The following is a 54,946-nucleotide window of genomic DNA, read 5'->3' as shown; positions in this document are numbered from 1 at the left end:
CGCTCCCTCGTCGTGGGCACCTCTTCGGCGGTCGCGTTCCCGCCCCCCGTGGGGAGGTAACCGGCCGGAGCCGGCCGCCGAGATCACTCCCGGCGGGTGAGGACCGCTCACCCGACCGCGCCGCACGATCGGATCGGACCGGAATTCTTCCGAGGCACGCGGAAGGGAAGGTCGTCATGAAGAGGATCGTCGAGATCGTCCCGGCCCGTCCCGGCTGGTACGCCCGGTGGCAGGTCGCCCCGCAGGAGACCCGGTGCTACCCGGTGAGCCTCTGGGCGCTGCTCGAGGAGGCCGACGGCGCGGGCCGCGAGGTGGTCGGGGTGGACTGCGCCGGACAGTGGCCGGGGGCGGACGACAACGAGGCGGGTGGGGAGTTCGTTCGCTACCTGTTCCAGACGCCCGATTCCGGCGCCCCGGACGACGCCGAGCCGCCGTCGCCGGCCGACCTGCGCGCGACCGGGCCTCGGCTGCAACCGGTCGTGGCCACCTAGACCCTCCTCCCGGCCCCCGACCCCTGGTCCCAGGGTCGGGGGCCACCCCGTCGGGTGGCTCGGCCGGCCGCGTCGGCGTCGGCGGGGTGGCTCGGCCGGCCGCGTCGGCGTCGGCGGGGTGGCTCAGCCGGTGGCGCGAGCGTCGTCGGCGCCGGCGCGGCCGACGGCGAGCAGCTCGGCCAGCCCGGTGCGGTCCAGCATCTGTTGCAGGTGCGGGTTGACGCCGGTCAGCCGTACCGGGCCGACCCCGGCCCGGCTGACCATCACGAAGGCGCTCAGCCCGGACGAGTCGCACAGCGCGACGCCGGCCAGGTCGATCTCCAGCTCCTGGTGGCCGTCCGCCCGGGCCTGCGCGGCGGCCGCGACCAGCTCCGGCGCGGTGTCGAAGTCGAGGTCACCGGTCAGCCGCAGCCGGGCGCGCCCGGCGTCGAGCCGGGTCACCTCGATGATCAACAGCTGGGAGGGCATGGGTACATGTTCCCAGCCCGGCGCGGCGGGGACACCTCGGGGTTCAGGCGGAGGCGGCCGGCTGGACGGCGTCCACCCCGGGGTGACCGGAGTGCCGGCGGGGCGGCGGACGGTCGAGCAGACCGGTGACCCCGGTCATGTCGAGGATGGTGTCCAGGAACCGCGGCGTGGAGCGCAGCCGGATGGCGGTGCCGGTCTGCTGCCCCTCGCGCCAGGCGTGCACGATCACGGACAGGCCGGTGCTGTCGATGAAGAGCAGCTCGGCGAAGTCCAGCACGATGACCGGGGGACGCTCGGCCAGCGCCCGGTCGACCTCGTCGCGCAGCGGACCCGAGGTGGTGAACGCGAGGTCGCCGCCGACGGAGATGACCGGCGCCGCCGGGTCCGACCGATCGACGGACATGCTCAGCGGATTCAGCTCCGGCTTCCTCCCATGAGGCACCACGATCACGCCTTTCCGCAGGGCTGCCGGTCGGGCAGGACTTTTCGGGATCGTAACAACCCCCACCGCAACCCGCGCGGGGCGCGCGTACGGTCACCGGTCCGGGCGTGGGGTGGCGGTACCGGCACACCGGCGTAGGGTGGGTCGAAGGGATTGGAACACAGCGACCGTTTCCGCCGCAGCGCGGGTGTCGACATGAGGAGTGGGGCTCAGCTGGTGACTGCCGCCGACGTCAGGGGATCGGACCCGGGCGACGGACGGATCTCCACGCCGAGTGCCGCACGAGTTCCGGCGTGGTCGTCCGACGCCGCCGGCCGGCCCTCCGCCGCGCTGCCGCCACTGGCCCCCGACCGTGGCCAGCCCGAGCCCGACTGGTCGGAGGTCGTCGAACACTTCCGTGAGGGCCTGGTCGTCTGCGACGCCGACGGCATCGTACGTCACCTCAGCCCGGTCGCCGAGCGGCTGCTGCCCGAGGTGGTGCCCGGCCGGCCCCTCGCCGCGGCGGGCATCGGCGAGCTGACCGCCGACGGCGACTCCGCCGGGTTCAGCCACCGCGGTCGCCGGCTGCGGGTCCGCCGCGTCCCGCTCTCCGGCGCCCGCAGCTGCCGCTACGTCGAGGACGTCACCGACAGCGTCAGCCGCGCCGACGCGCTGCTCGCCGAGCGGGCCCGCTCGGCCTTCCTCGCGGTCGTCGGCGAGAAGCTCGGGAACCCGCTGCACCCCGACCGGGCCGCCGCCGCGGTGGTGCGCCTGGCCGTCCCCAGCCTGGCCGAGGTCGCGGTCCTGGTGCTCGCTCCCCGGTCCGGCCGGGCCCGCTGGTGGCGGGCCACCCGCGCCGACGACGAGGCGCCCGCGGTGGACAGCGGGATGCTCTCCGCGACGGCGCTGCCCTCGGCGATCGCCGAGGGACTCGCCGGCGCCGAGCCGCACGCGGTGGACTGGCTGGTCGAGCAGGCCGTGGAGGCCGGCTGGCTGCCCGGTCTGGAGAGCCACGAGATCACCGCGCGGGTGGTGCCGTTGCCCGGCCGGGACACCCCGGCCGGTGTGCTGCTGGTCGCCCGGCGCTCCACCCGCTGGTACGACTCCGACGACGTCGACCTGGTGCGGGCCTTCGCCGCCCGGGCCGGCGCGGCGCTCACCACCGCCGTGCTCTACCGCGACCAGGCCGAGGTGGCCGACACCCTCCAGGCGAGCCTGCTGCCGGTCGAGCCGGTGACGGTCTCCGGCGTCCAGTGGGGTACGGCGTACCGGCCCGCGCAGGCGAGCCTGCGCATCGGCGGCGACTTCTACGGCTCGCACCGGCTGCCCGACGGCGGATCGGTGTTCTTCCTCGGTGACGTCTCCGGCAAGGGTGTGGAGGCGGCGGTCTTCACCGGGCAGTTGCGCCAGTGCCTGCAGGCGCTGCACCGGGTGGAGTCGCACCCCGCGCGCCTGCTCAAGCTCCTCAACGACGCCCTGTTGGAGACCACCCAGGCGCACGGCCAGGGCCGCTTCGCCACCATGGTGCTCGGCGTGGTGCGCCCGCAGCGCGACGGCGGACTGACCCTGACCATGGCCGGCGGCGGTCACCTGCCGCCGCTGGTGCTGCGCAGCTCCGGCGCGGTCGAGACGGTGCCACTGACCGGCATGCTGATCGGTGTGGTGCCGGACCCGCGGATCGGCGAGGTGACGGTACGCCTCGCACCGGGGGAGACCTGCCTGCTCTACAGCGACGGGGTGACCGAGGCGCGGGGCGGCCGGCGCGGCGACGAGCAGTTCGGCCCCGAACGGCTGGTCCACGCGGTCACCGACTGCCACCGGGTGCCGGCGCCGGCCCTGGCCGAGCGGGTCGAGCAGGTCACCTGCGACTGGCTCGCCCAGGGCGACCACGACGACATCGCGGTGCTCGCGTTGCGGGCCACCGGTCACGGCGGTCGCCCGCCGCGGCACCTGCACGCCGTGCCCGCCGCGGGTCGGCCGGCTGAGGAGACGGAGATCCGATCGTGACAGCCCCGACCACCGAGACCGGCGCGGCCCAGGCGTTCCACGCCTTCCTGGCGGCCCTGGCCGACGCCGACGAGTACGAGGCCGTCGACGTCGCCGTCCGGCTGCTTGACGGCGGTGTGCCGGCCGAGCGGGTGCTGCTCGACCTGGTGGCCCCGGCGCAGACCGAGGTGGGCGAGCGGTGGGCGCGCAACGAGTGGAGCGTCGCCCAGGAGCACGCCGCGACGCACATCAGCGAGCGGGTGGTGGCGGCCGTGGCCGCGCACGTCAACCCGCGGCCCACCCGCGGGCGGGTGGTGGTGGCCTGCATGGACGGCGAGTGGCACGCCCTGCCGCCCCGACTGGTGGCGGAGGTGCTGCGGCTGCGCGGGTGGCAGGTGACCTTCCTCGGGGCGAGCGTCCCCGCCGCCCATCTGGTGTCGTACCTGCACCGGCACGACGCGCACGCGGTCGCGTTGGCCTGCGCGCTGCCGATGCGGCTGCCGCACGCGCACCGCATGATCGAGGCGTGCCGCCGCTCCGACGTACCCGTGGTCGTGGGGGGCCGCGGGTTCGGCGTCGACGGCCGGTGGGCGCGCCGGCTCGGGGTGGCCTGGGCGCCGGACGCCCCCGCCGCCGCCGACCTGGTCGCCGACGAGCGGGCGTTGCGCCGGGTCCGGCCGGCGGACCTGCCGCACCTGGCCGACGACGAGTACGCCAGCCTGGTCAAGCGGCGCGGCGAGCTGATCGACTCCGCCCTGGCGGACCTGCGGGAGCGGGTGCCGGCGGTCAACGACTACACCCCGGCCCAACTCGACTCCACCGTCAGCGACCTCGGTTACATCGTGGATTTCCTCGCCGCCGCGCTCTACGTCGACGACAGCTCCCTGTTCACCGAGTTCGTCGGGTGGCTGGCGGCGATCCTGGCCAGTCGCGGGGTGCCCGCGGTCGCGGTCGGCCGGAGCCTGGGCCACTATCATCAGGTGCTGCGCGACTTTCCCCGCGCGGCGCGGTTCCTGGCGGACGGCGAAGCTGAGGTCGCGGGCCTGAGCGGCGCCGCCCCCCGCTGATCCCCGGCGCGCGTTCCCTGATCCACCCCCTGCGTATACTTGCACCACTGCAAGGATCGGCCCTGCGGTGGAGCGGGAGGGACGACGTTGACGTTCACCGTCACGCAGGCCGGGCGGGCCGACGGCGGGGTGTGCCTGCTGCTCGCCGGCGAGCTGGACCTGAACACCGCCGGGCGGCTCAACGACGAGATCGACCGGCTCGCCGCCGATGGTGTACGGCGCCTGCTGCTGGACCTCAGCGAGCTGACCTTCTGCGACTCGACCGGCATCGCGGCGTTCGTCCGCGGGGACAACCGGGCCGCCGCCGAGGGCGGGTGGTTGCGGGTGACCGGGGCGAGCGGTCGGGTGGACCGGGTCCTCCAGGTCACCGGGCTGGCCGACGTGCTGATCTACCAGCCGGACCACGCCGACCCGGCATCGTCGTCCGGTCGTTGATCGGCTAGATTTCCCCGCCAACGGGTGACCGCGCGGTCCACCCTTCGCCGACACGAGGCAGGATTATCCTCATGGGTCAAGGCACGCCGAACCCCGTCCGCATCCTGGTGGTGGACGACGACCCGGGCGACGTCCTGATGATCGAGGAGGCGCTCGCGGACTCCGAGATCGACAAGGTCATCGACGTGGTCAGCGACGGCCAGGAGGCGATGGAGTTCCTGCGCCGGGTGGGCCGGCACACCGAGGCCCGGCGACCCGACGTGATCCTGCTCGACCTGAACATGCCCCGGATGGACGGCCGTCAGGTGCTCGGCGAGGTCAAGCAGGACGAGGACCTGCGGACGATCCCGATCGTCGTGCTGACCACCTCGAACGCCGACACCGACATCGTCGGCAGCTACACCCTCCAGGCCAACGCGTACGTGACCAAGCCGATCGACCTGGACGACTTCAACGACGTGGTGCGCCGCATCGACGAGTTCTTCGGCCGCGTGGTGGTGCTGCCCAAGCGCACCTGAGCCGTCGCCTCAGTTGCTGAACATTTTTCCCGAAGCTCCTCGACGGCCGTCGGCAGCCGCGAGGATCGAGTTGGGGAAAGACGTACCAGCTGCCTGGGGGGCGACAGTATGAGGTTCTCCGTCGTTGAGACCGGCTACGACCAGCGGCAGGTGGATTCCTGCCTCGACGAGCTCGGTGTCCGACTGACCCGGTTGGCGCGGCGCGCGGAGATCGCCGCCGGCGCCGGCCGGGACTGGGACCAGATCCGGCAGGAGGCCAGCGTGCTCCGCGGCCTGGTGGACCGGCAGAGCGCGCCGATCGACGGCGACGACGCCGCCGTCCGGGCGGCGCAGACCGAACGGGAGGCGGCGAAACTCCTCGCCCAGGCCCGCGGTGAGCTGGAAGCGGCGCGCGAGGAGGCCCGCCTGGTCCGCGAGCGGGTGTACGCGGAGGCCGTCCGCGCCCGCCGTGAGTTCGAGGCGACGCTGCACGAGCGGCGGCGCCGGGAGGCCCGGGTGGACCAGATCCTCGCCGGGGCGGCCGGCGGGGCGGTGGCGGTGGACACCCCCACCGCGGCGGCCGCGGCGCCCGGCGGGGTCCCGGCGACCCGGGTGGCGGCCGGCGCCGACGAGGTGGCGGTGGAGCGGCCGGAGCCGGGCACCCGGGTGGCCTGACCCGACCGGCTCAGCGCAACGCCTCGACCACCCGGGTGGCGCGCGCCTCGTGCTTGGCGTACGCGCCGGGGTAGGCGGAGATCTGCACCGCCTGGGCGGCCTCGGTGACGCTGAGGCGCTGCCAGCCGGGGACCTCGGCGAGCGCGGCGTAGAACACCCGGGCCGCGTACGCCGGGCGCATCAGCTGCGCCACCGTGCCCCAACCGCTGCTCGGCCGCTGCTGGAACAGTCCGAGCGAGTCGTGGTCGGCGCCGCTGCCCTGGTGCGGGTGGTCGGACGACTCGGGCAGCACGTCGCTGGCGAGGTTGTGCAGGTTGCTCTCCTGCAGCGCGGTGGCCACCGCGACCACCAGGCCGCGCTTCGGCATGCCCAGGTCGACACCGACGTCGACGATCACCTTGGCGTTGTCCATCTGCGTCTGGGTGAGGCCGGCGACCGGTCGGGGCCGCGCCGGCCCGGGCGGCGGCTTCCGGGTGGCGGACGGGCTCGGGCTGGCGGTGGGTACGGGGGACACCGGCACGGCCAGCGGCGACGCGCCCCGGTCCAGGGCGCGCGAGGCGCGCTGCTCCGCCGTGGCCCGGTCGGCCAGGGCCTCGCCGACCGGCGCGGCGCGCTGCCCCACGCCCGCCTGCGCGCCGGCGACCGCCACCAGGCCCAGGCAGCAGCTCACGCCGCAGGCCAGGGCGACCCGCGCCGGGGTCGAGGCCAGCCGGGCGCGGCGGGCCCGCCGGGGTGGCTCCGGGGCGCGGTGCCGGCCGATCCGCCGTTCGCCCGATGCCGCATCGGCCGGACGGGCGGCCGCGTGGGTGTCGGTCAGCTGCTGCTCGGGGGAGTTGTCGGGATGCACCCGCCGAGGCTAGAAAGCTTCCCGCTCGTTGCCATCGGGGTGATTGGTGGCATGCGCCACAATCTGCCCGGATCGGCTTGGTCATATCCCCTTGGCATACCGTCAAAGGGATTATCCTCGCCATTGCTTCTTTTGCCTTTATATCCTTTTTGGTGGAACGAATGAGACGGAGTGTCGCGGTCCGTCGGGAGACATGGCGTCTCCACCGATCGGTGGAGCGACCGGTGGCCGTACCGCCGACGGGTTTCTCGTCCGGGCGGCGGACGACCAGAGTGGATCGCGCCCCGGGCGCCCACCGCCCAGTGGCTCGGTACGATGCGGACGGTGACCGAGATCATGACCGACGAGCCCGCCCGCGCCGACGCGGGCCGCCCCCCCGGTGACCGGCGTGGGCTGGTCGTCGTCCTGCTCGCCGTGCTCCTCGCCCTGCTGCTGGTCGGTCACCGCGTCGTACCGAACGTGCACGGCCTGGGCAGCCTCCTCGACAGCGCCAGCCCGCTGCTCGGCCTCGGCGTGCCGCTGCTCGCCCTCGCCGCGCTGCTGCGCCGCTCCCGGCGCGCGCTGGTGGCCGTCCTGCTGCCCGCCACCGCGTGGGGCCTGATCCACGGCGGCGCCTGGCTCCCCCCGGCCACCGGCGGGGGCCCCGCCGGGATCCGGGTGGCCAGCCAGAACCTGCGCGCCGGCAACCCCGACCCGGGCGCCACCCTGACCCCCCTGGTGGAAGCCGGCGCCGACCTCATCGGCCTGCAGGAGGTCGACGGCGGCGGTCCCGCCGCCCCCGGGCTGCGCGAGCGCTACCCGCACCGCGCCGCGGTCTCCACCGTCGCGCTCTGGAGCCGGTACCCGATCCGGGACTCCACCGGTGTGGACACCGGTCTCGGCTGGACCAGGGCGCTGCGGGCCGTCGTCGCCACCCCGCGCGGCGACCTGGTGGTCTACGTCGCCCACCTCGGCTCGGCCCGGGCGGGGGACACCGTCGCCCGCGACGGCAGCCTGCGCTCGCTGGCCCGCACCGTCCGCGCCGACCGGGCCGACCGGCTGGTGGTCCTCGGCGACCTCAACACCGCCACCACCGACCGGGTCTTCCGCCCGCTCACCGCCCTGCTGCGTGACGCGCAGGCCGATGCCGGCCAGGGCTTCGGTTTCACCTGGCCCTCCCCGGTGCCGGTGACCCGGCCGGACCATGTCCTCTACCGGGGGCTCACCCCGACCACCGCCGGGGTGCTGCGCACCCCGGACAGCGACCACCGCGCGGTGACCGCCGGTTTCCGCTGGTAGGCGGCGAGATCAGCGCCGACCGTTCTCCGCCGGGGTGACCGTCAGCCGGTGCCGGCTGGCGTCCCCGCTGGAGAAGGGCCACAGCCGGTCGGCGTGCTCCACCAGGTCGGCCAGCTGTTCCCGGCTCAGCCCGGCGGAGGAGATGGACGCGTGCACGTCGGCCCGGTAACGGCCGTCCTCGTCCCGGCCCAACCTCGCCTCGGCGGTCACCTGCACCGTGTGCGCCTCATCGGTGATCTCCCCGGCCGCCTCGACCGCCGCATGGTGCAGGCAGGAGGCGAAGGCGGCGGCGAGCAGTTGCTCCGGCCTGAGCCCGGTGCAGTGTGGCGCCAACGGAGACGCCAGCGCGGTGGACAGGCCACCGTCCTTGGTGCTTACGTGACCGCCGGCAGCGGTCGCGGTGGCCTCTTTCAGCCAGGAACTCGGATCCGGCATCGCGTTCCTCCCGTCACTCACCGGCTGGCGTTCCCGACCTCGACCGGGTGAAACGCCGTCCGGTCAGGCCGGACCGGCGCGGGACCAGTCGTCCAGGGCGACCGCCTCGGTCACCTCGGTGGCGGCCCGTTCGGTCCACAGCGAGGGTGGTGCGCTGCGCTGCCGGGGCACCGACGCCACCATCGGGACGTACACCCGGGCGTCGACCGCCTCGGCGAGCAGCAGCGCGGCCATCAGGCTGGTCGGCCGGCGCAGCGGGTCCTCGTCCAGGCAGCGGTGGCACAGGTCGGCCACCTCCGGCGGCAGCCCGTCGACCGGCGGCAGCGGCTCCGGGGTCACCCGCCGGCGGGCACCCACCAGCTGGGTGGCGGTGGTCCCGGCCGCGTACGGCAGCCGCCCGGTGAGGCAGTAGTAGAGGAGCACCCCGAGGGCGTACATGTCGGCGGCCGGGGTGGCCGGCTGCCGATCGAACTGCTCCGGTGCCAGGTACGCCGGGGTGCCCAGCACCATCCCCTCGGGGCTGTGGTCGGGCGCGCCGGCCGGAGTGGCGATGCCGAAGTCCAGCACCTTCACCCCGGACGGGGTCAGCATGACGTTGGCCGGCTTGACGTCGCGGTGCACGATGCCGTGCGCGTGGGCGGCGGCCAGCGCGGCCGCCACCTCGGCGCAGACCCGTACCGCGATCCGCCAGTCGAGCGGCCCGGCCCGCAGGTGCTCGGCGAGCGTCTCGCCCTCGGCCAGCTCCATCACGATGTACGGCGCCTCGCGTCCGGGCAACGTGGACGCGGTGCCGAAGTCGTGCACGCTGGCCACGTTGGGGTGCACCAGCCGGGCCGCGGAGCGCGCCTCGGTGCGGATCCGCTCCACCGAGGTCTCCTCGCCCTGGTCTCCCGGCGACATCAGCTTCACCGCGACCGGTCGGTCCAGCACCACGTCGTGCGCGCGCCACACCTCCGACATGCCGCCCATGCCGATGCGCTGCTCGAGCTCGTACCGCCCGGCCAGCGTCCTCATCGACCCGCTCCCGTCCATGTCGTCGGCGTCGCCCCGTGTGCCACGGGCGCCTTCGACGCGGTACCCGGCCTCCCAGCAGGGCAAACCGGAGCGGTCGACGCGGGGCGGGCCCGAGGTGCGGTAACTTGCCAGCCAGGACGTCCGGTCCGCCCCGCACCGGCGGGACAGCGGCGAGGAGGGGCACGGGGATGGCCGAGGTGACCGTACGCTTCGTCGGCGGGCCCGCCGACGACCTGGTCCGCGCGGTGCCGGCCGACCCCGACGGCGACCCGCCCGCGCACTGGGTGATGCGCCATCCGGACGGCGGCCCGCCGCCCGGTGGGGCCGGGCCGGACCACCTCTACGCCCGGGACCACCGGGACGGCACGGGTGTATGGACCATGCGCTTCGTGCGCACCTACCCACTGGGCGCCGGCGAGTAGCCCGACCGGTCCCTCCGTCGCCCACAGCTGGTACACAGGAGACGCACAGACCGGCGACAGTGAGCAGGCCCACGATGGGGGCATGGTGACCGACGGGCAGACCATGCAGAACCGGATCGAGCTGCGCCGCCCGGACGGCGGGCCCGTCCGGGTGCTCGTGGTCGACGACGAACCGACGCTGACCGACCTGCTCTCCATGGCGCTGCGCTACGAGGGCTGGCAGGTCCGCAGCGCGGGCAGCGGGATGGCGGCGCTGAGCGCCGCCCGGCAGCTCCAGCCGGACGTGGTGGTGCTCGACGTGATGCTGCCCGACCTGGACGGCTTCCAGGTGCTGCGCCGGCTGCGAGAGCAGGCCCCGACGGTGCCGGTGCTCTTCCTGACCGCCCGGGACGCCGTCGAGGAGCGCATCGCCGGGCTGACCGTCGGCGGCGACGACTACGTCACCAAGCCGTTCAGCCTGGAGGAGGTCATCGCCCGGCTGCGCGCCCTGCTGCGCCGCTCCGGCTTCGCGGTGGCCATCCGGGAGGACGCGGTGCTCACCGTGGGCGACCTCAGCCTGGACGAGGAGAGCCACGAGGTGCGTCGCGGCGGCGAGCTGATCACCCTCACCGCGACCGAGTTCGAGCTGCTGCGTTACCTGATGCGCAACCCGCGCCGGGTGCTGAGCAAGGCGCAGATCCTCGACCGGGTCTGGAACTACGACTTCGGCGGGCAGGCCAACGTGGTCGAGCTCTACATCTCGTACCTGCGCAAGAAGATCGACGCGGGACGGGCCCCGATGATCCACACGCTGCGTGGGGCCGGTTATGTCCTCAGGCCGGCGGACTGACGCCGGCCGGCTGCGGTCCTGGCTGGCCCGCCGGTCGCTGCGCAGCCGGCTGGTCGCCGCGGTGGTGGCGCTGCTCGCCCTGGTCAGCATCGCCATCGGCGGCCTGACCACGGTGGCGCTGCGCCACTTCCTCATCACCCAGGTCGACAACCAGCTCACTCTCGGCGGGAGCCGGCAGGGCGACCCGCCACCCTGGTACCGGCAGTTCGCCGAGCGGCAGTGGACCGACGACCGGTGGGCGCCGGAGCCCCCGCCCGGCTTCCCGCCGGACTCGATCGCCGCGATGACCGCCGACGGCAAGGTCGTTTCCGCACGGATCCGCAGCACCACCGGCCCCGCGGAGGCGCTGCCGGTGGGCGACCTGGCCGAACTGACCCGGCTGCCCACCGACGGCCGGCCGCGCGGCGTCGAGCTCGGTGACCGGGGCGACTACCGCGCGGTGGCCCGGCAGATGGGCGACGGGCAGGTCCTCGTCGTCGCGATCCCCCTGGCCGGGGTGCAGCAGACGGTCTGGTGGATGATCGCCGCCCAGGCCGGTGTCGCCGCCGCCGGCCTGCTCGTCGCCGGTGGCCTGGGCGCGCTGATCGTCCGGGCCACGCTGCGCCCGCTGAACCGCGTCGCCGCCACCGCCGTCCGGGTCGCCGAGCTGCCGCTGGACCGGGGCGAGGTGGCCCTGTCGGTGCGGGTGCCGGAGGGCGACACCGACCCGCGCACCGAGGTCGGCCAGGTGGGGGCGGCGCTCAACCGGATGCTGGGCCACGTCGCCGCCGCGCTCGCCGCCCGGCAGGCCAGCGAGACCCGGGTACGCCAGTTCGTCGCCGACGCCAGCCACGAGCTGCGCACCCCGCTGGCGGCGATCCGCGGCTACGCCGAGGTGGCCCGGCGCGGCCGGGACCGGGTGCCGCCGGACGTGGCGCACGCGCTGCGTCGGGTCGAGTCGGCCAGCGCCCGGATGACCAGCCTCGTCGACGACCTGCTGCTGCTCGCCCGGCTCGACTCCGGCCGGCCGCTCGCGGCCGAGCCGGTCGACCTCACCGCGTTGGTCATCGACGCGGTCAGCGACGCCCATGTCGCCGGCCCGGAGCACCGGTGGCAGCTCGACCTGCCCGACGAGGCGCTCGACGTGCCCGGCGACGCCGTCCGCCTGCACCAGGTGGTGGCGAACCTGCTGACCAACGCCCGGGTGCACACCCCGCCCGGCACGACGGTGACCACCCGCCTGGCCCCGGCGCCCGGCGGAGTGGAGATCAGCGTGACCGACGACGGCCCCGGCGTCGCACCGGAGCTGCAGGGCGAGGTCTTCGAACGGTTCGCCCGGGGGGACAGCTCGCGCTCCCGGGAACACGGCAGCACCGGCCTCGGCCTGGCCATCGTCGCGGCGGTGGTGGAGGCCCACCACGGCGCCGTACGGGTGGAGAGCCGGCCCGGCCGCACCGTGTTCACCGTGCTGCTGCCGGACCCCACAGCGCAGGCACCGCCGTGAGACGGTGAAGCTCGCCGGGCGTGGCAGGCTGGGCGGCGTGTACCGGGAACGTCGCGCCGCCCTGCCGGGCGCCGTGCTCTGGACCAGCGTCAGCACCGGCGGGCCGGTCCGGGTGCTTCCCGACGGCTGCCTGGACCTGCTCTGGTCCAGCCGCTCCGGGTTGCTGGTGGCCGGACCGGACCGCACCGCCCACGTGAGCGCCGGCACGCCGGGGGAGCGGTGGCTGGGGCTGCGGCTGCCGCCGGGGACCGGCCCGGCGGTCTTCGGGGTACCCGCCGGGGAGCTGCGGGACCGCCGGGTACCGCTGGACGCGCTCTGGGGCCGGGCCGCCGACGAGATCGCCGAGCGACTGGGCGACCGCCCGACCGCCGCAGCGCTGGAGGCGGTCGCCGCCGCCCGGCTCGCCGCCGTCGGCGGCCCCGACCCGCTCGGGTCGCGGGTCGCCGCGCTCCTCGACGCCGGCGTCTCCGTCACCGCGACCGCCGCCGAGGTCGGCCTCGGCCCGCGCGCCCTGCACCGGCGCAGCCTGGCCCTCTTCGGGTACGGCCCGAAGACCCTCGCCCGCATCCTGCGGATGGGGCGCGCGGTCGCCCTCGCCCGGGCCGGGGTCCCGCTGGCCGAGGCAGCCGCCCGCAGCGGCTACGCCGACCAGGCGCACCTGACCCGGGACGTCCGCGAGCTGGCCGGGGTGCCGCCGAGCAGACTGCTGGCCGGCTGACCCGCTGGCAGACTGCCGACCGGCTGAATACGCCGACGGGCTGCTGGCCGGCCGGTCCGCCGGCGGAGTGCCGGTTGCCTGAGCCGCCGGCGGGGTGCTGGCCGGATGCCGGTTGGCTGATCCGCCGGCGGGCTGCTGGCCCTGGCTTCAACGGTCGTCCCGGGCGATCCGATCACGGTGTTGCGATCCGGGGCGGATACCTGTCGCGGGCGCTTTAGAGCTGATGACGTGAACGAATCACGGGCCTGCGGGAGCGCCGGCAAGGCGGGACCACCCCAACCGGGGCGCGGAGACCGACGGATGAGTCATCTACGTCATCAGCTCTAAAGGCTGGCACCGGATGACCGCACCCTCCTCCCGTGCTGACCGGCGGGGACCGCGCCGGCCAGCGCCGGACCCCGGCGCCGCATCCCCGCCGCCGCGCACCTGGCGCCGGAGGCTTGGTCTGGTGGCGCCCACCTGGCGTCGGATGCCCGGCCCGCCGCCCCTCGTGGCCGCTCCGACCAGGTCACCCGCCTTGCGTCAGACGGCCGGCAGTGTCCGTCCGGCGCCGCCTGTCCGGGTGCCGCCTGTCTGGCAACGCCAGCCCGGCAACGCCCACCTGGGGCTGCACGCCGGGCGCCGCCTGCGCAGCGGGGCGGGCAGGGTGGGGCATAGACACCCAACCCGCGCGCAGCGCCCCGCCCCCGGCCACCGTCGCCGCGACCGCCCGTCACCCGGCGTCGAGGGGGGCGTACAGGTCGACGCCGTTGCCGTCGGGGTCGTGCAGCACCGCGTAACGCTGCCCCCAGAAGGCGTCCCACGGCGGCAGCTCGCCGTGGAAGCCGGCCCCGGTCAGCTCGGCCCAGGTCCGGTCCACCTCGGCCGGGTCCGCGCAGCGGAAGGCGAGACCGGTCCGGGGGCTGCCGGTCGGTGCCGTCCAGTGTGGGTGGAAGGTGCGGATCATCGCCACGTCGTCCCAGGCCAGCCGGAGGCCCCCGGGCAGGGTGAGCTCGACGTGGTCCTCGGAGTCGGCCTCGGCCGGGATGTCCAGCCCGAGGCGGCGGTAGAAGTCGAGGCTGCGGGCCATGTCGGTGACCGCGATGCCGATCAGGTCGAAGCGAGGTGCCATGGCGTCACGGTAGGGGCCCCGGGCCGGCCGGTCTTGAACGGAACGGACGTGTGCCGCAGTCGCCGTGTGGGCCGCACGGTCAGCCCCGGCGGCGTACGGTGTCAAAGGAACAAGTCCGGCTTAACGGGTCGAAAGCCGCATAAGGCTCCCCGTTTCGCGGCCGGTCGACGACGGCGAGGGAAGGGAGCGGTCGGTGATGCACCTGGCCTACCTGGACGCGGGATCCGGCAGCCTGATCGTGCAGGCGGTGGTCGGTGGGGCCGCGGGAGCGGCGGTCGCCGCCAAGCTCTACTGGCGTCGCCTCGTCGCCCGGTTCCGCCGGCAGCCCAGCGACCCGGTCGGGGCCGCGCCGGGCGGCCAGCAGCAGCGCCAGTCCGCCGACACCTGATCCGGCGCGTACCACCGATGACGACCTCCGACGCCCGGCTCCGGGCCGAGCCCGGCTCCTTCCGCGACCCGGCCAACCGGGTCTTCCACGCCGGCGACCAGGTGCTGCGCGGGCTCGGCCCGCAGGCCGCCGCCGACTGGCGGGCCCTGTCCGCCGCCGACTTCTTCACCGCCCTGCTGGCCGAGGGGAAGGTCTGCGGCACCACGCCGGTGGACCCGGCGACGCTGCCCGACACCGGCTGGACCACCGTGCTGCGCCACGAACGCATCCCGTTCGTCTCCCACCCGTACGAGTGGTCCTTCACCATGCTGCGCGACGCGGCGCTGTTGCACCTGGAGATCCTGCGCCGGGCGCTGCCCGCCGGCTTCACCCTGAAGGACGGTTCGGCGTACAACCTCCAGTGGCGGGGCGCCGGCCCGGTCTTCATCGACGTCGGCTCCTTCGAGCCGGCGCGCGACGGTGAACCCTGGGCCGGGTACCGCCAGTTCTGCCAGACCCTGCTCTATCCGCTGCTCCTCCAGGCCCACCTGGGCCTGGACTTCCAGCCCTGGCTGCGAGCCCGGGTCGACGGCATCGAGCCCGACCAGATGCGCCGGCTCTTCGGCGGTACCCGCCGGCTGCTGCCCGGAGTCCTCACCCACGTCCACCTGCACGGCGCCATGCAGGCCCGCAACGCCCGGTCCAGCACCGCCGACGTGCGGGCCCAGCTGCGGGCCGCCGGCTACTCCCGGGACCTGGCCCTGGCCACCGTACGCGGCCTCGAGAAGCTGGTGCGGCGGCTGGACCGGCGCGCCGACGGCAGCCACTGGGTGGACTACCAGCGCACCTGCGGCTACACCGCGCAGGACCGGGCGGAGAAGGAACGGTTCGTCGAGGCGGCGCTGGCCGTCGCCGGGACGCCCCGGCTGGTGCTCGACCTCGGCGCCAACGACGGCCGGTACGCCCGCATCGCCGCCCGGCACGCCGCGCAGGTGGTCGCCGTCGAGCAGGACCCGGCCGTGGTCGACACCCTCTACCGGGCGCTGCGCGACGCCGGGGAACGGCGGATCCTGCCGCTGGTGATGGACCTCGCCGACCCGTCGCCCGGTGGCGGCTGGCGGGGCGTCGAACGGGCCAGTTTCGCCGCCCGGGCCCGGGCCGACGTGGTGCTCGCCCTCGCCGTGGTGCACCACCTGGCCATCGGGTGCAACGTGCCGCTGCCGGCGGTGCTCGACCAGCTCGTCGCGTACGCCCGGCCGGGCGGGCGGCTGGTGGTGGAGTTCGTCCACCCGGAGGACGCCATGGCGCGGCGGCTGCTGGCGAACAAGCCGGACGGGCTCTTCCCCCGTTACCGCCGGGAGGAGTTCGAGCGGCTGCTGGCGGCGCGCTGCCGGATCGACCGTCGCACCGACCTGCCGTCGGGCACGCGCACGCTGTACGAGGCGGTGGTGGGTGGCTGAACGCACCCGCACACCCCCACCGCGGCTGCGTCAGCAGGCCCCGGCCCCCGTACCGCGCGCCGAGCGCCACGCCGAGCTGCGCCGGGTGCTGGAGGTGGCCGCGCTGGTCGGCCTGGTGGTCACCCAACCGCTGCTCGACGTGCTCGGGCGCAGCCCGGACTTCTTCCTCTTCCACCGGGCCGGCGCCGGGGAGATCCTGCTGCTGGTGGCGATGATCGCGGTCCTGCCCACGCTGGCCGTCACCCTGCTCGGCCTGGCCACCCGGCTGGCCGGCCCCCGGGTCCGGGCGGCGACGCACACCGCCCTGCTCGGGCTGCTGCTGGCCGCGCTGGCCGTCCAGGTCGGCCGGCACACCACGCCGCTGCGCGGCGTACCCCTGCTGCTGGTCGCGGTGGTGGCCGGCGCGGCCGGTGCCGCCGCGCACCGGCGGTGGCCGGCGCTCGGCCGGGTGCTGCGGGTCGCCGCGGTCGGGCCGCCGGTCTTCGTCACCCTCTTCCTGGTCGCCTCACCCGCCTCGGCGGTGGTGCTGCCGCGCGCGGCCGGCGGCGCCGCCGGCGTGGCCGGGCCGGGATCGCACCCGCCGGTGGTCATGATCGTCCTGGACGAGCTGCCGCTGGTCTCCCTGCTCGGCCCGGACGGCCGGATCGACGCCACCCGCTACCCGCACTTCGCCGAGCTGGCCGCCGGCTCCACCTGGTACCGCAACGCCACCGGGGTGAGCGGCTGGACCCCGTACGCGCTGCCGGCGATGCTCACCGGCCGCTATCCGGCCGAGACGTCCGCCCCGCACTACTCGCAACATCCGGACAACCTCTTCACCGCCCTCGGCGGCCTGTACGACATCCGCGCCCAGGAGAGCATCACCCGGCTCTGCCCACCCAGCCGCTGCGACCAGCCGTCCAGCCCGGAGCAGGGGCTCGGGGTGCTGGTCCGGGAGAGCGGCCGGCTGCTCGGCCAGCTGGCGGCCCCGGTGGAGAGCCGGATCGACCCGCAGCAGACGTACCGGGAGCGCACCCGCGCCGAGGTGGGTCTGGACGCCGCCGAGCCGGTCCCGGCCGACCCGAAGTTCCGCTGGGACAACCTCGAGGAGAACCAACCGGCCCGGTTCACCAGCTTCCTCGCCGGCCTGCGCCCGTCGGACCGGCCCACGCTGCACTTCCTGCACCTGTTGATGCCGCACGCGCCCTGGATCCACCTGCCCTCGGGAGCCCGCTACGCCGCGCCGGCCGACCTGCCCAACGACGGTGCGGGCTGGGTCGAGCTGGCCCGTGCCCGCCACCTCGCCCAGCTGCGGTACACCGACCGGCTGGTCGGTGAGATGCTGCGGACCCTGCGCGCCACCGGCCTCTACGACGAATCCCTGATCCTGCTCACCGCCGACCACGGGGTCAGCTTCACCCCGGACTGGCAGGGCCGGGGCCTGGACGCGCTCACCCACGCGGCCGGCGAGGTGGCCTGGGTGCCGATGTTCGTCAAGGAGCCCGGGCAGCGCGCCGGCCGCACCGACGACCGCAACTGGGAGCACGTCGACCTGCTGCCCACCATCGCCGACGCGGTGCACGTCCGGATCCCCTGGGCGACCGACGGCCGCTCCGCCGGGCAGGCTCCCCGGCAACGGGCCGAGAAGACCTTCTTCGACCGGCCGGGCCAGCCGCTGACCCTGCGCGGTGGGGTGCCGGCCCGCCCGCCGGATCCCGTCCCGCACCCGCTGGTAGGCACCGCCGTCGGCGACGTCCCCACCGGCGGCAGCGCCCGGGTGGCGAACCTGGCCGCGTTCCGGGCCGTCGACCCGGCCACCGGCGAACTGCCGGCTCTGGTCTGGGGCACGGTGCCGGCGGAGGTGCCGGACGGCACCACGCTGGCGGTCGCGGTCAACGGCACGGTCGGCGCGGTCGTGCCGGTGGTGCCCCGGGACCGCGGAGGGCGCCGCTTCGCCGCCCTGCTCGCCGACGACCACCTGTTCCGCGCCGGCGCGAACCGGCTGGACCTCTACCGGGTCGCCGCCGACGGCTCGCTGCGCCGCCTCGCGATCGACTGACCCGGGGAGGCCCCGCCGCCCCTGCGGATGGGCGCGCTCCCAGGGCAGCCCCGGTACCGCGGCGTCGTCGGACAACCCTTCACCGGACAGGGTTTCCGAGCCTTCGGGTCGGGAATCGGGTGACGCATACCTCACCGCCGAACCATGGGCGGCGGTATCCCCGACATCGCGATTACGGTAAAAGCGAAGGCAATTCAACGAAGATTCGCCGGCGAAGCGAGGAACCACATGACGGAAGTCAAGCTCGATCACCCCGGTGGGCAGCTTTCGATGCCGGTGCACGACGCGGTCGAAGGCCCCGCGGGCATCGGGGTGAGCAAGCTGCTGAAGGAAACCGGGATGACCACCTACGATCCCGGGTTCGTCAACACCGCGTCCTGTTCGTCCGAGATCACCTACATCGACGGCGACGCCGGAATCCTGCGGTACCGCGGCTACCCGATCGAGCAGCTGGCCGAGAAGTCCTCCTTCCTGGAGGTCTCCTACCTGCTCATCTACGGTGAGCTGCCCACCCAGCAGCAGCTGACCGAGTTCAGCGACCGGATCCGGCGGCACTCGCTGCTGCACGAGGAGATGCGTCGGTTCTTCGACGGCTTCCCGCGCGACGCGCACCCGATGGCGGTGCTCTCCTCGGCGGTCAGCGCCATCTCCACGTTCTACCAGGACAGCCTGGACCCGTTCGACTCCGACCACGTGGAGATGTCGACGATCCGGCTGATGGCGAAGGTCCCCACCATCGCCTCGTACGCCTACAAGAAGTCCATCGGGCAGCCGCTGCTGTACCCGGACAACTCGCTGGGGTACGTGGACAACTTCCTGCGGATGACCTTCGGCGTCCCGGCGGAGCCGTACGAGGTCGACCCGGTGATGTCGAAGGTGCTGGACATGCTCTTCGTCCTGCACGCCGACCACGAGCAGAACTGCTCGACCTCCACGGTGCGGCTGGTCGGCTCCAGCAACGCCAACCTCTTCGCCTCGGTCTCGGCCGGGGTGAACGCCCTGTTCGGCCCGCTGCACGGCGGCGCCAACCAGGCCGTGCTGGAGATGCTGGAGAAGATCAAGGCCGACGGCGGTGACGTCCGCTCCTTCGTCCGCAAGGTGAAGGACAAGCAGGACGGCGTGAAGCTGATGGGCTTCGGCCACCGGGTCTACAAGAACTACGACCCGCGCGCCGCCATCGTGAAGAAGGCCGCCCAGGACGTGCTCGGCCGAATGGCCAAGCCGGACCCGATGCTGGACATCGCGATGCAGCTGGAGGAGATCGCCCTCGCCGACGACTTCTTCGTCTCCCGCCGGCTCTACCCGAACGTGGACTTCTACACCGGCCTGATCTACAAGGCCATGGGCTTCCCGACCAAGATGTTCACGGTGCTCTTCGCGCTGGGCCGGCTTCCCGGCTGGATCGCCCAGTGGCGCGAGATGATCAACGACCCGGAGACCAAGATCGGCCGGCCGCGGCAGATCTACACCGGCGCCGCCGAGCGGGACTACCTCCCCGCCGACCAGCGCTGACCTCCCGGTCACCCCGCACGACGAAGGCCGCCGGCCCCCAGGAGGGGTCGGCGGCCTTTCCGCATCCCCAGGCCCTCGCCGACTACGCAGTGGTGGTCCCGAGCGAGGGGAGGAACCGCCGCCCCGAAGGGTGGGGAGCGGAGGGAATCAGCGCAGGCCGGCGGCGGCCAGGAGGTTGCCGGAGGGGAGGGTGGGCAGGGCGCGTCCCCGGGTCATCCGCTCCTCGGCTCGGGCGGCGGTGAAGGCGACGTCGCCGGCGATGGCGGCGGCGTACGCGGCGGCGGTGCGGGCGGCGATCGCCGTCCAGCCGTACCGCTCGTGGACCATGGTGCGGGCCCGGCGGGCCAGCGCCCGGGCGCGCTCCCGGTCCGACAGCAGGGCGTGCACCGCCTCGGTGAGTCCGTCCGGGTCCTGCGGGGCGAACGTCATCCCGGTGACGCCCGGCTCCACGATCTCGGCCAGCCCTCCGGTGCGGGCCACGGCGAGCGGCGCGCCGGCCGCGGCGCCCTCCAGCGCCACCATGCCGAACGGCTCGTAGATGCTGGGCACCGCGAAGCAGTCCGAGGCGGCCATGACCGCCGGCAGGTCGGTGCCGCCGAGGAAGCCGGGCATGCTCACCGCGCCGCCCAGTCCGAGCCGGTGCACCTCGGCCTCCAGGGCCGCCCGGTACGGCCCGTCGCCGACGATCACCGCGCGCAGCCCGGGGTGCCGCTCGCGCAGTCGGGGCAGGCCGGCGAGCAGGTGCTGCACGCCCTTCTCGTAGACCAGCCGGCCGGCGAAGGTGACCAGCGGGCCGTCCCCGGCGAACCGGGCGCGGGCCGAGGCCACCACCGCGGCGGGCACCTTCCAGCGGTGCGGCTCGACGCCGTTGGGCACCACGTCGACCCGCGCGGCGGGCACCCCGAACAGCGCGCCCACCTCGTCGCGCATGTAGCCGGAGCAGACGATGACCCGGCCGGACTCGCCGGCGAGCCACTGCTCGACGCCGTGGATGGTCCGGTTCATCTCCTCGGGCAGCCAGCCCTGGTGACGGCCGGCCTCGGTGGCGTGGATGGTGCTGACCAGCGGCACGTCCAAGTGCTCGCGCAGGGTCATCGCGGTGTGCGCGACCAGCCAGTCGTGGGCGTGGATGACGTCGTACGAGCCGGACTCGGCGGCGCGCAGGGCGGCCCGGGTCAGGGTGTGGTTGAAGGCCATCGTCCAGGCCAGCAGCGAGTCGGTGGCCAGCGGGAAGGCGACCGGGTCCTCGGCGGCGCGGACGACGCGCACCCCGTCGGCGTACTCCTCCAGCGGGGCGCCCTCGGTGTGCCGGGTGACCACGGTGACCTCGTGGCCGGCGGCGGCCAGGGCGACCGACAGCGCGTGCACGTGCCGGCCGAGGCCGCCGACCAGCACCGGCGGGTACTCCCAGGAGAGCATCAGGATGCGGCGGGTCTGCGGGGGCACCCCGGCACCGCCGCCCTGGTGCGGGACGTGGGGTCGGGAGGTGGGGGTGGGCCGGCAGTTCCGGTCCACGGCGGCCGGGATCTGCTCGCCGACCCGCAGAGTGGTCACATCTAGCTCCGTCCATGCACGAAGGGTCGCGCCGGCATCGATGGCGGCGGAAAGAAGGTGGTGGGGGCCGAGTGGCCGAGCGGACCCACCCGCGCAGGCGCGTCCGCATCCAGCAAAGGGCATGCCGCGGCCCGGCGCATCTTGAAAACGCCTATCGTGACGGAGGACACCCAAAGGTTCACGCAAACGCAGTTGGGTGGATATCGGGTGTGGCCCGAACGGGTGGATTGGCCGCCGCGGGGACGGGGCATTAGCGGCGTGCGCATCGGCGGTCCGCCCGTCCGGTGCGCTCACGATCATGGGCCGAAGGAGCGACATGCAGGTCTGGCCGGGCGAGCGCTACCCCCTCGGCGCCACCTACGACGGGATGGGCACCAACTTCGCGATCTTCTCGGAGGTGGCCGAGAAGATCGAGCTCTGCCTCTTCGACGAGTGGGACACCGGCGCCGAGCGGCGCGTCGAGCTGCGCGAGGTGGACGCCTACGTCTGGCACGCCTACCTGCCCGGCATCGAGCCCGGCCAGCGGTACGGCTACCGGGTGCACGGCCCGTTCGACCCGGCCGGCGGGGTGCGCTGCAACCCGCACAAGCTGCTGCTCGACCCGTACGCCAAGGCGATCGACGGGGAGATCACCTGGGACCCGGCGGTCTACGACTACGTGCTGGGCGAGCCGGACCGGATGAGTGAGGCCGACTCGGCGCCGTTCATGCCCAAGTCGGTGGTGGTGAACCCGTACTTCGACTGGGGCAACGACCGGCCGCCGCGCACCCCCTACCACCACTCGGTGATTTACGAGGCGCACGTGCGCGGGTTGACCATGCGGCACCCGGACATCCCGGAGGAGCTGCGCGGCACCTACGCGGCCATCGCCTCCCCGGTGATGATCGACTACTTCAAGCGGCTGGGGATCACCGCGGTCGAGCTGATGCCGGTGCACGAGTTCGTGCACGACCACCGCCTGACCGACCTGGGGCTGCGCAACTACTGGGGCTACAACACCATCGGCTTCTTCGCCCCGCACCACGGCTACTCCGCGCTGGGCCGGCTCGGCCAGCAGGTGCAGGAGTTCCGCGGCATGGTCAAGGCGCTGCACGCCGCCGGCATCGAGGTCATCCTGGACGTGGTCTACAACCACACCGCCGAGGGCAACCACCTCGGACCCTCGCTGAGCTTCAAGGGCGTCGACACCGCCAGCTACTACCGGCTCAGCGAGGACGACCGGCGCTACTTCGTCGACTACACCGGCACCGGCAACAGCCTCAACGTGCGCAGCCCGCACTCCCTGCAACTGATCATGGATTCGCTGCGGTACTGGGTCACCGAGATGCACGTCGACGGCTTCCGCTTCGACCTCGCCGCCACCCTGGCCCGGGAGTTCTACGAGGTCGACCGCCTCTCCACCTTCTTCGAGGTGGTCCAGCAGGATCCGGTGGTCAGCCAGGTCAAGCTGATCGCCGAGCCGTGGGACGTCGGCCCGGGCGGCTACCAGGTCGGCAACTTCCCGCCGCAGTGGACCGAGTGGAACGGCAAGTACCGCGACACCGTGCGGGACTTCTGGCGCGGTGAGCCGGCCACCCTGGCCGAGTTCGCCTCCCGCATCTCCGGCTCCGCCGACCTCTACCAGGACGACGGCCGGCGCCCCTTCCACAGCATCAACTTCGTCACCTGCCACGACGGGTTCACCCTCAACGACCTGGTGTCGTACAACGACAAGCACAACGAGGCCAACGGCGAGGAGAACCGGGACGGCGAGAGCCACAACCGGTCCTGGAACTGCGGCGTGGAGGGGGAGAGCGACGACCCCGCGGTGCTGGCGCTGCGCGCCCGGCAGCGCCGCAACTTCCTGGCCACCCTGGTGCTCTCCCAGGGCGTGCCGATGATCGGCCACGGCGACGAACTGGGCCGCACCCAGCGGGGCAACAACAACGCCTACTGCCAGGACAACGAGGTGGCCTGGGTCGACTGGGAGCGGGCCGACCCGGAGCTGCTGGCCTTCGTCCAGCGGCTCACCGAGTTCCGCACCAACCACCAGGTGTTCCGGCGGCGGCGGTTCTTCACCGGCCTGCCGGTGGGCGGGCGCAGCGCCGAGGCGGGCCTGCCCGATTTGGCCTGGTACACCCCGGACGGCCGGGAGATGACCGGCGAGGACTGGGGCAACGACTTCGGTCGCTCGGTCGCGCTCTTCGTCAACGGCGACGGCATCCGCGAGCGCGGCCAGTACGGCCAGCGCCACCAGGACAACTCCTTCCTGCTCTGCTTCAACGCCCACGACGCCCCGTTGGACTTCACCATGCCGGGCGAGGAGTTCGGGCAGCGCTGGGAGCTGGTCATCAGCACCGCTGAACCGGAACCGGAGAAGACCACCGTGGTCGAGGCGGGCAATGCCATCTGCGTGCCCGACCGCTCCCTGGTGGTCCTGGAGAGGACGGTCTGACCATGCCCGACACCCCTCGCCCCGACCCGACGACGGCACCGACGACGCGGGTGGGGGCGACCTACCGCGTGCAGGTCCGCCCCGGCTTCGACCTCGACGCCACCGCCGACCTCGCCGGCTGGCTGGCCGACCTCGGCGTCACCCACCTCTACAGCGCGCCCCTGCTCACCGCCGCCCCCGGCTCCGCGCACGGCTACGACGTGGTCGACCACCGCGCGGTCAACCCCGAGCTGGGCGGCGAGGCGGGCCGGCAGCGGCTGGTCCGGGCGCTGCGCGCCGCCGGGCTCGGCCTGGTCGTGGACATCGTGCCCAACCACGCCGGGGTGGCCCAGCCGGCGGCGAACCCGGCCTGGTGGGACGTGCTGCGCCGGGGCCGCTCCTCGGCGTACGCCGACTGGTTCGACATCGACTGGGACCGCGGCCGGCTGCTGCTGCCGGTGCTCGCCGACAACCCGGACGCGCTGGACGACCTGAAGCTGGTCGACGGGGAGCTGCGCTACCACGAGCACCGCTTCCCGATCGCCGACGGCACCGGCGACGGCGGTCCGCGCGAGGTGCACGACCGGCAGCACTACGAGCTCATCTCCTGGCGGCGCGGGGACAGCGAACTGACGTACCGGCGGTTCTTCGCCGTCTCCGACCTGGCCGGCCTGCGGGTGGAGGACCCGGCGGTCTTCGACGCCACCCACGCGGAGGTCCTGCGGTGGGTGGCGGCCGGCGAGGTCGACGGCATCCGGGTCGACCACCCCGACGGCCTGCGCGACCCGGCCGGCTACCTGGCCCGGTTGCGCGCCGCCGCTCCAGACGCCTGGCTGGTGGTGGAGAAGATCCTGGAGTACGGGGAGGAGCTGCCGGACTGGCCGGTCGACGGCACCACCGGCTACGAGGCCCTCGCCGCGGTCTGCGGGCTCTTCGTCGACGGACGCGCCGAGGGTGACTTCACCGCCCTGGACGCCCGGCTGGTCGGGCGGCACACCTCGTGGGAGGACCTCACCCACGACACCAAGCTCGAAGCCGCCACCCGGCTGCTCGCCGCCGAGCTGACCCGGCTCGCCGCGCTCGTGCCGGAGCTGGACCAGCGGGCCACCCGGGAGGCGCTGGCCGAGCTGGCCGCCTGCTTCCCGGTCTACCGGGGCTACCCGCCGCACGGCGCCCGGCACCTCGCCGGCGCCCGCTCCGAGGCGGGCCGGCGCCGTCCCGACCTGGCCGCCACCCTCGACGCGGTCACCGCCCGGCTGCGCGACCCGGAACACGAGCTGGCCCGGCGCTTCCCGCAGCTCTCCGGCGCGGTGATGGCCAAGGGGGTGGAGGACACCGCCTACTACCGGTGGAGTCGCTTCATCGCGTTGAACGAGGTCGGCGGCTCGCCCGCCCACTTCGGGGTGCCGCCGGCGGAGTTCCACCGCGCCGCCGCCGCCCGGCAGGTCCGCTGGCCGGCTGGCATGACCACCCTCTCCACCCACGACACCAAGCGCGGCGAGGACGTACGCGCCCGGCTGGCCGTCCTCTCCGAGCTGCCCGACCGGTGGGCCGAGCGGGTGACGGACTGGATGGCCCGGGCGCCGCTGGCCGACCCCGCCTTCGCCCACCTGCTCTGGCAGACCGCCGTCGGCGCCTGGCCGATCGAGCGGGACCGGCTGCACGCGTACGTGGAGAAGGCGTCCCGGGAGGCGTCCGTCTCCACCAGCTGGGCCGACCCCGACCCGGGTTTCGAACGCGAGCTGCACGCCCTGGTCGACCGGATGTACGACGACCCGGAGCTGCACGCCGAGATCACCGGGTTCGCCGACGAGATCACGCCGGCCGGCTGGTCCAACTCGCTCGGGCAGAAGCTGGTCCAGCTCGCCATGCCCGGCGTGCCGGACACCTACCAGGGCACCGAGCTGTGGGAGAACAGCCTGGTCGACCCGGACAACCGCCGCCCGGTCGACTTCGCCGTACGCCGGGAACTGCTGGCCCGCCTCGACGGCGGCCACCGGCCCGCGGTCGCCGCCGACGGCGCGGCGAAGCTGCTGGTCGTCTCCCGGACGCTGCGGCTGCGCCGGGACCACCCGGAGCTGTTCACCACCTACCGGCCGGTGCCGGCGCAAGGGCCCGCCGGGGCGCACGCGGTCGCCTTCGACCGGGGCGGCGCCGTCGCGGTGGCCACCCGGCTCCCGCTGCGGCTGGCCCGCGACGGCGGCTGGCGGCGGACGACTCTCTCGATTTCCGGCAACAGTGTTACGGACGTGTTCACCGGTCGGGTCTACAGTGGGTCTGAGCTGCTCCTTGAGGATCTGTTGAGCACCTATCCCGTCGCCCTGCTGGCTCCTACCGACTCCGTGGAGGCTGCCGCATGACCGAGTTCACGGTGTGGGCGCCCGACGTCGCCCGGGTACGGCTGCGCCTGTCCGGCGCCGCCGACCACGAGATGCGGGCCGCCCCGGACGGCTGGTGGCGGGTCGAGGTCCCCGGCGCCGGCCCGGGCACCGACTACGCCTTCCTCCTCGACGACGACGACCGGGCGCTGCCCGACCCGCGGTCGGCATGGCAGCCCGCCGGGGTGCACGGCCCGAGCCGGGTCTACGACCACAGCGCCTACCGCTGGACCGACCAGGACTGGACCGGCCGGCAGCTGCCCGGCAGCGTCCTGTACGAGCTGCACATCGGCACGTTCACCCCGGAGGGCACCTTCGACGCGGCGATCGACCGCCTCGACCACCTGGTCGACCTCGGCGTCGACTTCATCGAGCTGCTGCCGGTCAACGCCTTCAACGGCGAGTACAACTGGGGCTACGACGGCGTCTGCTGGTACGCACCGCACCAGCCGTACGGCGGACCGGACGGCCTGAAACGCCTGGTCGACGCCGCCCACGCCAAGGGGCTGGGGGTGATCCTCGACGTCGTCTACAACCATTTCGGGCCCTCCGGGGCCTACGCGCCGATGTTCGCGCCGTATCTCAACGAGCAGAGCAACACCTGGGGCCGGACGGTCAACCTGGACGGCCCGCACTCCGACGGGGTGCGCCGCTACATCATCGACAGCGTGCTGATGTGGCTGCGCGACTACCACGTCGACGGGCTGCGGCTGGACGCCGTGCACGCGATGCCCGACTCCCGGGCCACCCACCTGCTGGAGCAGGTCGCGGTGGAGGTCGAGGCGCTCGCCACCCACCTCAACCGGCCGCTGTCGCTGATCGCCGAGTCCGACCTCAACGACCCCAGGCTGATCACCCCCCGGGAGGCCGGCGGCTACGGGCTGCACGCCCAGTGGAACGACGACGCCCACCACGCGCTGCACACTCTGCTCACCGGGGAACGGCAGGGCTACTACGGCGACTTCGGCTCGCTGGAATGCCTGACCGACGTGCTGACCGGGGCGTTCTTCCACGCCGGCACCTGGTCCAGCTTCCGTAACCGCAGCCACGGCCGGCCGGTGGACCGGCAGCGCACCCCGGGGCACCGGTTCGTGGCGTACCTGCAGAACCACGACCAGATCGGCAACCGGGCCACCGGGGACCGGATCTCCGCCTCGTTGTCTCCTTCCCTCCTCCGGGTGGGGGCGACGCTGCTGATGACCGCGCCGTTCACTCCGATGCTCTTCATGGGGGAGGAGTGGGCGGCCAGCACGCCGTGGCAGTTCTTCACCAGCCACCCCGAGCCGGAGCTGGCCACCGCTGTGGCCACCGGCCGCAAGCGGGAGTTCGCCGCGCACGGCTGGCCGGAGGGGGACGTCCCCGACCCGCAGGACCCGCAGACCTTCCTGCGCTCCCGGCTGGACTGGGCGGAGCTGGACAAGCCCGAACACCGCGAGATGTACGAGTTCCACCGGCGGCTGATCGCGCTGCGCAAGAGCCGCGCCGACCTTTCCGACCCTCGGCTGACCCGGGTCGAGGTGCGGCACGGCGATCAGTTCCTGGTGATGCGGCGCGGGGAGACGCTGGTGGTGGCGAACCTGGCCGGCAAGGGGCAGACGATCACGTTGCCGGGGGTGGTGCGCACCGTGCTGCTGGCCACCGGGCAGGGGGTCACGGTGATGCGCGACCGGGTCGAGTTGCCAGCGGAGACGGCGGCGGTCGTGGCGCTCTGAGTCGCCCTGCGCCGGCCGGCGCAACCGGCTACGACCTGGTCTTCCTCATGGCGGCTGGGCTCGGCCCGGCCATCGCGGTGGTCAGCTTGCTGCTGCGACGGTGGGCAGGGCCGGTCCCGGCGAGGCGGTCCCCGCCGAGAACGGCCCCGACCCGCGCGTTGTCGGTGCGCGATCCGCCTACAGGTACGGCCGCGTGATGATCTCGATGGCGTGCCCCGCCGGGTCGAAGAAGTAGAACCCGCGCCCGCCGTGCTCGGTGTTGGTCTCCCCGGGGCGCTTCATCTGCGGGTCGGCCCAGTAGGTGATGCCTCGTTCCTCGACACGCGCCAGGCACCGCGCGAACAGCTCATCGTCGACGAGGAACGCGTAGTGCTGCATCTGGATGTCCACCGGCGGCTCGGCGAACTGGAGCAGCACACCTTCGTCGAGCAGGACGTTGGCGAACGGCCCCCACGATGGTGCCTCCGGCAGATCGAACAGCTCCCGGTAGAACGCGGCCGACGCGCTCTTGTCCTTCGTGGCGATGATCGTGTGGTTGAACGTGACTGCCATACGTACCGTCTTTCGGTAGGTCCGGAGACCCGACCGGAAGCCCGTGGCGTCCACCAACCGCACCGATGACAAAGCCCCGAAGGCGCCGACGCCCCGGACTCCGCGCGAGACACACGTACGTCGTGTTGATCTCGGCGTGGCGGCTGAAGTAGCCACAACCTCCGGGGGGTAGGCCCATCTGGGGCGCGACGAGATGTTAACACGGCAGGTGTTCTCATCGATGGGTGGTCCTGGCGGCTGGCGACGACGCGTCGTCGCGTGTCGCCGCAGCGCACGACGACGTCGACGGTGAACGTCTGCGCGGACCTGGCCGGCAAGGGGTAGACGTTGCCCGGGGTGGTGCGCACGGTGCTGCTGGCCACCGGACAGGGCGTCACGGTGCTGCGGGACCGGGTGAGTTGCCGGGGGAGACGTCTCGATCGTGGCACTCTGGGAGTTCGCTCGCGACGTACGATGCGCGGGTGAGCAGCAGACCCGCCGCGGAGCAGCACCTGCGCGACCTCGCGCGGCTGCGGCGCGTCCGGGACCGGATCGACCGGGAGTACGCGCAGCCGCTGGACGTCGAGGCGCTGGCCCGCGGCGCGAACATGTCGGCCGGGCACCTCAGCCGGGAGTTCCGGCGCGCCTACGGCGAGTCGCCGTACTCCTATCTGATGACGCGGCGCATCGAGCGGGCGATGACGCTGCTGCGGCGGGGCGACCTCAGCGTCACCGAGGTCTGCTTCGCCGTCGGCTGCGCGTCGCTGGGCACCTTCAGCACCCGCTTCACCGAGCTGGTCGGCATGCCGCCCAGCACCTACCGGCGGGAGGCGGCCCGCGCGACGGCGGGGATGCCGGCGTGCCTGGCGAAACAGGTGACCAGACCGGTCAGGAATCGAGAAGCGCCGGCCGTCGGGCCGCACCTAGCCTGACTGGCATGAACCTCACCATTCACACCAGCTTCCTCCCGCACGTCGACCCGGACGCCTCCCTGGCCTTCTACCGCGACGTCCTCGGCTTCGAGGTCCGCAACGACGTCGGACACGGCACGATGCGCTGGATCACCGTCGGCCCCGCCGACCAGCCCGACACGTCCATCCTCCTGGCGCCGCCGGCCGCCGACCCCGGCGTCACGGAGGACGAGCGCCGCATGATCGCCGAGATGATGGCCAAGGGCACCTACGGCTGGATCCTGCTGGCCACCCCCGACCTCGACGGCACCTTCGAGAAGTTGCAGGCCGGCGACGCCGAGGTCGTCCAGGAGCCGATCGAGCAGCCGTACGGCATCCGCGACTGCGCCTTCCGCGACCCCGCCGGCAACCTGATCCGCATCCAGGAACTGCGCTGAGCCGTCCGGCTCAGGACCGGTACGACGGCTCCCTGTTCGAGCCCGCACGACGACGGCGGTGGCAGCCGCCTGGTTGTCACCGTCGCCGGCTCAGTTCGCCACGCCGTCGCGACACCGTGCGTCGACACTCACCTGCGCCGTGTTCGGCGCGGCTGTCCTTCCACGGCGCGGCGAGGCGCTGCTGCCCGTGAATCATTATGCCCCCACCCGGCAGGTCGCCGTGGTTTGCTCGTTTTCGAGGAGAGGTCCCACATGAACTGGAACAAGGCGGTTCGGCAGATCCACCGCTGGCTGTCCCTCGCCTTCGCGCTGACCGTGATCATCTGTTTCGTCGCTTTGAGCGGAGCCCTGCCCGCCTGGGTGTTCTACCTGCCGCTGCTCCCGCTCGCCGTGCTGCTCTTCACCGGCCTGTACATGTTCTTCCAGCCGTACGCCGCCAGGTGGCGCAGCGGGCGACGCACCGCTGTCGAGGCATGACCTGGAGTGCTGCCGGGAACGTCTGTGAGCGGTCGGCACGTTTAATCAAGTTCCTGCGGTAGACGTCCGAGCGGCCAGTAGCTGGCCGACATGCTGCACAACGTCGACGTGCCGGCCGCTCGCGGCTCCAAGTTCCGCTGCGACGACTGACCGCCCTGCCCGCATGACCCACGGCCCGAGCGTTGGTGTCACTCCACTCAGCGCATCACCCGTCAGCGCAGGAAAGTAAAGATCGTCCCCGTGGCATTCACGGGCTGCGGCGTGCCTTCGAACAGGTGAACGCCGACAGAGAATCGCACGTCGTCCGGAGCATGGAACGCCACCTCCGCGAAGCCTGCGTCCCGAAGCCACCCCCGCACCGCTGGCGTCAGGTCCGGTGCCCGTCGCGCCCTGGTCCAGATCACCGTGGCGCCCGCTGCGCACAGCTGGGGCAGGGCAGCGATCGTTCGCTCCACGTCGGCGTCCGAGATGTTGCCGAAGACCCCGACCATGAGCACCAGTTCGGCCGGAACCGCACCGACGTACGAAGAGAGCTGGCCCGCGTCCGCCTGCTTGATGACGAGATTGGAGAGCCCGGCCTGGTCGGCGGCGGCTTGAGCGGCGGCCACGTTGCCCGCGTCGTACTCGAGCAGGGTGCCGTGTAGTGAACGAGCATCAGCCCTTGAGGCGAGAACACCGATCAGGTCGTGGCCCTGCCCGGCGCATGCGCTCACCACAGTCAGCCGCTCGCCCGAACGGTGATCAAGCCACGAGGCGATGTGCTGCTGCACCAGCCGCAGTCGACGCGACAGCGGGGAAGTCTCATCGGCATAGGTTTCGTGCCACGCCTGCCAGTGAGTCTGGGCGGTCATCTGAAACACCTTGCCAGAGCGCAGCGGACATGGGTGTCCCCGTTCGGGGAAACAGACATGACCATCAGCATCGGTGCTCAAGGCGGCCGCGGCGGCATGCAAGGCAGGCAGGCTGGCGTACCAGGTGGCGGGGTCCGTCCAGGTCACGTTGCTGACGCTGGCTCGGGTGTACCGTCCGAAGTGGCGCAGCCGTGAACGCGACCCGAGACTTGACCTGGGGGAGACGGCATGAAGGCCCAGACCGTCGGAGATCGCCTCGCAGCGATCCGTCGGGAGTCGCAGCTGACGCAGGAACAGCTTGCGGAGCGATCCGGCGTCAGCGTCGAGGTGATCCGGAAGCTGGAGCAGGGCAGTCGCGGCGCCGCGCGCCTCGACACCCTGCACGCCCTCGCTCGTGCTCTGCGGGTGCCGACGTCCGCGCTGCTCGGCGACGCGTCGCAGGCCGCCGCCCGTGGGGAGCCGGACCACCAGTCGTTGTCGTTGGCCGAGATCCGCCGGGCGATCACCCCGGTGCGGGGCCTCAGCGGTGCCCCGATGGCCGCGCCACTGGACGAGCCCCCCGGCCTCGACACGTTGCAAGCCAACCTGCACGCCGCCGACGAGGTCTACAACGCCGGTGACTACGCGGTCGCCCTGGCCGCCGTGCCTCCGCTGCTGCTGAAGGCGCGGGCCGCCGTCGAGATGACCGATGACGAACGCCAGACCGAGGCGTACGACGTTCTCGCCCGCACGCTGCATCTGGCCGGCGGTCTGCTCATCCAACTGCGGGCCGAGGATCTGGCGCAGACCGCCCTGTCGGGGGCGCTGGATGCGGCGCAGCGGTCCGGAGACCGAGTGGTCGCGGCCACCGTCATCCGCACCGTGTCCTGGTTGCTGGTGCGCCAGGGCCGCATCGCCGAGGCGGCCGAGTTGTCGGTGGCCACGGCTGACGAGGTGGAACCACGGTTCTCCCGATCGACAGCCGCGGAGCTGTCCGCATGGGGTTGGCTGCTCCTGGGTGCCGCCGCCGCCAAGGCCAGGGACAACCGACCAGACGAAGTGCCGGACCTGATCGCTGCTTCCGCCGCTGCGGCGGTTCGGATCGGTGATCGCGTGCCGGCAGCGGACCACCTGATGCTGGTCGGCGGCTTCGATACGGCGAAGGTGCAGATGCAGCGGGTCGAGTCGGCGGCTGTTGCCGGCGACGCGGGCCGGGTTCTGGAGCTTTCGGAGCAGGTGCCGCCCGTGCCGACGATCAGCAGATCCGCATGGCGGCGACACCGCCTCGACGTCGCGTGGGCGTACGCGGATCTCCGGCGGTACGGGAAGGCGACGGCGGTGCTCACGCAGCTGGGCGACACCGCCCCGACCTGGCTGCGTCAACAGCGGTACGCGAGGGACATCGTGGATCGGATCGCGGCGGGTCGCCGCCGGGCCATGACCGACGAGCTGGCGCGACTGGCCGACCTCATGGGCTGCCCACGCTGACTGGTACGTCCCGTCCGACCAGTTCCACCCCAAGTGCGCCGCTAGTACCTTCTGCACCTGGGTGCTCACCTTCCGTCACGGCAACGTTTCGTCGTGGCGATCTACCGCAGCCGGAACGGCAGCGGTCGCCGACATCGGATGCGGCGGCGACCGCCTTCCCAGCCTTCGTCGCCGTCGCCTGGTTGACGGAGGTGCGGATGAACGACCAGCGACACGATGCCCTGAGTCGTGGCGAGCAGGTCGAGGCGGCCGAGCGGGAGGCCGCCAGACGACGGCTCCTCGCCCAGGCCGAGGAGGACCGCATACCGGCGGAGGACACCACCCGGGCCAGACCGGACCGGCGGTGGCGGCGTGACCAGCAGTGACGAGCCGATCGGCCGGCGGGTGGCCCGCTGGCGGGTGCGCCGCCGGCTGACCCAGCAGATGCTCGCCGACCGGCTCGGCAAGTCGAAGAGCTGGATGGACGAGGTGGAGCGGGGTGTTCGTTCGCTCGACCGGTACTCGGTGATCCAGGAGATCGCCGAGGTGCTGCGGGTCGACCCGGCGGTCGTGCTCGGCGAGCGCAGTCGAAGCGTGGAGACCGGCCCGCTGGACCGGGTGGACGGGATCCGTGCCGCCCTCGCCCGCTACGACGCCAGCCGGACGGTGTCGGCGGAAGACCTCCGGCGGCACGTCGGGCATGCCTGGCTGACCTACCAGCACGCGCACTACGCGCAGGTGCTGCGGCTGCTGCCGGAGCTGCTCGACGCCGCCCGCGGCCGGCGCGTGGACCAGCCGGAACTGCTGCTCCAGGCGTACCGGATCACCTCGTCGGTGCTGGTCAAGCTCGGCGAGGCCGACCTCGGTTGGCTGGCCGCCGACCGCGCGGTGGTCGTTGCCGGCGACGATCCGGTGCTGGCGGGGACGGCGGCCGTGTCGGTCGGGCAGTCGCTGCGCGCGCTGGGTCGGGACCGGCTGGCACTGGCCGCGGCGGTCGCCGCCGCCCAGCGCACCCCGCAAGGAGCGGTGCGCGGGACCTTGCTGCTCCAGGCCGCGCTGGCCGCCGCCGGCTGCGGTGACATCGGTGGCGCCGAGGCGTTGATCGACGAGGCCGCCGGGATCGCCGCTCGGGTCGGGGCCGGGCACGACCCGCACCGGATCTGCTTCGGCGCGGTCGCCGTCGAGCTGGCCGGGGTGGTGGCGGTCGGGCTGGGCGACGCCGGGGAGGCGGTCCACCGGCACGAGCGGGCGGTGCGGCGGCCGGGGTGGCGGCGACTGCCGGCGGAGTACCGGGCGGCGTACCTGGTGGACATCGCGCGGGCGTACCTGCAGGCGGGTGACCTGCGCGCGGCCGGACGGACGCTGGTCGACGCGGACGGCGTGGCGCCGGCGGAGGTCCGCTGGCGGCCGGTGGCGCGTACCGTCCTCGCGGAGGTCGCCCGGGGACGGCCGGCGCCGGCCGGCGTGGCCCGCCTGGCGACGCTGGTCGGCCTGACCCGTTGACCGGGCCCGGCTGTCGGGGGTAACAGTCCGGGGGCGGCGGCACGCGGCCGCCGCCCCCGGACCGGGCAGTGGGTCAGGCGATCCGGTAGGCCCGCTGGATCGTCTGCGTCACCGTGTTGCCGGCGGTGTCGGTGGCCGTCAGGCGCAGCGACACGAAGCCGGGCTGCCGCGGATGGGTGATGCGGGCGACGCCCCGGGCGACCGGCAACGTCACCCACGTCCGGCCGTCGTCGAAGGACGCGGAGACGCCGAGCGTGCGGTTCGGCGCGGCCGGCGAGCCCGCGTGCCGGTCCAGCGCCACCGGGATGGTCATCGTCCGGCCGGCCCGGGCCGTGTTGGTGTCGTCGAGTGCGGGCGTCGGCCGGGCCGTCGTCAGGGGCAGCCGCTGCGGCGCCGACGTGTGCGCCGAGGTGAAGGTCCAGGCCACCGAGACCGACGTCGACAGGGTGTCCGGCGCGCCGCGGGTGGCGGTCGCCTCCAGGGTGTAGGTGGCCTTGCCGGCGGGCACCTGGAACTCGGCGTACGGGCCGTCGGCGGTGGCGATCTCCTCACCGTCGCGCGACAACCGCAGACGGACCGGCACGTCGTAGCGGCTGGCGGGGCGGCCGGCCGCATCGCCGAACAGGGGCGGCTCGACGACGATGAAGTCGCCGTCGCGGCCCGCGTACCCCAGCGACGCCAGGGGCGGGGCCCCGCCCATGGTGGGCCCGAAGGGCGCCGCGTTCCAGGTCTGGGTGTACGTCCGGCCCGGCTGGAAGGTGGACTCCTGCGTAGTGAGGTTCTCGCCCTCCAGGAAGGTGGACGTCCAGACGAGTCCACCGTCGGTGTTGTAGTACTCGGTGGCGTGGAACGGCAGGTCGAACGACGAGTTCGAACCGATCGGGCCGCCGGCGGGGGACGCCGCCCGGTGGAAGCGGACCGCGGTCGTGGCGGTCGACTGGCTCCGGTAGGTCGCCTTGACGGTGGCGAGGTTCTCCGGTGAGAGCTTCCTGGTCAGCCCCGTGAACATGTCGCCCTGGCGCACGTACGCGAGGTCGTAGGTGTAGGGGCTGTTGCGGAAGGTCCGGTCGGGGCCGGGGCGGGCGAGCCCGATACCCAGCATCGAGGTGAACTCGGGGGCCGCGACGGCGGGCCCGATCCGGCCGAAGAAGACGTCCGCGAACGACGCCCCGCTGAGCCCCACCCCGGGGTAGCGGATGCCGTCGTCCCAGTTCGCGGTCACGTTGATCGCCAGCGGTGCGGCGTCCGGCTGGGGCACGGTCAGCGCGACCGGCCGGGCCGTACGGGCGTCCAGCGCCTGGGTGAGCGGGCCGCGTACGTCCAGCACCGGCTGCGCGAGCAGGGTGGAGGCGGTGCCCTCGTGGATGGTGCTGTACAGCGCGTAACGGCCCTTGGGCAGCCGCATCGTGCCGCCGCCCGGCTGCCCGGCCAGCTTGGTGAACTCGCCGGTGCTCAGGTCCGCCGCCGTGGTCTCGTACTCGGTGGCCGGTGCGCCGTCGCGTCCGGTGTGGTCGAGCCGGACGTCGTAGCTCTCGATTTCCCGGTTGAGCGCGAACGGCGTCCGGACCCGCAGGTCCCCGGCGCCGGTGGCGGTCAGCGCGCCGTGGTAGACGCCGTCGGGGGCCTCCACCCGGGTGTCCACGGTGATCGTCGCCTCGGCGTGGCCGCCGGCCGGCACCACCAGTGTGGTCGGGCTGACGGTGATCATGCCGGCCGGGGTGGGGCCGACGGCCAGCGACAGGGTGACCGGCGTGGCGCCGGTGTTGCGGTAGCCGACGACCCGCGTGATCGGGGTGTCGTCGGCGTGCGGCCAGCGCTGCACCGGGAAGTCGATGACGGCGGTGTCGGAGACGACCGGCTGGGCGACCGCGCGGCCGATGTCCAGCCGGCCCGCGCCCTGCTCGTAGCGGCTGGCGTCGCCGGCCGGCTCGGCCGAGTTCATCAGGGCGGCCTTGAGCTGCCGGCCGGACCAGTCCGGGTGCTGCCCGGCGAGGATCGCGGCCGAGCCCGCCACGTGCGGGGTCGCCATCGACGTGCCGGACAGGGTGGCGTAGCCGCCGCCGGGGGCGGCCGCCTCGATGTCGACGCCCGGCGCGCTGATCTCCGGCTTGATGTGGTTGTCGCCGACGCGGGGACCCCGGCTGGAGAAGTACGCCCGCTGGTCGTCGGCGTCGACCGCGGCGACGGCGAGGGCGTCGTCCGCGGAGGCCGGCGAGGAGACCGACTTCGGCTTGCCCTCGTTGCCGGCGGCGGCCACGAAGAGCGTGCCGTAGCGGTGACTGAGGTCCTGGACGGCGGTCTCCAGCGGGTCCAGACCCGGCAGGTCGACGCCGCCCACGCTCAGGTTGACCACCCGGGCCTGCGCCGCGGCCCACTCCATCCCGGTGATGATGTCCGAGTCCAGGCAGTCGTAGGTGGCGCAGACCTTGCCGACGACCAGCTTCGCGCCCGGCGCCACGCCGCGGTTCCGTCCGCCGGAGGCGGCGCCGCTGCCCATGATGGTCGACGCCACGTGGGTGCCGTGGCCGACGTCGTCCCCGGGGTTGTTGCCGCCGGTGAAGTCCCGGACCTCGGTCAGGTGCCCGGCGAAGTCGGGATGGCCGGCGTCGATCCCGGTGTCCAGCACGCCGACCGTGACGCCGGTGCCGTCGAACCCGGCCTGCCAGGCCGCCGGGGCGCCGATGTGCGGCACGCTGTGCTCCAGGGCGACCCGGCGCTTGCCGTCCAGCCACACCCGGGTGATCCCGGCGGCGAGCGTGCGCTGCGACGGCGTACCCCGGGTCAGGGACGACCAGAGCGCGGCCCGGTCGTCCCGGCCCGCCCGCACGGCCAGCGCGTCGGCGGCGGGCAGGTCGGCCCGCACCCGGGCGGCGTCGTCGGCGGCGGACCGCGCCTGCGCCGGCTTGTCCTTCGGGTACGCGACGAGCAGCGGCAGCTCCGCCGTCCGGTCGTCGTAGCCGAACTCGCCGAGCGTGGTGAGGTCGAACAGCCGCCGGTCGAGTCGCCCGTCGCGCAGCAGCGGCATCGCGTCGACCGGGACCACGTACCGGTGGCCCCCCTCCTGGCTGGTCACGAACCGCATGCCGGCCCGTCCCGGTCCCCGCTGGATGTCCAGGTGACCGCCGGCGTCGAGCGACACCCGGTCCCCGGTGACCAACGTGAAGGTGCCGCGCGGTCCGGTGACCGCCCTCGCCTCCGGCCGCTCCTGCGCGTCCGCCGGGGGAGCGGTCAGGCCGGCCACCGTCAGCGCGGTCGTGAGCACACCGGCTGTCAGGGCGCGTCGTTGCCGTCGTCGCACATCGTCCTCTCCGCCACGGGCCTTTCCCGGGACGGCACGATGACGCCTGGACCGGTCGGCCGGTTGATCATTTGATGTGTGACGGTGCTCACATTTGCGCCCGCGCGGCTGTGTTCGGGGGTCCCCGCCGGGTTGCATGCGGCGGTGATCACGGGACGAGGCGTCGGGGGACAGCGGTCAGATGCGTGACGCCGAAGAGTTCGACGCGTTCTACGCGGCCTGCGCGGGCCGGATCGTGGGTCACGTCTACGCGCTGACCGGCAACCGCAGCGAGGCCGAGGACGCGGTCGCCGAGGCCTTCACCCGGGCCTGGCAGCGCTGGCGGACGGTGCGGGAGGCGGACAGCCCGGAGGCGTGGGTCCGCCGGGTCGCCTCCCGCGCGGCGGTGAGCAGTTGGCGCAAGACCTTCAACCGGGTCCGGGCCCACCGCCGGGCCGCCGCCGTCGACCAGAGCGTGCCCGGACTCAACGAGGATCACGTCGCCCTGTTGCAGGCGCTGCAACGACTCAGTGCCAACCAGCGCCGTGCCGTCGTGCTGCACCACCTGAACGATCTCAGCGTCGCCGAGGTCGCGGCCGAGATGCAGGTGCCCGTCGGGACCGTCAAGTCGTACCTCGCCCGGGGCCGCCGAGCGATGGCCGGGATGCTCACCGAGGCACATCAGGAAAGGGCCTCTCATGGTTGATCCGCACGACGACCTCGCGGCGATCGCCGACCGGGTCCAGCGAGTCACGACGCTGCCCGCGGCGCAGACGTTGCGCCGCCGCGGCGACCAGCGTCGGCGCCGTCGGGCGGCCGGCTACGGCGCCGCGCTGTCCGTGCTGCTCCTGGCCGCCGCCAGCACGCTGCTGCCGGGGCGGGACCAGGCCGCGCCGCCGGACCGGGGGGTCGACCCGGCCGGTCCGGTCCCGTCGCCGGTCGTCGCCTCCCCGACCGCCTCGGCGGGACCGGAAGAGATCCTCGGCGGCCGGCGGCAGGTGCTGATCGTGGTGCCCGGCATGGGCGGGGCGGCGCTGGCGATCGGCCCGGACGACGACCGGGTGCGGGCCACCACCGAGCGGGGCATCGACGACCGGGCGCTGTGGGTGCTGCGCCCCGAGGGGGACCGGTTCCGCATCGTGCTGGCCAGGCCGGACGGCACCGGAGAAGCCTGCATGACCGTCGTGCACGACGCCGCGCCGGGCAGCGTGCGCGGCCGGGCCTGTGACCCGGCCGCGCAGACGCAGCTCTTCACGATCGAGCGGGTCCCTGACGGGAGCTGGTCGATCTTCCACGGCAGGCGCTACGTCCAGGTCGTAGACGGCACCAACGCCCTCGTCCCCGACCTGCCCGAGGCGCTGACCACCACGTACGAGTTCCAGGACCGGGGCCCCGTCGGGGCCTAGCCGACCCGCTTCCGGCCGCGTCGGGCCAGCCGTACGCCGAAGCCCACCACGGCGATGACGAGCAGGCCACCCAGCAGCTGGAGGCCCGGCGAGTCGTCGGCCTCCCCGTACACGACGGCGGCGACGCCGAGCGCGACGACGAGGACGGCGACCAGGGCGAGCAGGTACTTCATCGGGTTTCTCCTTCTTCGTCGACCCATTCGAGGAGGTCGCCGGGCTGGCAGTCGAGCACCCGGCACATGGCTTCCAAGGTGCTGAAGCGCACTGCCTTGGCGCGGCCGTTCTTCAGCACCGCGACGTTGGCCGGGGTGAGGCCCACCCGTTCGGCGAACTCGCCCACGCTCATCTTGCGTTTGGCCAGCTGCACGTCGATGCGCACGACGATGGGCATCAGATCACCGCTTCCATGTCGGTGCGCAGCGTGGTGGCCTGGCGCAGCAGCGCGCGCATGACCACCATCAGCAGCCCCAGCACGGTGACGCCGATCGTCATGAGGAACAGCAGCAGCGGCAGTCCGGGGTCGTTCGCGTTGAACCCGACGTAGAGGAAGACCCCCACGAGCACCACCCAGGCCGCGGCGATGGCCCACACGATCGCGTCCACCCAGGCCAGGGCGGCCGGGGTGAAGATGCGGTCGTTCTTGACCAGGGTGAGCAACTTCCAGGTCGCCACGATCACCACCTGGACGCAGAGCACCCAGAACACCGTCACGGCGGTGGCCGGCCAGCGCAGGTACGCCATGTCCGGCGACTCCTGGGCCATGTGGGCGAACTGGCCGGGCAACGACATGGTCTGGAACAGGACGAGCACCCCGAACAACAGCACGAGGAAGATCCTGAGGGCGGTTACCGCCCGGTGAGCCGTAAGCATGCATCGACTATCACTCGTTACCTATCGAAAGTCAATAGGCGGCGAGCGGGTTGCCCCTCCGGGTGACGCGCGTCTCGGCTGAACCGGCCCGCCTGCCGCGCCGTTCGCTGCGTGTCGGGGTCTGCGTCGGTGGTTGCGGAGGCGCGGGCACCGGGACGGTGCCGGCTGAGTCGGGGATCTCGACCGAGCACTCCGTAGCCAATTGGGGTCAGCCTGCGGCTTGACGGGCGAGGCGGTTGGCGTCGATGCATTCGACCGCCGTCGCTCGAAGGAGGTCACCAGCGATGGTGCGACGAGCGCGACGACCGCTGTGCCGGACGGTCCGAGACCCGTCCGGCATGCGTCGCTGGCCTGACTGACGGCAGTTGGCGAGCGGTAGCGGCCGCACGCAACCGGGTGGTCAGCCGATTGCGGGGCGGCACCGCCGGCGGCGCGCCAGTGAGGGAACGGCGCCGACCACCACCGCTGAGTAGGCGGCATTCGAACCTGGTGACCCGGACCTGATCGGGTGCGGCGGCGAATCGGCGCCCCGGTGATCGCCGCGGCGGTGGGGCCGGCAGCCGCAGGAAAGCTTGTCGCAGGTGATGCCACAGGTGGCCCGTACCTGCCGGCGATGGGCGGCGTGACGCGTCTGGTCGACGACGGCGGCCTGCTGCGGGTCGGCTGCGGCGGTAGCGAGCAGCCGGGCGGACGCCGTCGCGACCCCCAGAGGGTGAGTGCTGTTCGCCTCGGCGTTCGCCGGACCAGTATCGTCGCCGGCCCAGGCCGACGGCGTGGTCGGAGATCCCGGCGGTGGTGAGACCGTCCGCGCCACCCCCGGCGGCGGGACGGTCCCGATATGTCAGGTGTCAGCGTCTGCCGGCGTAGCGGACCACCCGCTGCGCCATGTGATCGAGGGCGGCGAACTGCACCTGGGTCAGCGGGTCGGTGTTGTTGCCGCCCGTGCCGTGCGAGACCCCGTAGGGGTTTCCGTCGGCGAACTTCAACGGGTCGGTGTAGCCGGGCGGCACGATGACGCCGCCGAAGTGGTAGATGGTGTTGTAGAGCGCCAGCAACGTCGCCTCCTGGCCGCCGTGGGCCGTCTGCGCGGCCGTGAAGCCCGCGTACACCTTGTCGGCCAGCAGACCCTGCACCCACTGCGGGCCAAGCGTGTCGAGGAATTGTTTGAGCTGGCTGGAGACGTTGCCGTAGCGGACCGGGGTGCCGAACAGCACGGCATCAGCCCAGACGACGTCATCCGCGGTGGCCTTCGGCTCGTTCTTGGTCCGGTCGAAGTGTTGGCTCCATGCCGCGTTGGAGGCGATGGCCTCCTCGGGAGCGAGCTCGGGACACTGCCGAAGGCGGACCTCAGCGCCGGCCTTCTGCCCAGCTTCGGCCAGGCGCTCGGCCATCGCGTGGACGGTGCCGGTAGCCGAGTAGTAGATGACGGAGAGCTTGACGGTGGTCATGGCATTTTCTCCTGGTGTGGCTGCCACCCGCAGGGCAGTTAATTGGCTCAGCGAGTTCCAGCGTATGCGGCTTTCGCGGCGCTTAGCGACGATTTCACCGCATCCCCCTTGATCGGAAATGACGGCGCGCGCCCTCGGCCGGATGACTCCGTCGCACCCATCGGAAGGCGGGACATGGTCGGCTGCACGAGGCGCGGTCAGGCGGGTGTGGCGGGTCGGCCGGCGGGTCAGGCCGGCGTCCAGATGTCGCCGTCCGCGGTGACCAGCGCGTTCGCCGCGGCGCGGCAGGACGCGACGAACGAGGCGACGACGAGACCTTCCCGCGCGATGTGGGACGCGATCGCGGCGGAGGGCGGCCCCCGGCGCTCGCCCGCCGAGGCGGTCGCCGCCGTGGCGGAGGCCATCACCGTCATCCGGACCCTCTGGACCCCGGGCCCGGCCGCGCACGTCGCCGGGCAGCACTACCGTCTCGACGGCGTCCTGCCCGGCCCCTTCCCGGCGCACGCCATCAAGATCTGGCTCGGCGCGTACCAGCCACGGATGCAGCGGCTGATCGGACGGGTCGCGGACGGGTGGCTGCCCAGTTCTCCCTTCCTGCCCCCCGAGGCGCTCCCGATCGGCAACAAGATCATCGACGAGGCCGCCGTCGCGGCCGGCCGGTCGCCGCGGGCGGTCCGCCGGCTCTACAACGTCACGGGCACGTTCAGCCGGACCGAGCAGGGCTTCCTCCAGGGGCCGCCGAAGCTCTGGATCGAGCAGCTCGCCGACCTCACCCTCACCGAGGGGATCAGCGCCTACCTGCTCTACCGGATCGATGCGGCCGACTTCATCCGCCGGTTCGCCGAGGAGGTCGCGCCGGGCGTCCGGGAGATCGTCGACGCGGATCGCGCCCGCCGGGGCTGAGCCCCCGGGGTCGAGCGCGGCACGGGGGTCAGGGGATCGGCCACTCGTGGACCGGTCGGTTGCTGTGCATCAGGTCCACGTAGTGGCGGACCACCTCGCGCAGCGCCGCCGGCCGGTCCAGGTGGTCGGCGGACTCCAGCCGGTGCAGCGTCTCCACCTGCCAGGTGGCGCCGTTGCGGCCGGTCAGGCAGCGCTGCTCGATGATGGCGAGCAGCCGGTCCCGTTCGGCCGGGTCGAGCCCCCAGCGGTCCAGCCCGTGGTACGCCAGCGGCAGCAGTCGCCGCAGCACCAGCTCGGTGACCGGCAGGTAGCCCAGACCGGGCCAGAAGACCTGCGCGTCGATGCCGTGCCGGGCGCAGTTGGTGAAGTTCTCCTCGGCGGCGCTGAACGACATCTGCGACCACAGCGGCCGGTCCGACTCGGCGAGAGCCCGGACCAGCCCGAAGTAGAACGCGCCGTTGGCGACGGTGTCCAGCACCGTCGGGCCGGCCGGCAGCACCCGGTTCTCCACCCGCAGGTGCGGCCGGCCCTTGAGCACGTCGTACACCGGCCGGTTCCAGCGGTAGATGGTGCCGTTGTGCAACCGCAGCTCGGCGAGCTTGGGAACGCCCCCCTCGGCCAGCGCCTTGGCCGGGTCCTCCTGGTCGCAGACCGGCAGCAGCGCCGGGAAGTAGCGGACGTTCTCCTCGAACAGGTCGAAGACATTGGTGATCCAGCGTTCGCCGAACCAGACGCGGGGGCGTACCCCCTGGGCCTTGATCTCCTCGGGCCGGGTGTCGGTGGCCTGCTGGAACAGCGGGATGCGGGTCTCCCGCCACAGCTCCCGACCGAACAGCAGCGGGGAGTTGGCACCCAGGGCCACCTGGATGCCGGCGACGGTCTGGGCGGCGTTCCAGTAGTCGGCGAACTGGGCCGGGCTGACCTGGAGGTGGAACTGGGTGCTGGTGCAGGCCGCCTCCGGGGTGATGGTGTCCGCGGTGACCGCCAGCCGCTCCACCCCGCTGATGGCGATCGGCAGGTCCTCCCCGCGGGCGGCGAAGATCTGCTCGTTGAGCAGCGCGTAGCGCGGGTTGGCCGAGAGCGTCCGCGCGGTCAGGTGCTCCGGGCGCAGGGTGGGCAGGATGCCGATCATGACCATGTGCGCGCCGACCGTCCGGGCCTTCTCCTCGGCGGCGTTCAGGCTGGCCCGGACGTGCTCCTCGAACTGGGCGGTGCCGGTCCCGGCGAGCCGGCGGGGCGCCACGTTGATCTCCACGTTGAACTGGCCCAGCTCGGTTTGGAAAGCCGGGTCGGCGATGGCGGCCAGCACGTCGGCGTTGCGCATCGCCGGCATGGACTCCTCGTCGACCAGGTTCAGCTCGATCTCCAGGCCGGTCATCGGCCGCTCGACGTCGAAGCGCGACTCCCGCAGCATCTCGGCGAAGACGTCCAGGCAGCGGCGGACCTTCTCGCGGTAGCGGGCCCGGTCCTCCCGACTGAACGTGCGTACGCCGACGTCCTCGCCCATGGTCACCACCCTGTCACCGTTGGTCCCCCTAACCTCGCATGGGACAGCGGGGCGGGGAAGACCCGAAGGGCTCTTTACGTACCCATCCTGGCCCGGGTGATCCCCGTCGCGCCGTACGTCGTGCCGGCGTTTGCGGGCGACCGGCTCGTTACCATGGCCGGATGCGTGAGAAGACGACCCGGTTGTTCGTGGCGGCGGCGATCGCCGAGGCGTGCTCCTGGCTGGCCCTGCTGGCCGGGATGGCGGTCAAGTACGGCCCGCCGGCCAACGAGATCGGGGTGCAGATCTTCGGGCCGGTGCACGGCGCGCTCTTCGTCGCGTACGGGCTGCTGGTGCTGGCGGTCGCCCGGCTGCACCGCTGGGGCCTCGGGACGACCTTCGTCGCGCTGGTCTGCGCGGTTCCGCCCTTCGCCACGCTGATCTTCGAGCGCTGGGCCCGCCGCCGCGGCCTGCTGGGCACGGCCGCCGACCCGACCCGCCCGCTGACCCCGGTCGGCTGACCCGCCCGCCGGTCGGCGCTCAGCCGGCCAGGAAGGCGGCCAGCTCCGCCGCCAACTGCTCCGGCGCCTCCTCGGCCATGTGGTGCCCCGAGTCGATCGACGTGGCCCGCAGGTCGGGCGCCCACCGCCGCCAGATCGCCACCGGGTCCCGTACAGCGCGACCATGTCGTCCCGCTCGGACCAGCAGAACAGTGTCGGACAGCCGATCCGCCGCCCGGCGGCCCGGTCGGCGTCGTCCGCCGCCCGGTCCGGGCCGAGCCCCGCCCGGTAGTCCTCGCACATGGCGTGCACGGTGGCCGGGTCGTGGATCGCCCGCCGGTAGTCGGCGTACGCCTCCTCGCCCATCCGCTCGGGCGAGCCGCCGTACCAGGCGTCCGGGTCGGCGTTGATCACCCGCTCGGCGGGCTTGTCGAGCTGACCGAGGAAGAACCAGTGCCACCACGCCGCGGCGAACCGGGCGTCGCAGCGGGCCAGGGCCTCGCCGATCGGCACCCCGTCGAGCACCGCGAGCCGGCTCACCCGCTCCGGGTGGTCCAGCGCCGTCCGCATCGCCACGTAGCAGCCGCGGTCGTGACCCACCACCGCCGCGCGCCGGTGGCCCAGCGCGTCGAGCAGGCCGACCACGTCGGCCGCCATCGCCCGCTTCGCGTATCCGGCGTGGTCGTCACCGCCGGGCGGCTTGGACGACCCGCCGTACCCGCGCAGGTCCGGGCAGATCACCGTGTGCCGGTCGGCGAGCAGCGGCGCGACCCGGTGCCAGGTCGCGTGGGTACGGGGATGCCCGTGCAGCAGCACCACCGGCGGGCCGGACCCGCCGTGCCGCACCCGCAGCCGGACCGGGCCGACGTCGATCTCCTCGTGGGTGAATCCGGGGAACATCACTGCCCGGTGCCCGCCCGGGTGGCGGTGGAAACCGTCAGCCGGTGAGGACCGACCAGACCGCGATCCCGGCGACCAGCACTGCGCCGAGCAGCGCCTGGAGCAGCAGCGGCGGCCCGAGGTGCGACCAGAGCGTCGCGGTGCGCGGGGTGAGCAGCTGCCCGGTGGTGACGTTGACGATCCGCTCCACCCGGGGCGGCAGGTCCGCGTCGGGCTGCGGGCGCAGGGTCAGCTGCACGTGGTCGGCGGGGTGCAGGGCGCTCTGCGGCAGGTGGCCGTGCAGCTCCACCTCGTAGATCAGGCCGGTGCCGTCGCGGACCCGCAACGGGGTGACCAGGAACTCCGGCCCCTTCTTGAGGTCCTTCCAGCTCCGGCGCGCGCCGCCGCCCCCGGTGGAGAGCAGGGTGCGCACCAGCAGCATCAGCAGCCCCACCACGCTCGCCGCGGTCAGCACCGCGACCAGGACCGGCTGCCCGACCTTGATCTCCCGGGGGTAGCCCTCCAGCAGCCGCACCACCCGTCCGGTGAGGATCCGCTGGGTCGGGCGTACCACCCGCGTGTGCAGGTCGCTGTCCATGTTCACCACCGAGAGTCCGGATGCGTGCACAGATGGTATCGGTCCGCCGGGTCGAACGGCGTGAATGAACCGGCGTCACGCCCGAGCGCCGACGGAGGTGACATCCCGGGTGGCGCGGGTAAGCGGGCGGCCGAGCTGGAAAGGGGTCTCGAGCATGCAGCTGTCCTTCCTGCGTCCGCTCTACGACCGTCCCGGGCCGTGGTGCTCGGTCTACCTGGACGCCTCCCGGGACACCCACGACGCGCACCCGCAGGTCGACCTGCGCTGGCGGGCCCTCAAGGGGCACCTGCTGGCGCAGGGCGCCGACGCGGTGACCATCGAGGCGGTCGAGCGGGTGGTGCGCGGCCACGACCCGATGCCCGGGGACTACGGCGTGGCCGTCTTCGCCACCCAGGGCCGGGTGGTGCTCACCGAGTACCTCACCGCTCCGCCGCTCAAGGACCTCGCCGTCTGGTCCTCCCTGCCGCACACCATGCCGCTGGTCGCCCAGCGGGGGGAGCAGGTCGCCTGGGTGCGGGTGCTGGCCGACCGCACCGGCGCCGACGCGATGGCGGTGAGTGCCGGCGGTGTGCCGCGCCGGGCCCACATCCAGGGGCGGGAGAACCACCAGCTGCGCCGGGTGCAACCGGGGGGCTGGTCCCAGTCCCGCTACCAGCGCTCGGCGGTCGAGGCCTGGCACCACAACGCGGGCGACACCGTGGCGGCGACCGTCCAACTGGCCGAGAACGTCGGCGCCGACGTGCTCGTGGTGGCCGGCGACGTCCGGGCCACCGGAATGATCGCCGCCCAGCTCCCACCTCGCTGGCAGGACATGGTGGTGCGCACCGACGCCGGCGCGCGCGGCGGCGGCGCCGACCTGACCGCGATGGACGACATCACCGTGCAGACCATCGCCGAGGTGGCCGAGCAGCGGGTCGCCACCACGCTGGACCGCTTCGGCATGCAGGAGGACGTCGGGGAGGGACTCGACGCCGTCGTCGCCGCCCTGCAACGCAACCAGGTCGACAACATGCTCATCGTGGACGACCCGTCGGCCACCGGGCGGCTCTGGATCGGCCCCCGGGCCACCGACATCGCCACCGGGCCGGAGCAGCTGCCCGCGGTCGGCGAGCCGCAGCAGGTACGCGCCGACGCGGCGCTGCTGCGCGCCCTGGTCGGCACGGACGCCGAGCTGACCGTCCTCGGGCGCGACGAGGCGCCCGACCTCACCGACGGCGTCGGCGCGGTGCTGCGCTACGTCGACGCCGGCACCCCGGGGCGCGGCAATGGCTGACCGGACGGTCGCGGACCTGGTGGTGGACCGGCTCCGGGCCTGGCGGGTGCCGCGCGCCTTCGGCTGCCCGGGGGAGGCGATCACCCCGCTGCTGCGGGCGTTGGACGGCGCCGGAGGGGACCCGGAGTTCGTCCCGGCCCGCCACGAGGAGACGGCCGCCTTCATGGCCACCGGCCACGCCAAGTTCACCGGCGGGATCGGAGTCTGCCTGGCCACCCAGGGCCCGAGCGCGGTGCACCTGCTCAACGGCCTGTACGACGCCAAGCTGGACAGCAAGCCGGTGGTGGCGATCGTGGGCGAGGACATCACCGGTCCGCTCGGCGGCGCGCACGAGGAGATCGGCCTTAGCCGGCTCTTCGGCGACGTGTGCAACCAGTTCGTCCGGTACGGGCGGGCGCCGGGTCAGGTGCCCGTCCTGCTCGACCAGGCGTTCCGGACCGCCGCGGCCACCCGCAGCCCGACCTGCGTGGTGCTGCCCCGGGAGTTGCAGCTGGCCGGCGTACCCGACCTCGAGGAGCATCGGGCCGGCGTGCTCACCGCGACGCCTGGCGAGCCGCTGGCCCGGGTGCTGCCGCACGACGCCGACCTGGACGCCGCGGCGTCGCTGCTGACCATCGGTCAGCGGGTGGCGATCCTGGTGGGTCAGGGTGGCCGGGGCGTCGAGGACGAGATCGTCGCGCTCGCCGACCGGCTCGGCGCCGGCGTGGCCACCTCGCTGCTCGGCAAGCCGGTGCTGGACGAGCGGCTGCCCTTCCACACCGGCGTGCTCGGCGAGGTCGGCACCACCGCCGCCGCGCAGCTGATGGGCGGGGCGGACACCCTGCTGCTGGTCGGCACCAACAACCCGTGGACGGACTGGTTCCCGATGCCCGGGCAGGCCCGCACCGTGCAGATCGACATCGACGGGCGGCGGATCGGCACCCACTACCCGGTGGACGTGCCGCTGGTGGGCGACGCCGGCGAGACGCTGCGCGCGCTGCTGAGCCGGGTGCGCGACGAGCCCAACCGGTCGTGGCGGGCGACGGTCGAGGGCTCCGTGGACCGGTGGCGGCAGGAAGCCGCCGACCGGGCCGGCGCGGCCGCCGAGCCGGTCAACCCGCAACTGGTGCTCCACGAGCTGTCCACCCGGCTGCCGCGCCGGGGCGCGGTCGCCGTCGACGTCGGCTCGGTCATCTACTGGTACGCCCGCCATCTGGAGCTGCCGCCCGGGGTGAACGCGCAGCTCTGCGGCACCCTCGGCTCGATGGGCTGCGCCCTGCCGTACGCGGTCGCCGCGAAGCTGGCCCGCCCGGACGAGCCGGTCGTGGCGCTGCTGGGGGACGGGGCGATGCAGCTCAACGGCCTCGCCGAGCTGATCACGGTGGCGCACCGGTGGCGGGAGTGGACCGACCCGCGGCTGGTCGTGCTGGTACTCAACAACCGCGACCAGTCCGGCATGGCCGGCGGCCGGCACCTGCCCGGGGCCACCGGCGGGCGGCGACCGGACGTGCCGTACGCCGGCTGGGCCCGGCTGCTCGGCCTGCACGGGGTCAGGGTGGACCGGCCGGAGCTGGTCGGCGCTGCCTGGGACGAGGCCTTCGCCGCGGATCGGCCGTGTGTGCTGGAGGCGGTGGTGGACCCGGCCGTGCCGCTGCACCCGCCGGAGCCGGCCCTGGCCGACCTGCGTGGGCTCTTCGCTCACGGGGACGCCGCCCGCCGGGTTCGCGAACAGGTGCTGGACGGGCAGGTCGGCGTGGAGGCGGAGGACCTCGTTTAGTCGATCCCCGGGAGGGCACTTCCTCCGAGTTCCGTCACCCCTGGAGGTTCGATGTCCGATCCGGTCGACCGCCGTCACGGCCCCGCGCCGCTGCCGATGCCCCGCGGCCCGGTCTCCGGCGCCGTGCTGGACGCGCTGCGACAACCGCCCCATGACCTGCCCGCGGGTCTCGGGGCGGGGTTCGACGCGGACGACCCGATCGGTGACGAGGACCTCCAGCTGACCCTCTTCCTCTGCTACGAGCTGCACTACCGGGGCTGGGCGGGCGTCGACGAGGACTGGGAGTGGCAGCCGTCGCTGCTGGCCCTGCGGGCCGAGGCGGAGCGCCGCTTCGAGACGGCGGTGCGCCGGCTGGTGGGTCCGCTGCCGGCGCCGCTGCCCGGTGGTGTGCCGCAGGCGCTGGCGGGGGTGGTGGCCGCCGACGACGGGCCGTCGCTCGCCGGTGCGCTGCAGCGCTGGGCCAGCCTGGAACAGTTCCGCGAGTTCGTCGCGCACCGCTCGATCTACCACCTGCGCGAAGCCGACGCGCACACCTGGGCGCTGCCCCGGCTCGGCGGCCCGGCGAAGGCCGCGCTGGTGGAGATCCAGATGGACGAGTACGGCAACGGCCGGCTGGAGCGGATGCACGCCGAGCTGTTCCGGCTCACCCTCGACCGGCTCGGCCTGGACACCGGGTACGCCGCCCACCTGGACCGGGTGCCGGCGATCACCCTGGCCACCAACAACCTGATCTCCCTGTTCGGGCTGCACCGCCGGTTGCGCGGTGCGCTCGTTGGTCACCTGGCCGCCTTCGAGATGACCTCCTCGCTGCCCAACCGCCGGTACGGCAACGGGCTGCGCCGCCTCGGCCTGGACGAGCTGGCCACCCGCTTCTACGACGAGCACGTGGAGGCCGACGCGGTGCACGAGCAGATCGCCGCGTACGACCTCTGCGGCGGTCTGGTCCGCGCCGAACCGGCGCTCGCCGAGGACGTGCTCCTGGGCGCCGCCGCCGCGCTGGCGGTGGACCGGCTCTTCGCCGCGCACCTGCTGGAGAGCTGGGCCGCCGGCGGGTCGTCGCTGCGCCCCGCGCCGGACGCGTCGTCCGTCGCCGTCGCGGCCTGATCCGGGCGCCGGGGGCGCGGGAGCGTGCCGGAGCCGCCGCGCCCGGGATGCGCCTCAGCCTTCCCGGTCGGTGCCGGCGCGGAAGTTGACCGCCTTGTGGGTGCCGTCGCAGAACGGCTTCAGCGCCGACTTGCCGCACCGGCACAGCGCCACCGTCCCCCGCCGGGCGTCGATGGTCCGTCCCTCGGGGGTGACCAGGGCGAAATCGCCCCGCACCAGCAGTGGACCGTCCTGGTAAGGGGTGATCGTGGCCGCCGCGTCGGCGGAGGGGTGCTCGGCGCTCATGCGTCCCGATGTGCCCGTGCCGGCACCGTCGAAACGCGGTCGTGGCAGCCGGTCCACGGTGGGCGGTCCCGGTGCCCGATCACCCGGACCGGCGTACCGCCACCGCCCCGGCGATTGCGCCCGCCCGGTGGTGGATGCCCCGTTTAGACCCCAGAGGGACGGGAAGCCGCCCCGCGTGGTGAGCGACAGAGGCAAGGTGGGGCCGGTGCCCAAGGTGCAGGCGGGGCTGACGGCCGACGGCGCCGGCCTGGCCGGGGACCGGGTGGTGGCGGTGGGGAGCACCGCCCGGGTGCTGGTGGCCGCGGCGGCGCGGGCGCTGCGTGGCGCGGACTGCGCCGACGTCGGGCAGCCCACCGCGCTGTCCCGGTTCACCCCGGCCCCGGAGCCGGTGCGCCGCGCCGCCGCCGCGCGGGCGGCCGGACGGGTGGCGCTCACCCCGGCCCAGACCGCGGAGGTCGACGCGGAGCGGGTGGCCCGGTGGATCGTCGACCAGTATCCCCGGCGCCGCTACCCGGGGGTGGTGTTGGGTTCACCGCACGCGTCGGCGGTGCACCTGGCGGTGGCGCTGGGCGTCCCGTGGCTGCCCGCCGCCTTCGAGATGGCCGTGCACTGGACGCACGGTTCGGTGGACCGGCCCCGCGCCGCCCTCGACCACGGTGCCGGCCTGGCCGCCGGGCTGGTCGCGGCGAACCCGGGCCTGCACGTACGCCAGGTGCACTGTCCGGCCAGCCGGGGTGCGGTGGCCGGGCAGACCGTGTCGCTGACCGCCCGCTGGCGGACGCTGCCGCTGGCGTACGCGCGGTTCCTCGCCGACCGGCTGGAGCCGGGGGCGTCGCTGCTGCTGGTCCGCGACGGCCGCAGCTGGCCGGTGCTGGACCCGGGGCAGGGGCACAGCTTCCAGCTCGGCTGCCCGGCCAGCGGCCTGGATCCGGTGGACTTCCATCCGGATTCGCACGCGCTGCGCCAGCTGCTACGCGCGGTCGGCGGGGACCGGGCGCACTGGGAGCCGCCGGAGGTCTCCGCCGCCGGTGAGCAGAGCGAGCAGGGGGTGGAGGAGGGCTTCGAGACGGTCGCCCGGCAGTGGGCGCAGCCCCGCGGTCACGCCCTGCACCAAGTGCTCTTCCCCCAGCCGGCGGCGTTCAGCGCGGCCACGGCCGACCTGTACCGGCGCTGGCTGCGGCGGGCCGGCAAGACCGGGGACCGGCTGGTGGTGGAGTGCGGCCGGCTGCTCGACCCGTGGCAGGTGGTCCGGGCCGGGATGGTGCCGTACTGGTGCGAGAACGCGACCCGCCGCAGCGTCGAGGGGGCGGAGTGGTGGCTCGCCGGCAGCGAGCCGTTCAGCTCGGTGGACGTTCTGCCCGAGTCGCCCGGGCTGCGCTCGCCGGCCCTGGCGGGGCTGCCGCAGTGGCTCGCGGTGGCGGCCTTCGGGCGGCGCCGCCGGGCACTGGACCGGACCGCCGCGCGCGGGTACCCGGTCTCCCCGGTACCCACCCGCCGGGCCACCGAGGTGCTGCGCTGCCAGCCGTACGACCTGCCGACGCCGCCTCCGCTGGCCTTCGCGGACGCTCTCGACGGGCTGCGTGAGGCGGGTGCCCCGCTGGGGCTGACCCTTTCCTGACCAGGCGGAAAGGGATGTCGGGTGCCGCCGCGCCGGCCCGGCGGACCGGGCGTACCGAAACATCCTCGCGAACCCGGGGTCCCGTGATTGAGTACCTGGGGAGCGGGAACACCGCTCGCTGCGACGGCCTGATCACGCCGTGTGGCGGGCGGTCGTTCGCTCCCGCGCGTCCGGTGACCACCGGGCGTGGCGTGACCCAACTTCCGGCCCGGTGCGTGGCCCGACCACGCGCACGACCGGTTCCTATCCGGGCGGGGGACCTTCCTGAGGGAGGCGCGGATGTTCGGACAGACCACCACAACCACACCACCGCCGACTGAACGCGGCCTGGAGGACCTGGACGCGGCGGCGATCGCGTACGCCGCGCGGATCGCCGGGCTGCCACCCGAGCGGCGGCAGGAGGCGCGGGACGACCTTGTGCGCTTCGCGCTGCCCTTCGCCGGGCGGCTGGCCCGCCGCTACCGGGGGCGGGGTGAGCCGCTGGAGGATCTGGAGCAGGTGGCGCGGCTCGGCCTGGTCAATGCCGTCGACCGGTACGACCCGGAGCGGGGGTCGTTCACCGCGTACGCGGCGATCACCATCGTGGGGGAGATCAAGCGGCACTTCCGCGACCGCACCTGGGGGGTGCACGTGCCCCGCCGGCTGCGCGACCTGATCCTGGAGGTCGGGCAGGCCACGGCGGCGTTGACCAGCGAGCTGTCCCGGGCGCCGAGCGTGGCCGAGCTGGCCGCGCGGCTGGAGACCCCGGAGGAGGAGATCCTCGCGGCGCTGGAGTCGGCCGCCGGGTACAGCCCGGCGTCGCTCAACGCCCCGGTGGGCGGGGAGAGCTCGGCCGAGTTCGGCGACCTGGTCGGCGAGTCGGACAACGCCCTCGAATCGGTCGACGACCGGGTGACGGTCAGCGGGCTGCTGCACCGGCTGCCCTGGCGGGAGCGGCGCATCCTGGCCATGCGCTTCTACGGCAACCAGACCCAGGCGGAGATCGCGGCCCGGTTCGGCATCTCCCAGATGCACGTCTCCCGGCTGCTCTCCCGGGCGTTGACCTGGCTGCGCCAGGCGATGCTCGCCGACGCGCCGCCACCGTGGCAGAACGGCGCCGCCGAGTCGGAGACCGGCCGCAACCGGATCGCGCTCAAGCGCACCGGCGACCGGGTGCTGGTGGAGATCGGCGGCGAGATCGACCGGGACGGCGCCGATCAACTGCGCAAGGTGATGCTGGAGGCGGTCACCGGCCAGCCCCGCGAGGTGGTGGTGGACCTGGACGGAGCGGGCGGGGTCGACGCCGGCGGTATCGCCGCGCTGATGGCGGGCCGGGACGCGGCCGAGCGCACCGGCGTTCCGCTGCGCCTCACCCGGGTCCGTCCGGCGGTACGCCGCTCCCTGACCGCCGCCGGACTGCCCGCCACCGTGGAGGCCTGAACCCCTGGTTGCGGTGGGGGAGGAGCGGCGTGCACCCGGCGGACCGCGTGTCCGGCTCGGACGGGACGACGTGGGGCCGGCGCCTGTTGGGGGCCGGCCCTGCGTCGCCTGTGGAGCGCTGTTCCTCGGTGTCGCCCTCGCCGTGCGGCCAGCCCACGCAACCGGAGCGGTCGAGCAGTTCGGTCAGGCTGCTGCCGGTCGGTTCGCCGGCAGGACCGCCCAGACCACCTTTCCGTCGCCGTGCGGGTGGCTGCCCCAGCGCTGGGTCATCTCCCGTACCAGCATGAGTCCCCGGCCGCCCTCGGCGTACCGGTCCGCGGTGTCGGGCCGGGCCGCCGTACGGCTGCCGTCGGCCACCGCCACGTGCAGGTAGGGCCGGCGGAGGGTCAGCGTCACCTGCATCGGGGTGTGGGCGTGCCGGACCACGTTGCCGACCAGCTCGCTGAGCACCAGCGACGCCGGGCCCACCAGCTCGGGCAGGTTCCACCGGCCGCAGGCGTCGCCGACCAGTTCCCGGGCCCGCCGGCAGGCGCCGGCGACCGGATCGAGCCGGGCCCGCAGCCGCGGGGAGGCCGCCGCCTCGGCGAACCGGGTGGCCTCGGCGCAGTCCCGGCGGACCGGAACCACCCGGCAGGCGGTGGACTCGGCGAGCCAGGCGGCGGCGTCGGGCGGGGCGGAGCAGAGCACCACCGGCACGGACGGCCAGTCGGCGGCCTGCCGGGCGGTGGCCGCGAAGACGGACAGGGCGAGCGGGTCCACCACGGTGACGCCGCCGAGGTCGACCACGAGCGCGTCCGGCTGGCTGCCGAGGCAGTGGTCCAGCACGGTGTACACCGAACGCATGGTGGCCAGGTCGAGTGCGCCACGCAGCCCCACGACGGTCACACCGGACTCGTCGCGGACCTCGCAGGTGATCCGGCTCCCCATGTGCCCCTCGCTTCCACTGGATGCTCAGGACCCTCGAACTACCCGTGGACCTGCGGGGCGAAACCGGACCGACCGGGTGATCCGCCCAGCTCAGCCGCGCTGGCCGGCGCGCCGGGAGACCAGCCCGAGGCCGATCATGGCCAGCCCCAGGCCCAGGTGCAGCCAGTCGTCCGCCCGGTTGACCGGCAGGAAGTTCGCCGCGCTGGCGTGGTCGACGGCGAGCCCGTAGAGCCACAGCACGAGATAGACCGCGCCGCCGCCGATGAGGAAGACCCGCGCCCCGGCGACGGTCCGGGCCAGCGCCAGACCGGCCACCCCGGAGGCCAGGTGCAGGAGGTTGTGCAGCACGGAGACCTGGAACACCCCGAACAGCCGGGCCCCGGACCGGTGCCCGGCCAACCGCAGGTCGGCGTAGTCGCTGGTGATCCCCGGCAGGAAGCCGAACGCGCCGACGAGCAGGAAGACCACGGCCGCGGTCGCCGCGGCCCGGCGCACCGGGGCCCGGCCGTCGGCCGGGTTCCGCCGGGCTCGGGCGTGGGCCATCGGACCGGCCATCGCGGGCTCCCTCCGTCGCGTCGCCGACTTCCCTGCCCCAGAACGGACAAACCCGGGCCCGGACCGCGACGGTCCGGGCCCGGGCCGGGCAGTGCGCCGGTCAGGCGACCTGCAACTGGGGTACCTGGGCGCCCTGCCGCACCCGCTCGTAGAGCCCGACGTACTTCTCGGCCATCACCGCCGGGGTGAACCGCCCGGCGGCCTCCCGCCGGCACTCGTCCGGGTCGAGCAGGCTCGCGGCCAGCAGCAGCTCGCCCAACTCGTCCTCGTCGGTGGTGAGCAGCCCGGTGCGCCCGTGCTCGATCAGCTCGGGCAGGCAGCCGCGGCTGGTCGCCACCACCGGCGTGCCGAGGGCGAGCGACTCCACCACCGCGGTGCCGCCCGGCTCCTCCCAGCGCAACGGGAAGAGCGAGGCCTTCGCCCCGGCCAGCAGATCGTCGCGCTCCCGGCCGGCGACCGTGCCGACCCAGCGGACCAGGTCACCGTCGACGTGCGGGGCCACCTCGTCGTAGAAGAACCGCACGTCCGGGTTCTGCCGGGCCTCGTCCCCGGCCGCGGCCAGGTCCGCCGGCCGGTGGTACGGCCCGACCGGGCCGGCGAGCACCAGCGGTGCCCCCACCCGCTGCGCCAGCCGGGCGCCCACGTCCTGCCCCTTGCCGGGGTTGATCCGGCCGAGAATGATCGTGTAGTCGCCCTTCTCGGGCCGGGGGGCGCGGTCCGCGCCGACGGCGAGCGGGGTGGACAGGTGCACGTGTCCGACCGAGTGCTCCCGCAGCGCGCGGGGGGCGCGGGCGAGCTGCGAGGCGGAGACGCCGTTGACCCGGACCCGGTCCCCGGCGTCGAGGTTGCCGTAGAGCTCGGGGTGCTTGGCCAGG

General features: G+C 73.8%; 54 protein-coding genes and 2 pseudogenes (1 of these 56 running past the window's edge). 34 read left to right on the top strand and 22 right to left on the bottom strand.

The window, feature by feature from the left end; all coding sequences use genetic code 11:
- Window positions 1-176 precede the first annotated feature (176 nt).
- Complete coding sequence (locus AC5L3Z_RS06480; protein WP_494840286.1) at window positions 177-491, top strand: hypothetical protein; 315 nt, start codon at window positions 177-179, stop codon at window positions 489-491.
- A gap of 123 nt (window positions 492-614) precedes the next feature.
- Here AC5L3Z_RS06480 and AC5L3Z_RS06475 read toward each other — a convergent pair whose 3' ends face one another.
- Together AC5L3Z_RS06475 and AC5L3Z_RS06470 are read right to left on the bottom strand one after the other, a co-directional pair.
- Window positions 615-959, bottom strand: coding sequence for an STAS domain-containing protein (locus tag AC5L3Z_RS06475; protein WP_494840285.1), 345 nt, complete (start codon window positions 957-959; stop codon window positions 615-617).
- Between the two features lie 43 nt (window positions 960-1,002).
- Window positions 1,003-1,362, bottom strand: a complete 360-nt coding sequence (locus AC5L3Z_RS06470; protein WP_494840284.1) for an STAS domain-containing protein — start codon at window positions 1,360-1,362, stop codon at window positions 1,003-1,005.
- A 234-nt stretch (window positions 1,363-1,596) separates the two neighbouring features.
- On the opposite strand from AC5L3Z_RS06470, the gene AC5L3Z_RS06465 reads away from it, so the two are divergent.
- The 5 genes from AC5L3Z_RS06465 (at window position 1,597) to AC5L3Z_RS06445 (ending at window position 6,040) form a co-directional block, all read left to right on the top strand.
- Window positions 1,597-3,387, top strand: coding sequence for a SpoIIE family protein phosphatase (locus tag AC5L3Z_RS06465; RefSeq protein ID WP_494840283.1), 1,791 nt, complete (start codon window positions 1,597-1,599; stop codon window positions 3,385-3,387).
- Window positions 3,384-4,433, top strand: a complete 1,050-nt coding sequence (locus tag AC5L3Z_RS06460) for a cobalamin B12-binding domain-containing protein (protein WP_494840281.1) — start codon at window positions 3,384-3,386, stop codon at window positions 4,431-4,433. The genes AC5L3Z_RS06465 and AC5L3Z_RS06460 overlap by 4 nt, the downstream gene beginning before the upstream one ends.
- A gap of 87 nt (window positions 4,434-4,520) precedes the next feature.
- Window positions 4,521-4,868: an STAS domain-containing protein gene (locus tag AC5L3Z_RS06455; protein WP_494840279.1), complete on the top strand. Its 348-nt coding sequence runs from the start codon at window positions 4,521-4,523 to the stop codon at window positions 4,866-4,868.
- A gap of 71 nt (window positions 4,869-4,939) precedes the next feature.
- Complete coding sequence (locus AC5L3Z_RS06450) at window positions 4,940-5,386, top strand: response regulator (RefSeq protein ID WP_334525901.1); 447 nt, start codon at window positions 4,940-4,942, stop codon at window positions 5,384-5,386.
- A gap of 108 nt (window positions 5,387-5,494) precedes the next feature.
- Entirely contained in the window at window positions 5,495-6,040 is a 546-nt protein-coding gene (locus tag AC5L3Z_RS06445) for an ATPase (protein WP_494840277.1), read from the top strand.
- A gap of 10 nt (window positions 6,041-6,050) precedes the next feature.
- On the opposite strand, the gene AC5L3Z_RS06440 is transcribed toward AC5L3Z_RS06445, so the two are convergent.
- Window positions 6,051-6,887 carry a hypothetical protein gene (locus tag AC5L3Z_RS06440; protein WP_494840275.1) on the bottom strand — a complete coding sequence of 279 codons (837 nt, stop codon included), beginning with the start codon at window positions 6,885-6,887 and terminating at the stop codon, window positions 6,051-6,053.
- 324 nt (window positions 6,888-7,211) lie between these two features.
- On the opposite strand from AC5L3Z_RS06440, the gene AC5L3Z_RS06435 reads away from it, so the two are divergent.
- Window positions 7,212-8,165, top strand: a complete 954-nt coding sequence (locus tag AC5L3Z_RS06435; protein WP_494840274.1) for an endonuclease/exonuclease/phosphatase family protein — start codon at window positions 7,212-7,214, stop codon at window positions 8,163-8,165.
- Between the two features lie 9 nt (window positions 8,166-8,174).
- Here AC5L3Z_RS06435 and AC5L3Z_RS06430 read toward each other — a convergent pair whose 3' ends face one another.
- Both AC5L3Z_RS06430 and AC5L3Z_RS06425 read right to left on the bottom strand, forming a co-directional pair.
- Window positions 8,175-8,600 carry an OsmC family protein gene (locus tag AC5L3Z_RS06430; protein ID WP_494840272.1) on the bottom strand — a complete coding sequence of 142 codons (426 nt, stop codon included), beginning with the start codon at window positions 8,598-8,600 and terminating at the stop codon, window positions 8,175-8,177.
- Between the two features lie 63 nt (window positions 8,601-8,663).
- Window positions 8,664-9,614: a serine/threonine-protein kinase gene (locus tag AC5L3Z_RS06425; RefSeq protein WP_494840271.1), complete on the bottom strand. Its 951-nt coding sequence runs from the start codon at window positions 9,612-9,614 to the stop codon at window positions 8,664-8,666.
- A gap of 188 nt (window positions 9,615-9,802) precedes the next feature.
- Here AC5L3Z_RS06425 and AC5L3Z_RS06420 point away from each other — a divergent pair, with 188 nt between their 5' ends.
- From AC5L3Z_RS06420 to AC5L3Z_RS06405, 4 genes are all read left to right on the top strand, one after another.
- A complete protein-coding gene (locus AC5L3Z_RS06420) occupies window positions 9,803-10,036 on the top strand; it encodes a DUF8847 domain-containing protein (RefSeq protein WP_494840269.1) in 234 nt (77 codons plus the stop codon).
- Between the two features lie 82 nt (window positions 10,037-10,118).
- Window positions 10,119-10,865 (top strand): response regulator transcription factor, encoded by a 747-nt coding sequence (locus AC5L3Z_RS06415; protein ID WP_494840267.1) that lies wholly within the window; start codon window positions 10,119-10,121, stop codon window positions 10,863-10,865.
- Window positions 10,843-12,348, top strand: coding sequence for a sensor histidine kinase (locus tag AC5L3Z_RS06410; RefSeq protein ID WP_494840265.1), 1,506 nt, complete (start codon window positions 10,843-10,845; stop codon window positions 12,346-12,348). Before AC5L3Z_RS06415 ends, AC5L3Z_RS06410 begins: the two co-directional genes overlap by 23 nt.
- A gap of 37 nt (window positions 12,349-12,385) precedes the next feature.
- The gene (locus AC5L3Z_RS06405) at window positions 12,386-13,066 is read left to right on the top strand and encodes a helix-turn-helix domain-containing protein (protein ID WP_494840263.1); all 681 of its coding nucleotides are present in this window, start codon (window positions 12,386-12,388) and stop codon (window positions 13,064-13,066) included.
- Window positions 13,067-13,778: 712 nt separating this feature from the next.
- Here AC5L3Z_RS06405 and AC5L3Z_RS06400 read toward each other — a convergent pair.
- A complete protein-coding gene (locus AC5L3Z_RS06400) occupies window positions 13,779-14,177 on the bottom strand; it encodes a VOC family protein (RefSeq protein ID WP_494840261.1) in 399 nt (132 codons plus the stop codon).
- 193 nt (window positions 14,178-14,370) lie between these two features.
- Between AC5L3Z_RS06400 and AC5L3Z_RS06395 the strand changes: the two genes are divergently transcribed.
- From AC5L3Z_RS06395 to AC5L3Z_RS06380, 4 genes are all read left to right on the top strand, one after another.
- Window positions 14,371-14,565: a hypothetical protein gene (locus AC5L3Z_RS06395; protein WP_494840654.1), complete on the top strand. Its 195-nt coding sequence runs from the start codon at window positions 14,371-14,373 to the stop codon at window positions 14,563-14,565.
- Window positions 14,566-14,582: 17 nt separating this feature from the next.
- A complete protein-coding gene (locus tag AC5L3Z_RS06390; protein WP_494840259.1) occupies window positions 14,583-16,004 on the top strand; it encodes a class I SAM-dependent methyltransferase in 1,422 nt (473 codons plus the stop codon).
- Window positions 16,005-16,029: 25 nt separating this feature from the next.
- A complete protein-coding gene (locus AC5L3Z_RS06385; RefSeq protein ID WP_494840634.1) occupies window positions 16,030-18,042 on the top strand; it encodes a sulfatase-like hydrolase/transferase in 2,013 nt (670 codons plus the stop codon).
- 228 nt (window positions 18,043-18,270) lie between these two features.
- Window positions 18,271-19,554 (top strand): citrate synthase, encoded by a 1,284-nt coding sequence (locus AC5L3Z_RS06380; protein ID WP_334525938.1) that lies wholly within the window; start codon window positions 18,271-18,273, stop codon window positions 19,552-19,554.
- Between the two features lie 147 nt (window positions 19,555-19,701).
- Here AC5L3Z_RS06380 and AC5L3Z_RS06375 read toward each other — a convergent pair whose 3' ends face one another.
- The gene (locus AC5L3Z_RS06375; RefSeq protein WP_494840257.1) at window positions 19,702-21,108 is read right to left on the bottom strand and encodes a glycosyltransferase family 4 protein; all 1,407 of its coding nucleotides are present in this window, start codon (window positions 21,106-21,108) and stop codon (window positions 19,702-19,704) included.
- 316 nt (window positions 21,109-21,424) lie between these two features.
- On the opposite strand from AC5L3Z_RS06375, the gene glgX reads away from it, so the two are divergent.
- From glgX to treZ, 3 genes are read left to right on the top strand one after another with little or no spacing between them, the layout of a single operon-like run.
- Window positions 21,425-23,542 (top strand): glycogen debranching protein GlgX, encoded by a 2,118-nt coding sequence (gene glgX / locus AC5L3Z_RS06370; RefSeq protein ID WP_494840255.1) that lies wholly within the window; start codon window positions 21,425-21,427, stop codon window positions 23,540-23,542.
- Window positions 23,543-23,544: 2 nt separating this feature from the next.
- Window positions 23,545-25,881 carry a malto-oligosyltrehalose synthase gene (gene treY, locus AC5L3Z_RS06365; protein ID WP_494840253.1) on the top strand — a complete coding sequence of 779 codons (2,337 nt, stop codon included), beginning with the start codon at window positions 23,545-23,547 and terminating at the stop codon, window positions 25,879-25,881.
- Window positions 25,878-27,611, top strand: a complete 1,734-nt coding sequence (treZ, locus tag AC5L3Z_RS06360; protein ID WP_494840251.1) for a malto-oligosyltrehalose trehalohydrolase — start codon at window positions 25,878-25,880, stop codon at window positions 27,609-27,611. The genes treY and treZ overlap by 4 nt, the downstream gene beginning before the upstream one ends.
- Before the next feature lie 177 nt (window positions 27,612-27,788).
- Here treZ and AC5L3Z_RS06355 read toward each other — a convergent pair whose 3' ends face one another.
- Window positions 27,789-28,163, bottom strand: coding sequence for a VOC family protein (locus AC5L3Z_RS06355; protein ID WP_494840249.1), 375 nt, complete (start codon window positions 28,161-28,163; stop codon window positions 27,789-27,791).
- 461 nt (window positions 28,164-28,624) lie between these two features.
- Between AC5L3Z_RS06355 and AC5L3Z_RS06350 the strand changes: the two genes are divergently transcribed.
- The 3 genes from AC5L3Z_RS06350 (at window position 28,625) to AC5L3Z_RS06340 (ending at window position 29,967) form a co-directional block, all read left to right on the top strand.
- Complete coding sequence (locus AC5L3Z_RS06350; RefSeq protein WP_494840247.1) at window positions 28,625-29,074, top strand: helix-turn-helix transcriptional regulator; 450 nt, start codon at window positions 28,625-28,627, stop codon at window positions 29,072-29,074.
- A gap of 5 nt (window positions 29,075-29,079) precedes the next feature.
- A complete protein-coding gene (locus AC5L3Z_RS06345; RefSeq protein WP_494840245.1) occupies window positions 29,080-29,490 on the top strand; it encodes a VOC family protein in 411 nt (136 codons plus the stop codon).
- A 252-nt stretch (window positions 29,491-29,742) separates the two neighbouring features.
- Complete coding sequence (locus AC5L3Z_RS06340) at window positions 29,743-29,967, top strand: hypothetical protein (protein WP_494840243.1); 225 nt, start codon at window positions 29,743-29,745, stop codon at window positions 29,965-29,967.
- A 212-nt stretch (window positions 29,968-30,179) separates the two neighbouring features.
- Here AC5L3Z_RS06340 and AC5L3Z_RS06335 read toward each other — a convergent pair whose 3' ends face one another.
- Entirely contained in the window at window positions 30,180-30,965 is a 786-nt protein-coding gene (locus AC5L3Z_RS06335) for an SAM-dependent methyltransferase (protein WP_494840241.1), read from the bottom strand.
- A gap of 81 nt (window positions 30,966-31,046) precedes the next feature.
- Between AC5L3Z_RS06335 and AC5L3Z_RS06330 the strand changes: the two are divergent.
- From AC5L3Z_RS06330 to AC5L3Z_RS06315, 4 genes and pseudogenes are all read left to right on the top strand, one after another.
- A pseudogene (locus AC5L3Z_RS06330) lies at window positions 31,047-31,175 on the top strand (helix-turn-helix domain-containing protein); the annotation flags it as partial.
- 177 nt (window positions 31,176-31,352) lie between these two features.
- Entirely contained in the window at window positions 31,353-32,285 is a 933-nt protein-coding gene (locus AC5L3Z_RS06325; RefSeq protein WP_494840633.1) for a hypothetical protein, read from the top strand.
- Window positions 32,286-32,482: 197 nt separating this feature from the next.
- Window positions 32,483-32,650 carry a hypothetical protein gene (locus AC5L3Z_RS06320; RefSeq protein WP_494840239.1) on the top strand — a complete coding sequence of 56 codons (168 nt, stop codon included), beginning with the start codon at window positions 32,483-32,485 and terminating at the stop codon, window positions 32,648-32,650.
- Entirely contained in the window at window positions 32,637-33,767 is a 1,131-nt protein-coding gene (locus AC5L3Z_RS06315; RefSeq protein ID WP_494840237.1) for a helix-turn-helix domain-containing protein, read from the top strand. The genes AC5L3Z_RS06320 and AC5L3Z_RS06315 overlap by 14 nt, the downstream gene beginning before the upstream one ends.
- Window positions 33,768-33,840: 73 nt before the next feature.
- Here the strand turns inward: AC5L3Z_RS06315 and AC5L3Z_RS06310 are convergent, their stop codons facing one another.
- Complete coding sequence (locus tag AC5L3Z_RS06310) at window positions 33,841-37,029, bottom strand: S8 family peptidase (RefSeq protein ID WP_494840235.1); 3,189 nt, start codon at window positions 37,027-37,029, stop codon at window positions 33,841-33,843.
- Window positions 37,030-37,246: 217 nt separating this feature from the next.
- On the opposite strand from AC5L3Z_RS06310, the gene AC5L3Z_RS06305 reads away from it, so the two are divergent.
- Window positions 37,247-37,750 (top strand): SigE family RNA polymerase sigma factor, encoded by a 504-nt coding sequence (locus AC5L3Z_RS06305; protein ID WP_494840233.1) that lies wholly within the window; start codon window positions 37,247-37,249, stop codon window positions 37,748-37,750.
- On the top strand, window positions 37,743-38,450 hold the full coding sequence (locus AC5L3Z_RS06300) for a hypothetical protein (protein WP_494840231.1): 708 nt from the start codon (window positions 37,743-37,745) through the stop codon (window positions 38,448-38,450). Before AC5L3Z_RS06305 ends, AC5L3Z_RS06300 begins: the two co-directional genes overlap by 8 nt.
- On the opposite strand, the gene AC5L3Z_RS06295 is transcribed toward AC5L3Z_RS06300, so the two are convergent.
- The 4 genes from AC5L3Z_RS06295 to wrbA all read right to left on the bottom strand — a co-directional run bounded on the left by AC5L3Z_RS06295 (window position 38,447) and on the right by wrbA (window position 40,768).
- On the bottom strand, window positions 38,447-38,623 hold the full coding sequence (locus AC5L3Z_RS06295; RefSeq protein WP_494840229.1) for a hypothetical protein: 177 nt from the start codon (window positions 38,621-38,623) through the stop codon (window positions 38,447-38,449). The genes AC5L3Z_RS06300 and AC5L3Z_RS06295 overlap by 4 nt on opposite strands.
- The gene (locus tag AC5L3Z_RS06290; protein ID WP_334526018.1) at window positions 38,620-38,841 is read right to left on the bottom strand and encodes a helix-turn-helix domain-containing protein; all 222 of its coding nucleotides are present in this window, start codon (window positions 38,839-38,841) and stop codon (window positions 38,620-38,622) included. Before AC5L3Z_RS06290 ends, AC5L3Z_RS06295 begins: the two co-directional genes overlap by 4 nt.
- Window positions 38,841-39,275, bottom strand: a complete 435-nt coding sequence (locus AC5L3Z_RS06285; protein ID WP_494840227.1) for a DUF2975 domain-containing protein — start codon at window positions 39,273-39,275, stop codon at window positions 38,841-38,843. Before AC5L3Z_RS06285 ends, AC5L3Z_RS06290 begins: the two co-directional genes overlap by 1 nt.
- Before the next feature lie 893 nt (window positions 39,276-40,168).
- The gene (wrbA, locus tag AC5L3Z_RS06280; RefSeq protein WP_494840225.1) at window positions 40,169-40,768 is read right to left on the bottom strand and encodes an NAD(P)H:quinone oxidoreductase; all 600 of its coding nucleotides are present in this window, start codon (window positions 40,766-40,768) and stop codon (window positions 40,169-40,171) included.
- Between the two features lie 243 nt (window positions 40,769-41,011).
- Here wrbA and AC5L3Z_RS06275 point away from each other — a divergent pair, with 243 nt between their 5' ends.
- The gene (locus AC5L3Z_RS06275) at window positions 41,012-41,671 is read left to right on the top strand and encodes an LLM class flavin-dependent oxidoreductase (protein WP_494840224.1); all 660 of its coding nucleotides are present in this window, start codon (window positions 41,012-41,014) and stop codon (window positions 41,669-41,671) included.
- Between the two features lie 28 nt (window positions 41,672-41,699).
- On the opposite strand, the gene AC5L3Z_RS06270 is transcribed toward AC5L3Z_RS06275, so the two are convergent.
- Window positions 41,700-43,178: a glutamate-cysteine ligase family protein gene (locus tag AC5L3Z_RS06270; protein WP_494840222.1), complete on the bottom strand. Its 1,479-nt coding sequence runs from the start codon at window positions 43,176-43,178 to the stop codon at window positions 41,700-41,702.
- A gap of 161 nt (window positions 43,179-43,339) precedes the next feature.
- Here AC5L3Z_RS06270 and AC5L3Z_RS06265 point away from each other — a divergent pair, with 161 nt between their 5' ends.
- Window positions 43,340-43,678, top strand: coding sequence for a DUF3817 domain-containing protein (locus tag AC5L3Z_RS06265; RefSeq protein WP_494840220.1), 339 nt, complete (start codon window positions 43,340-43,342; stop codon window positions 43,676-43,678).
- A 19-nt stretch (window positions 43,679-43,697) separates the two neighbouring features.
- On the opposite strand, the gene AC5L3Z_RS06260 is transcribed toward AC5L3Z_RS06265, so the two are convergent.
- The 3 genes and pseudogenes from AC5L3Z_RS06260 to AC5L3Z_RS06250 form a co-directional block, all read right to left on the bottom strand.
- The gene (locus tag AC5L3Z_RS06260; RefSeq protein WP_494840218.1) at window positions 43,698-43,820 is read right to left on the bottom strand and encodes a hypothetical protein; all 123 of its coding nucleotides are present in this window, start codon (window positions 43,818-43,820) and stop codon (window positions 43,698-43,700) included.
- Between the two features lie 53 nt (window positions 43,821-43,873).
- A pseudogene (locus AC5L3Z_RS06255) lies at window positions 43,874-44,557 on the bottom strand (alpha/beta fold hydrolase); the annotation flags it as partial.
- A 37-nt stretch (window positions 44,558-44,594) separates the two neighbouring features.
- The gene (locus AC5L3Z_RS06250; protein WP_494840631.1) at window positions 44,595-45,143 is read right to left on the bottom strand and encodes a hypothetical protein; all 549 of its coding nucleotides are present in this window, start codon (window positions 45,141-45,143) and stop codon (window positions 44,595-44,597) included.
- A gap of 145 nt (window positions 45,144-45,288) precedes the next feature.
- Between AC5L3Z_RS06250 and AC5L3Z_RS06245 the strand changes: the two genes are divergently transcribed.
- Genes AC5L3Z_RS06245 through AC5L3Z_RS06235 form a run of 3 tightly spaced genes read left to right on the top strand, consistent with a single transcriptional unit; the run spans window position 45,289 to window position 49,267 of the window.
- Entirely contained in the window at window positions 45,289-46,407 is a 1,119-nt protein-coding gene (locus tag AC5L3Z_RS06245) for a baeRF2 domain-containing protein (protein ID WP_334526037.1), read from the top strand.
- Window positions 46,400-48,163 carry a thiamine pyrophosphate-binding protein gene (locus AC5L3Z_RS06240; RefSeq protein ID WP_494840217.1) on the top strand — a complete coding sequence of 588 codons (1,764 nt, stop codon included), beginning with the start codon at window positions 46,400-46,402 and terminating at the stop codon, window positions 48,161-48,163. The genes AC5L3Z_RS06245 and AC5L3Z_RS06240 overlap by 8 nt, the downstream gene beginning before the upstream one ends.
- 51 nt (window positions 48,164-48,214) lie before the next feature.
- A complete protein-coding gene (locus AC5L3Z_RS06235; protein WP_494840216.1) occupies window positions 48,215-49,267 on the top strand; it encodes an iron-containing redox enzyme family protein in 1,053 nt (350 codons plus the stop codon).
- A 54-nt stretch (window positions 49,268-49,321) separates the two neighbouring features.
- On the opposite strand, the gene AC5L3Z_RS06230 is transcribed toward AC5L3Z_RS06235, so the two are convergent.
- Complete coding sequence (locus tag AC5L3Z_RS06230) at window positions 49,322-49,552, bottom strand: CDGSH iron-sulfur domain-containing protein (RefSeq protein WP_334526045.1); 231 nt, start codon at window positions 49,550-49,552, stop codon at window positions 49,322-49,324.
- Window positions 49,553-49,757: 205 nt separating this feature from the next.
- Here AC5L3Z_RS06230 and AC5L3Z_RS06225 point away from each other — a divergent pair, with 205 nt between their 5' ends.
- Window positions 49,758-51,170 carry a hypothetical protein gene (locus tag AC5L3Z_RS06225; RefSeq protein ID WP_494840214.1) on the top strand — a complete coding sequence of 471 codons (1,413 nt, stop codon included), beginning with the start codon at window positions 49,758-49,760 and terminating at the stop codon, window positions 51,168-51,170.
- A 279-nt stretch (window positions 51,171-51,449) separates the two neighbouring features.
- On the top strand, window positions 51,450-52,589 hold the full coding sequence (locus AC5L3Z_RS06220) for a SigB/SigF/SigG family RNA polymerase sigma factor (protein WP_334526048.1): 1,140 nt from the start codon (window positions 51,450-51,452) through the stop codon (window positions 52,587-52,589).
- Window positions 52,590-52,772: 183 nt separating this feature from the next.
- Here AC5L3Z_RS06220 and AC5L3Z_RS06215 read toward each other — a convergent pair whose 3' ends face one another.
- The 3 genes from AC5L3Z_RS06215 to AC5L3Z_RS06205 form a co-directional block, all read right to left on the bottom strand.
- Window positions 52,773-53,516, bottom strand: a complete 744-nt coding sequence (locus AC5L3Z_RS06215) for an ATP-binding protein (protein ID WP_494840213.1) — start codon at window positions 53,514-53,516, stop codon at window positions 52,773-52,775.
- Between the two features lie 90 nt (window positions 53,517-53,606).
- Window positions 53,607-54,071 carry a DUF4383 domain-containing protein gene (locus AC5L3Z_RS06210; protein ID WP_494840212.1) on the bottom strand — a complete coding sequence of 155 codons (465 nt, stop codon included), beginning with the start codon at window positions 54,069-54,071 and terminating at the stop codon, window positions 53,607-53,609.
- 100 nt (window positions 54,072-54,171) lie between these two features.
- A protein-coding gene (locus tag AC5L3Z_RS06205; RefSeq protein WP_494840210.1) for a glycosyltransferase crosses the window boundary here: on the bottom strand, window positions 54,172-54,946 show its 3' portion. 383 nt of this gene lie beyond the right edge of the window; 775 of the gene's 1,158 nt are visible here — the last part of the coding sequence; its start codon lies off the right edge, out of view; its stop codon occupies window positions 54,172-54,174.

The organism is Micromonospora sp. LZ37 (genome assembly GCF_059359015.1).
This window is presented reverse-complemented; position numbering and strand designations above follow the sequence as displayed.

Coding starts and splice junctions, on each gene's coding strand:
- AC5L3Z_RS06480 (WP_494840286.1), top strand. CDS start 177: ATGAAGAGGATCGTCGAGATCGTCCCGGCCCGTCCCGGCTGGTACGCC.
- AC5L3Z_RS06475 (WP_494840285.1), bottom strand. CDS start 959: ATGCCCTCCCAGCTGTTGATCATCGAGGTGACCCGGCTCGACGCCGGG.
- AC5L3Z_RS06470 (WP_494840284.1), bottom strand. CDS start 1,362: ATGTCCGTCGATCGGTCGGACCCGGCGGCGCCGGTCATCTCCGTCGGC.
- AC5L3Z_RS06465 (WP_494840283.1), top strand. CDS start 1,597: ATGAGGAGTGGGGCTCAGCTGGTGACTGCCGCCGACGTCAGGGGATCG.
- AC5L3Z_RS06450 (WP_334525901.1), top strand. CDS start 4,940: ATGGGTCAAGGCACGCCGAACCCCGTCCGCATCCTGGTGGTGGACGAC.
- AC5L3Z_RS06445 (WP_494840277.1), top strand. CDS start 5,495: ATGAGGTTCTCCGTCGTTGAGACCGGCTACGACCAGCGGCAGGTGGAT.
- AC5L3Z_RS06430 (WP_494840272.1), bottom strand. CDS start 8,600: ATGCCGGATCCGAGTTCCTGGCTGAAAGAGGCCACCGCGACCGCTGCC.
- AC5L3Z_RS06425 (WP_494840271.1), bottom strand. CDS start 9,614: ATGAGGACGCTGGCCGGGCGGTACGAGCTCGAGCAGCGCATCGGCATG.
- AC5L3Z_RS06420 (WP_494840269.1), top strand. CDS start 9,803: ATGGCCGAGGTGACCGTACGCTTCGTCGGCGGGCCCGCCGACGACCTG.
- AC5L3Z_RS06415 (WP_494840267.1), top strand. CDS start 10,119: ATGGTGACCGACGGGCAGACCATGCAGAACCGGATCGAGCTGCGCCGC.
- AC5L3Z_RS06410 (WP_494840265.1), top strand. CDS start 10,843: ATGTCCTCAGGCCGGCGGACTGACGCCGGCCGGCTGCGGTCCTGGCTG.
- AC5L3Z_RS06400 (WP_494840261.1), bottom strand. CDS start 14,177: ATGGCACCTCGCTTCGACCTGATCGGCATCGCGGTCACCGACATGGCC.
- AC5L3Z_RS06390 (WP_494840259.1), top strand. CDS start 14,583: ATGACGACCTCCGACGCCCGGCTCCGGGCCGAGCCCGGCTCCTTCCGC.
- AC5L3Z_RS06380 (WP_334525938.1), top strand. CDS start 18,271: ATGACGGAAGTCAAGCTCGATCACCCCGGTGGGCAGCTTTCGATGCCG.
- glgX (WP_494840255.1), top strand. CDS start 21,425: ATGCAGGTCTGGCCGGGCGAGCGCTACCCCCTCGGCGCCACCTACGAC.
- treY (WP_494840253.1), top strand. CDS start 23,545: ATGCCCGACACCCCTCGCCCCGACCCGACGACGGCACCGACGACGCGG.
- treZ (WP_494840251.1), top strand. CDS start 25,878: ATGACCGAGTTCACGGTGTGGGCGCCCGACGTCGCCCGGGTACGGCTG.
- AC5L3Z_RS06355 (WP_494840249.1), bottom strand. CDS start 28,163: ATGGCAGTCACGTTCAACCACACGATCATCGCCACGAAGGACAAGAGC.
- AC5L3Z_RS06345 (WP_494840245.1), top strand. CDS start 29,080: ATGAACCTCACCATTCACACCAGCTTCCTCCCGCACGTCGACCCGGAC.
- AC5L3Z_RS06340 (WP_494840243.1), top strand. CDS start 29,743: ATGAACTGGAACAAGGCGGTTCGGCAGATCCACCGCTGGCTGTCCCTC.
- AC5L3Z_RS06325 (WP_494840633.1), top strand. CDS start 31,353: ATGGCCGCGCCACTGGACGAGCCCCCCGGCCTCGACACGTTGCAAGCC.
- AC5L3Z_RS06320 (WP_494840239.1), top strand. CDS start 32,483: ATGAACGACCAGCGACACGATGCCCTGAGTCGTGGCGAGCAGGTCGAG.
- AC5L3Z_RS06305 (WP_494840233.1), top strand. CDS start 37,247: ATGCGTGACGCCGAAGAGTTCGACGCGTTCTACGCGGCCTGCGCGGGC.
- AC5L3Z_RS06300 (WP_494840231.1), top strand. CDS start 37,743: ATGGTTGATCCGCACGACGACCTCGCGGCGATCGCCGACCGGGTCCAG.
- AC5L3Z_RS06295 (WP_494840229.1), bottom strand. CDS start 38,623: ATGAAGTACCTGCTCGCCCTGGTCGCCGTCCTCGTCGTCGCGCTCGGC.
- AC5L3Z_RS06290 (WP_334526018.1), bottom strand. CDS start 38,841: ATGCCCATCGTCGTGCGCATCGACGTGCAGCTGGCCAAACGCAAGATG.
- wrbA (WP_494840225.1), bottom strand. CDS start 40,768: ATGACCACCGTCAAGCTCTCCGTCATCTACTACTCGGCTACCGGCACC.
- AC5L3Z_RS06275 (WP_494840224.1), top strand. CDS start 41,012: ATGTCGCCGTCCGCGGTGACCAGCGCGTTCGCCGCGGCGCGGCAGGAC.
- AC5L3Z_RS06270 (WP_494840222.1), bottom strand. CDS start 43,178: ATGGGCGAGGACGTCGGCGTACGCACGTTCAGTCGGGAGGACCGGGCC.
- AC5L3Z_RS06265 (WP_494840220.1), top strand. CDS start 43,340: ATGCGTGAGAAGACGACCCGGTTGTTCGTGGCGGCGGCGATCGCCGAG.
- AC5L3Z_RS06245 (WP_334526037.1), top strand. CDS start 45,289: ATGCAGCTGTCCTTCCTGCGTCCGCTCTACGACCGTCCCGGGCCGTGG.
- AC5L3Z_RS06240 (WP_494840217.1), top strand. CDS start 46,400: ATGGCTGACCGGACGGTCGCGGACCTGGTGGTGGACCGGCTCCGGGCC.
- AC5L3Z_RS06235 (WP_494840216.1), top strand. CDS start 48,215: ATGTCCGATCCGGTCGACCGCCGTCACGGCCCCGCGCCGCTGCCGATG.
- AC5L3Z_RS06230 (WP_334526045.1), bottom strand. CDS start 49,552: ATGAGCGCCGAGCACCCCTCCGCCGACGCGGCGGCCACGATCACCCCT.
- AC5L3Z_RS06220 (WP_334526048.1), top strand. CDS start 51,450: ATGTTCGGACAGACCACCACAACCACACCACCGCCGACTGAACGCGGC.
- AC5L3Z_RS06215 (WP_494840213.1), bottom strand. CDS start 53,516: ATGGGGAGCCGGATCACCTGCGAGGTCCGCGACGAGTCCGGTGTGACC.
- AC5L3Z_RS06210 (WP_494840212.1), bottom strand. CDS start 54,071: ATGGCCGGTCCGATGGCCCACGCCCGAGCCCGGCGGAACCCGGCCGAC.